The organism is Rhizobium sp. NRK18 (genome assembly GCF_024385575.1).
GTDB lineage: Bacteria > Pseudomonadota > Alphaproteobacteria > Rhizobiales > Rhizobiaceae > JANFMV01.
In genome coordinates this window covers 342,609-399,644 of record NZ_JANFMV010000001.1, presented here as the reverse complement: position 1 = coordinate 399,644, position 57,036 = coordinate 342,609, and the positions used below count along the sequence as shown (strand labels likewise).

54 protein-coding genes (2 of these 54 running past the window's edge) are annotated in these 57,036 nt (G+C 62.6%); 29 read left to right on the top strand and 25 right to left on the bottom strand.

Translation table 11 applies throughout. The features are described 5' to 3' along the window. The 3 genes from NN662_RS01815 to NN662_RS01805 all read right to left on the bottom strand — a co-directional run. A protein-coding gene (locus tag NN662_RS01815; protein ID WP_261928609.1) for a Dps family protein crosses the window boundary here: on the bottom strand, positions 1-487 show its 5' portion. Its footprint begins 26 nt before the window's first position; 487 of the gene's 513 nt are visible here — the first part of the coding sequence; the start codon lies at positions 485-487; its stop codon lies beyond the left edge, outside the window. Positions 488-572: 85 nt separating this feature from the next. After that, positions 573-1,010, bottom strand: coding sequence for a hypothetical protein (locus tag NN662_RS01810; protein WP_261928608.1), 438 nt, complete (start codon positions 1,008-1,010; stop codon positions 573-575). 4 nt (positions 1,011-1,014) lie between these two features. Beyond that, the gene (locus NN662_RS01805; protein ID WP_261928607.1) at positions 1,015-1,350 is read right to left on the bottom strand and encodes a YqjD family protein; all 336 of its coding nucleotides are present in this window, start codon (positions 1,348-1,350) and stop codon (positions 1,015-1,017) included. 183 nt (positions 1,351-1,533) lie between these two features. Here NN662_RS01805 and NN662_RS01800 point away from each other — a divergent pair, with 183 nt between their 5' ends. The 4 genes from NN662_RS01800 (at position 1,534) to NN662_RS01785 (ending at position 5,037) form a co-directional block, all read left to right on the top strand. Beyond that, complete coding sequence (locus NN662_RS01800; protein WP_261928606.1) at positions 1,534-1,731, top strand: CsbD family protein; 198 nt, start codon at positions 1,534-1,536, stop codon at positions 1,729-1,731. A 191-nt stretch (positions 1,732-1,922) separates the two neighbouring features. After that, complete coding sequence (locus NN662_RS01795; RefSeq protein WP_261928605.1) at positions 1,923-3,407, top strand: sensor histidine kinase; 1,485 nt, start codon at positions 1,923-1,925, stop codon at positions 3,405-3,407. A 2-nt stretch (positions 3,408-3,409) separates the two neighbouring features. Beyond that, positions 3,410-3,847, top strand: coding sequence for a response regulator (locus NN662_RS01790; protein ID WP_261928604.1), 438 nt, complete (start codon positions 3,410-3,412; stop codon positions 3,845-3,847). Between the two features lie 74 nt (positions 3,848-3,921). Beyond that, entirely contained in the window at positions 3,922-5,037 is a 1,116-nt protein-coding gene (locus tag NN662_RS01785) for an anhydro-N-acetylmuramic acid kinase (RefSeq protein ID WP_261928603.1), read from the top strand. Positions 5,038-5,055: 18 nt separating this feature from the next. Here NN662_RS01785 and nagA read toward each other — a convergent pair whose 3' ends face one another. From nagA to NN662_RS01770, 3 genes are all read right to left on the bottom strand, one after another. Then, positions 5,056-6,210 (bottom strand): N-acetylglucosamine-6-phosphate deacetylase, encoded by a 1,155-nt coding sequence (gene nagA, locus NN662_RS01780; RefSeq protein WP_261928602.1) that lies wholly within the window; start codon positions 6,208-6,210, stop codon positions 5,056-5,058. Between the two features lie 131 nt (positions 6,211-6,341). Then, a complete protein-coding gene (rhaI, locus tag NN662_RS01775) occupies positions 6,342-7,622 on the bottom strand; it encodes an L-rhamnose catabolism isomerase (RefSeq protein ID WP_261928601.1) in 1,281 nt (426 codons plus the stop codon). Positions 7,623-7,654: 32 nt separating this feature from the next. Then, positions 7,655-9,757, bottom strand: a complete 2,103-nt coding sequence (locus NN662_RS01770; RefSeq protein ID WP_261928600.1) for a bifunctional rhamnulose-1-phosphate aldolase/short-chain dehydrogenase — start codon at positions 9,755-9,757, stop codon at positions 7,655-7,657. Between the two features lie 180 nt (positions 9,758-9,937). Between NN662_RS01770 and NN662_RS01765 the strand changes: the two genes are divergently transcribed. The 10 genes from NN662_RS01765 (at position 9,938) to NN662_RS01720 (ending at position 20,100) form a co-directional block, all read left to right on the top strand. Then, a complete protein-coding gene (locus NN662_RS01765; RefSeq protein WP_261928599.1) occupies positions 9,938-10,741 on the top strand; it encodes a DeoR/GlpR family DNA-binding transcription regulator in 804 nt (267 codons plus the stop codon). A 38-nt stretch (positions 10,742-10,779) separates the two neighbouring features. Continuing rightward, positions 10,780-11,769, top strand: coding sequence for a rhamnose ABC transporter substrate-binding protein (gene rhaS, locus NN662_RS01760; protein ID WP_261928598.1), 990 nt, complete (start codon positions 10,780-10,782; stop codon positions 11,767-11,769). A gap of 67 nt (positions 11,770-11,836) precedes the next feature. Then, complete coding sequence (locus tag NN662_RS01755) at positions 11,837-13,396, top strand: sugar ABC transporter ATP-binding protein (protein ID WP_410010894.1); 1,560 nt, start codon at positions 11,837-11,839, stop codon at positions 13,394-13,396. After that, positions 13,393-14,370 carry an ABC transporter permease gene (locus NN662_RS01750; RefSeq protein ID WP_261928597.1) on the top strand — a complete coding sequence of 326 codons (978 nt, stop codon included), beginning with the start codon at positions 13,393-13,395 and terminating at the stop codon, positions 14,368-14,370. Before NN662_RS01755 ends, NN662_RS01750 begins: the two co-directional genes overlap by 4 nt. Further along, entirely contained in the window at positions 14,371-15,372 is a 1,002-nt protein-coding gene (locus NN662_RS01745) for an ABC transporter permease (RefSeq protein WP_261928596.1), read from the top strand. It begins immediately after the preceding gene. Then, on the top strand, positions 15,369-15,698 hold the full coding sequence (rhaM, locus tag NN662_RS01740; RefSeq protein ID WP_261928595.1) for an L-rhamnose mutarotase: 330 nt from the start codon (positions 15,369-15,371) through the stop codon (positions 15,696-15,698). Before NN662_RS01745 ends, rhaM begins: the two co-directional genes overlap by 4 nt. A gap of 4 nt (positions 15,699-15,702) precedes the next feature. Then, positions 15,703-17,070 carry an FGGY-family carbohydrate kinase gene (locus NN662_RS01735; RefSeq protein ID WP_261928594.1) on the top strand — a complete coding sequence of 456 codons (1,368 nt, stop codon included), beginning with the start codon at positions 15,703-15,705 and terminating at the stop codon, positions 17,068-17,070. Between the two features lie 387 nt (positions 17,071-17,457). After that, positions 17,458-18,282 carry a 5-dehydro-4-deoxy-D-glucuronate isomerase gene (gene kduI / locus NN662_RS01730; protein ID WP_261928593.1) on the top strand — a complete coding sequence of 275 codons (825 nt, stop codon included), beginning with the start codon at positions 17,458-17,460 and terminating at the stop codon, positions 18,280-18,282. After that, entirely contained in the window at positions 18,282-19,025 is a 744-nt protein-coding gene (gene kduD / locus NN662_RS01725; RefSeq protein WP_261928592.1) for a 2-dehydro-3-deoxy-D-gluconate 5-dehydrogenase KduD, read from the top strand. Before kduI (NN662_RS01730) ends, kduD begins: the two co-directional genes overlap by 1 nt. Before the next feature lie 262 nt (positions 19,026-19,287). After that, a complete protein-coding gene (locus tag NN662_RS01720; protein WP_261928591.1) occupies positions 19,288-20,100 on the top strand; it encodes an HpcH/HpaI aldolase family protein in 813 nt (270 codons plus the stop codon). A gap of 87 nt (positions 20,101-20,187) precedes the next feature. On the opposite strand, the gene NN662_RS01715 is transcribed toward NN662_RS01720, so the two are convergent. The 7 genes from NN662_RS01715 to NN662_RS01685 all read right to left on the bottom strand — a co-directional run bounded on the left by NN662_RS01715 (position 20,188) and on the right by NN662_RS01685 (position 29,232). Next, entirely contained in the window at positions 20,188-21,270 is a 1,083-nt protein-coding gene (locus NN662_RS01715; protein ID WP_261928590.1) for an ABC transporter ATP-binding protein, read from the bottom strand. Between the two features lie 10 nt (positions 21,271-21,280). Beyond that, the gene (locus NN662_RS01710) at positions 21,281-22,333 is read right to left on the bottom strand and encodes a carbohydrate ABC transporter permease (RefSeq protein ID WP_261928589.1); all 1,053 of its coding nucleotides are present in this window, start codon (positions 22,331-22,333) and stop codon (positions 21,281-21,283) included. Then, a complete protein-coding gene (locus NN662_RS01705; RefSeq protein WP_261931834.1) occupies positions 22,333-23,328 on the bottom strand; it encodes a carbohydrate ABC transporter permease in 996 nt (331 codons plus the stop codon). Before NN662_RS01705 ends, NN662_RS01710 begins: the two co-directional genes overlap by 1 nt. A gap of 93 nt (positions 23,329-23,421) precedes the next feature. Next, positions 23,422-24,687 (bottom strand): ABC transporter substrate-binding protein, encoded by a 1,266-nt coding sequence (locus tag NN662_RS01700; RefSeq protein WP_261928588.1) that lies wholly within the window; start codon positions 24,685-24,687, stop codon positions 23,422-23,424. An 80-nt stretch (positions 24,688-24,767) separates the two neighbouring features. Further along, on the bottom strand, positions 24,768-27,299 hold the full coding sequence (locus NN662_RS01695; RefSeq protein WP_261928587.1) for a hypothetical protein: 2,532 nt from the start codon (positions 27,297-27,299) through the stop codon (positions 24,768-24,770). After that, positions 27,296-28,132: a 5-dehydro-4-deoxy-D-glucuronate isomerase gene (gene kduI, locus NN662_RS01690; protein WP_261928586.1), complete on the bottom strand. Its 837-nt coding sequence runs from the start codon at positions 28,130-28,132 to the stop codon at positions 27,296-27,298. The genes NN662_RS01695 and kduI (NN662_RS01690) overlap by 4 nt, the downstream gene beginning before the upstream one ends. Further along, positions 28,129-29,232 (bottom strand): glycoside hydrolase family 105 protein, encoded by a 1,104-nt coding sequence (locus tag NN662_RS01685; RefSeq protein ID WP_261928585.1) that lies wholly within the window; start codon positions 29,230-29,232, stop codon positions 28,129-28,131. The genes kduI (NN662_RS01690) and NN662_RS01685 overlap by 4 nt, the downstream gene beginning before the upstream one ends. Positions 29,233-29,367: 135 nt before the next feature. Here NN662_RS01685 and NN662_RS01680 point away from each other — a divergent pair, with 135 nt between their 5' ends. Further along, positions 29,368-30,420: a LacI family DNA-binding transcriptional regulator gene (locus tag NN662_RS01680; protein ID WP_410010956.1), complete on the top strand. Its 1,053-nt coding sequence runs from the start codon at positions 29,368-29,370 to the stop codon at positions 30,418-30,420. 56 nt (positions 30,421-30,476) lie between these two features. Here the strand turns inward: NN662_RS01680 and NN662_RS01675 are convergent, their stop codons facing one another. Together NN662_RS01675 and NN662_RS01670 are read right to left on the bottom strand one after the other, a co-directional pair. After that, positions 30,477-31,589 carry a Gfo/Idh/MocA family protein gene (locus NN662_RS01675; RefSeq protein ID WP_261928583.1) on the bottom strand — a complete coding sequence of 371 codons (1,113 nt, stop codon included), beginning with the start codon at positions 31,587-31,589 and terminating at the stop codon, positions 30,477-30,479. Positions 31,590-31,597: 8 nt separating this feature from the next. Continuing rightward, the gene (locus NN662_RS01670; RefSeq protein ID WP_261928582.1) at positions 31,598-32,308 is read right to left on the bottom strand and encodes a GntR family transcriptional regulator; all 711 of its coding nucleotides are present in this window, start codon (positions 32,306-32,308) and stop codon (positions 31,598-31,600) included. 106 nt (positions 32,309-32,414) lie between these two features. Here NN662_RS01670 and NN662_RS01665 point away from each other — a divergent pair, with 106 nt between their 5' ends. The 3 genes from NN662_RS01665 to NN662_RS01655 are packed head-to-tail and all read left to right on the top strand — an operon-like array spanning position 32,415 to position 34,992. Beyond that, positions 32,415-33,572, top strand: coding sequence for an LLM class flavin-dependent oxidoreductase (locus tag NN662_RS01665; protein WP_261928581.1), 1,158 nt, complete (start codon positions 32,415-32,417; stop codon positions 33,570-33,572). Then, on the top strand, positions 33,572-34,465 hold the full coding sequence (locus NN662_RS01660; protein ID WP_261928580.1) for an aldo/keto reductase family oxidoreductase: 894 nt from the start codon (positions 33,572-33,574) through the stop codon (positions 34,463-34,465). Before NN662_RS01665 ends, NN662_RS01660 begins: the two co-directional genes overlap by 1 nt. Before the next feature lie 2 nt (positions 34,466-34,467). Next, positions 34,468-34,992, top strand: a complete 525-nt coding sequence (locus tag NN662_RS01655; RefSeq protein ID WP_261931833.1) for a flavin reductase family protein — start codon at positions 34,468-34,470, stop codon at positions 34,990-34,992. Positions 34,993-35,018: 26 nt separating this feature from the next. On the opposite strand, the gene NN662_RS01650 is transcribed toward NN662_RS01655, so the two are convergent. Continuing rightward, a complete protein-coding gene (locus NN662_RS01650; RefSeq protein ID WP_261928579.1) occupies positions 35,019-37,055 on the bottom strand; it encodes an NADH:flavin oxidoreductase in 2,037 nt (678 codons plus the stop codon). Positions 37,056-37,184: 129 nt separating this feature from the next. Here NN662_RS01650 and NN662_RS01645 point away from each other — a divergent pair, with 129 nt between their 5' ends. After that, positions 37,185-37,814 carry a TetR/AcrR family transcriptional regulator gene (locus tag NN662_RS01645; RefSeq protein ID WP_261928578.1) on the top strand — a complete coding sequence of 210 codons (630 nt, stop codon included), beginning with the start codon at positions 37,185-37,187 and terminating at the stop codon, positions 37,812-37,814. Positions 37,815-37,847: 33 nt separating this feature from the next. Here NN662_RS01645 and NN662_RS01640 read toward each other — a convergent pair whose 3' ends face one another. From NN662_RS01640 to NN662_RS01600, 9 genes are all read right to left on the bottom strand, one after another. After that, on the bottom strand, positions 37,848-39,326 hold the full coding sequence (locus NN662_RS01640) for an amidase (protein ID WP_261928577.1): 1,479 nt from the start codon (positions 39,324-39,326) through the stop codon (positions 37,848-37,850). 39 nt (positions 39,327-39,365) lie between these two features. Then, positions 39,366-40,496, bottom strand: coding sequence for a M20/M25/M40 family metallo-hydrolase (locus tag NN662_RS01635; RefSeq protein WP_261928576.1), 1,131 nt, complete (start codon positions 40,494-40,496; stop codon positions 39,366-39,368). A gap of 31 nt (positions 40,497-40,527) precedes the next feature. Then, positions 40,528-41,691, bottom strand: coding sequence for a M20 aminoacylase family protein (locus NN662_RS01630; protein WP_261928575.1), 1,164 nt, complete (start codon positions 41,689-41,691; stop codon positions 40,528-40,530). Between the two features lie 27 nt (positions 41,692-41,718). After that, positions 41,719-43,221 (bottom strand): M81 family metallopeptidase, encoded by a 1,503-nt coding sequence (locus NN662_RS01625; protein ID WP_261928574.1) that lies wholly within the window; start codon positions 43,219-43,221, stop codon positions 41,719-41,721. 54 nt (positions 43,222-43,275) lie between these two features. Then, the gene (locus NN662_RS01620; protein ID WP_261928573.1) at positions 43,276-44,904 is read right to left on the bottom strand and encodes an ABC transporter ATP-binding protein; all 1,629 of its coding nucleotides are present in this window, start codon (positions 44,902-44,904) and stop codon (positions 43,276-43,278) included. Further along, positions 44,901-45,767 carry an ABC transporter permease gene (locus NN662_RS01615; protein ID WP_410010955.1) on the bottom strand — a complete coding sequence of 289 codons (867 nt, stop codon included), beginning with the start codon at positions 45,765-45,767 and terminating at the stop codon, positions 44,901-44,903. The genes NN662_RS01620 and NN662_RS01615 overlap by 4 nt, the downstream gene beginning before the upstream one ends. A 17-nt stretch (positions 45,768-45,784) precedes the next feature. After that, positions 45,785-46,726, bottom strand: coding sequence for an ABC transporter permease (locus tag NN662_RS01610; protein ID WP_261928571.1), 942 nt, complete (start codon positions 46,724-46,726; stop codon positions 45,785-45,787). Between the two features lie 85 nt (positions 46,727-46,811). Further along, positions 46,812-48,401, bottom strand: a complete 1,590-nt coding sequence (locus tag NN662_RS01605) for an ABC transporter substrate-binding protein (protein ID WP_261928570.1) — start codon at positions 48,399-48,401, stop codon at positions 46,812-46,814. A gap of 3 nt (positions 48,402-48,404) precedes the next feature. Beyond that, complete coding sequence (locus NN662_RS01600) at positions 48,405-48,533, bottom strand: hypothetical protein (RefSeq protein ID WP_261928569.1); 129 nt, start codon at positions 48,531-48,533, stop codon at positions 48,405-48,407. 51 nt (positions 48,534-48,584) lie between these two features. Here NN662_RS01600 and NN662_RS01595 point away from each other — a divergent pair, with 51 nt between their 5' ends. From NN662_RS01595 to hydA, 10 genes are all read left to right on the top strand, one after another. Beyond that, a complete protein-coding gene (locus tag NN662_RS01595) occupies positions 48,585-49,511 on the top strand; it encodes a LysR family transcriptional regulator (protein WP_261928568.1) in 927 nt (308 codons plus the stop codon). A gap of 237 nt (positions 49,512-49,748) precedes the next feature. Next, on the top strand, positions 49,749-50,675 hold the full coding sequence (locus NN662_RS01590; protein WP_261928567.1) for a dihydrodipicolinate synthase family protein: 927 nt from the start codon (positions 49,749-49,751) through the stop codon (positions 50,673-50,675). 1 nt (position 50,676) lies between these two features. Continuing rightward, complete coding sequence (locus NN662_RS01585) at positions 50,677-51,435, top strand: SDR family oxidoreductase (protein WP_261928566.1); 759 nt, start codon at positions 50,677-50,679, stop codon at positions 51,433-51,435. Positions 51,436-51,513: 78 nt separating this feature from the next. After that, the gene (locus NN662_RS01580; RefSeq protein WP_261928565.1) at positions 51,514-51,927 is read left to right on the top strand and encodes a VOC family protein; all 414 of its coding nucleotides are present in this window, start codon (positions 51,514-51,516) and stop codon (positions 51,925-51,927) included. 222 nt (positions 51,928-52,149) lie between these two features. Further along, on the top strand, positions 52,150-52,995 hold the full coding sequence (locus NN662_RS01575) for a transporter substrate-binding domain-containing protein (RefSeq protein ID WP_261928564.1): 846 nt from the start codon (positions 52,150-52,152) through the stop codon (positions 52,993-52,995). A 57-nt stretch (positions 52,996-53,052) separates the two neighbouring features. After that, positions 53,053-53,781: an amino acid ABC transporter ATP-binding protein gene (locus NN662_RS01570; protein WP_261931832.1), complete on the top strand. Its 729-nt coding sequence runs from the start codon at positions 53,053-53,055 to the stop codon at positions 53,779-53,781. 7 nt (positions 53,782-53,788) lie between these two features. Then, entirely contained in the window at positions 53,789-54,472 is a 684-nt protein-coding gene (locus NN662_RS01565) for an amino acid ABC transporter permease (RefSeq protein ID WP_261928563.1), read from the top strand. A gap of 10 nt (positions 54,473-54,482) precedes the next feature. Further along, complete coding sequence (locus tag NN662_RS01560; RefSeq protein WP_261928562.1) at positions 54,483-55,148, top strand: amino acid ABC transporter permease; 666 nt, start codon at positions 54,483-54,485, stop codon at positions 55,146-55,148. A 24-nt stretch (positions 55,149-55,172) separates the two neighbouring features. Further along, a complete protein-coding gene (locus NN662_RS01555; RefSeq protein WP_261928561.1) occupies positions 55,173-56,099 on the top strand; it encodes an N-carbamoyl-D-amino-acid hydrolase in 927 nt (308 codons plus the stop codon). A 12-nt stretch (positions 56,100-56,111) separates the two neighbouring features. Then, a protein-coding gene (gene hydA, locus NN662_RS01550) for a dihydropyrimidinase (protein WP_261928560.1) crosses the window boundary here: on the top strand, positions 56,112-57,036 show its 5' portion. Its footprint extends 536 nt past the window's final position; only the first 925 of its 1,461 coding nucleotides appear in the window; it begins with the start codon at positions 56,112-56,114; its stop codon lies off the right edge, out of view.

Sequence of the window (57,036 nt, the reverse complement as noted above, 5' to 3'; positions counted from 1 at the left end):
TCCAAAGAGCCTTCTCGTGGAAGGTCAGATGCTGGGTAAGCATGTCTTCAGTCACGAGGTCGCCGGCGTCTCCGGCCTTCTCGCCTGCCTTGCGCATCTTCTTGACCGCATCTTCATGGTCGGCGATGAGGTCGGCGACCATGCCCTTGGCGGTGTCATGCGCGGTATCGCCGGCCTTCGGCGTGAAGTTGGCGGTGGCGCCCATGTCGACCGGGGCCAGGTGACCGATCGCACGGATACGCTCGGCAATGACGTCGGCCGCTGCAAAAAGCGCCTCGTAATGCGCTTCCGTCAGTTCGTGCAACGGCTTGAACAGCGGCCCGACGACGTTCCAGTGATAGATATGGCTCTTGATCGTCAGCTTGTACGTGCCGTTCAAGATTTCGGTGAGGTGACCGGCCATTTCCTTGCGGTAAGCCTTCGTCAAGCCGATATCGATGTCTTCCGCATGAGAATGCGCCTGAAGGACCTTTGCGGTCGTAGCCATTGTCTTATCCTTTCGTTCCATCATGGAAGCGTGAGTGTTTCCTCTGTCGGCCAACCTGCGCGATGAATGCGCGAGCGTTTTGACCCTATTTCGGATCGGCGCGCTGGGATTTCATCAGTGCATAGGCAAGGCCGGATACGAAGACGAGCGTGGCGACAGGACTTTCCCGAAGCATCGCCGGCATCGTCGACATCGCACCCTGAACGAGCTGGCTGTCGATCGACGCCGCCCGCGCCTGGCGCTCCAGTTGCAGTTTGTGACGAGCCCGCCGGTTGAGTTCGGCGGTGACGCCCCAAACGATCAGCGCGACGAAGAGCGTGCCGGCCGCGATGAGCGCACAGCTGATTGCAGGGCCGTAGTACGGCAACAGGGCGAACCAGGCGCCGATCATCGAGGCGATGTAGGCCGTAATGACCAGCACCGCGATAATCGCGCCGCCGAGCGCGTTTCGTTGAACCTTCTCCGTCGTCGGCAGAAAACTGCCGACGAGCGTTCGGGTGATGAGTCCCGCGATTGAAGTCACGAACTCACCTTTTGGACATGAGCGCCGCGAGAAAGCCGACACCGGCGGCAATGCCGATGGCTGCCAGCGGATGGGCGCGAACCTGATCTTCGAAATCGCTCTCGGCGCTGACGAGGCGCTTTTTGGTGTCGGCGGCAACCACAGCGGACCGTTCGACCATATCGTCCTTGAGCGTGCGGGCCTGCTTGACGGCTTCATCCATCTTGCCGTTGCCGAAGTCCGCCATCGTCTTGGTCAGCGCCGCGACGTCGGCGCTCAGCTTCTGCAGCTGCTCTTCAATATCAGCAGCGCTGGCATAATCGGTCTTCGCATTATTCTTCAGAACAGTGGCAGTAGCCATGTGCGTCTCCTGTCGTTGGTTTGCATTGATAACTGACAGGACAACGCCGACCGTCGCGCTTTGTTCCTTCCACTGTCCACCGAATCTCCAACATCAAAGATGCACGCTCACCGGGAACGAAAGACAGGCGGCAACGTTGATGAGGGCGAATGAAATTCTGCCAACTATACAAAGGAGACACCCATGAACTGGAATCAGATCGAAGGAAACTGGGAACAATTCAAAGGCAAGGTCCAGAGCCAGTGGGGCAAGCTGACCAACGACGATCTCGACGTCGTGGCCGGCAACCGTAAGCAGCTCGCCGGCCGCATCCAGGAAGCCTACGGCAAGAGCCAGGAAGAGGCTGAAAAGGAAATCGACACCTGGCTCGGCCGCCACTAAGCCTGGCCCCGACTACATCCTCCCAAGCATGACCGCGCCCTCTCCACCAGGGGGCGCGGTTTTGTTGCTGAAGGGGGGTGGAAACAGTCGGGCGGATGGATAAAGTGTTGCCACATATGGATGAAACGCCCCCGGCCGGGAACGCCGCGTCGGATAAATCCGCGAGTTGGGGACGATCGGAAAGGAATTCGATGACGTTCAACAAGAGCTTCGTGCGCATATCGCTGCTGATGATCATATTCGGTCTTGCGATGCTGCTTGCGATCATCGGTTCCGCACTTCTTCTCGTCCAGCGAACACACGATTCCTTCCAGACACTGGTCGACGAGCGCGCGATCCGGAGTTCGGCTGCCGACCTGTTCAGCCTGCTGCAGGACGCAGAAACCGGTCAGCGTGGATATCTTCTGACACTGAACGAGGATTTTCTGACACCCTATAACGAGGCCGTCGGCGAGATCCGCACCGCGGAAGCCAAGCTTTCCGGACTGATCGCGGGAGACCAGTCCTATCAGGGCGACATGCAGCCGCTATACGAGCTGATCGACTCCAAGCTGCAGGAAATGGCCAGCACCATCAGGCTGGCGAAATCAGGAGATACCCAGCAGGCGATCCGGGTCGTCCAACAGGGCTTCGGCCAGAAGGTCATGGAAGGCATTCGTACCCGGATGCAGAATATCATCGACATCTCCGATACCCATATCCAGGCCAACATTGCCAAGCAGCTCCGCGGTTCGGTCACGCTGAAGTGGATCGTGCTCGGCGCCGGCGTCGCAATCGTCATCGTGCTCGGCGGCGCCATCTTCGTGATCATGCGCCATATCCAGTCGATCAATGCCACGCGCCGCGAAGTGCTGAGGCTGAACGAGGATCTCGAACAGCGCGTGGTCGAGCGAACGGACGATCTGGTCAAGGCCAACCAGGAAATCCAGCGCTATGCCTATATCGTGACCCATGACCTGCGCGCGCCTCTGGTCAACATCATGGGTTTCACCAGCGAACTGGAGATGTCGCTCAAGCAGTTGCAGGCCTATGTACTGGCCGACGGAGAACCGCTCAGCGAGCAGGAAATCACCGATGCGCGGAACGCCGCGAGGGAGGATGTGCCCGAAGCCCTCGCCTTCATCCGCTCGTCGACCTCGAAGATGGACGGGCTGATCAGCGCCATCCTGAAAATCTCCCGGGACGGCCGACGCCAGTTGAAGCCGGAGCGCTTCAACCTGAAGGAGATTCTCGACAACAGCGCGGCCAGCCTCCACCATATTGCCGATTCCGCCGATGGCTCGATCGAAGTCCAGTCTCCACCGATGTTTGTTGTCAGCGACCGGCTTTCTCTTGAGCAGATATTTACCAACCTCATCGATAATGCTTTGAAGTACCGGAACAAGAATCGTCCGCCGCAGGTTGTCATCAAGGCAAGCCTGAAGGGGAAGATGCTCGAAGCCGAAGTGATCGACAACGGCCGCGGTATCGGCGCCGACGACATGGAACGCGTGTTCGAGCTATTCCGTCGGGCGGGCCCGCAGGACCAGACAGGTGAAGGCATCGGTCTTGCGCATGTCCGATCCCTGGCGCGAAACCTCGGCGGCGATATCTCTGTCCGGTCCGAACCAGGCGTCGGATCGACGTTTACTTTGAGAATACCAGCCGACCTGACGCAGGTCCTGAGGAGTGTTTGAGTATGAAGGCAAGCGGCAAGGAAGTGACCATCGTCATGGTCGAGGACGACGAAGGCCATGCGAAACTGATCGAGAAGAACATCCGCCGGGCCGGCGTCAGCAACCAGATCATGCCGTTTACCGACGGCACGTCTGCGATGGACTATATTCTCGGCGAGGATCGGAGCGGCGAAGTATCCGCCGACCGCTACCTGTTGATCCTGCTCGACCTCAATCTGCCGGACATGTCCGGGACGGAAATCCTGGAGCAGGTCAAGAACAACCAGCACACAAAACGGCTGCCGATCGTCATCCTGACCACCACGGACGACGAGATGGAAATCCAGCGCTGCTACGACCTCGGCGCCAACGTCTACATCACCAAGCCGGTCGAATATGAGAGCTTTGCCAACGCGATCCGGCAGCTGGGACTGTTCTTCTCGGTGATGCAGCTTCCCTGAGGACGCTAGCCGGCGCATTCGAACTGCAGGCCGCGCGGAAACGGGCGGCCGTCATCGTTCTAGAGGATTGAAGCGTGGACCCAATTTGGGCTGTCGGACTGATGACGGGCACGGTGCTCGACGGAAATATCGACGTCGCCTTGTTGAAGACAGACGGGGAAAGCGTCGAGGCTTTCGGATCCTACACACTGGCTCCTTATCCGGCGGAAACCCGCGAGCTGCTTGAAGAGACCCTTCGGCAGGCGCGTGCCTGGAACTTCGACGGACCCGAACCCGAGATCTTTGCAAAGGCCGAAGAGACCCTGACGCGGGCGCAATCGGCCGCCGTCGCCGCCTTGGTCCGGGACGCCGGTCTGTCGATGAGCGACATCGGCATCGTCGGCTTTCACGGCCAGACCGTTCTCCATAGAGCGCCGCAACCCGGCCGCATCGGCGCCACCCGGCAGCTTGGCGATGGCGCCCTGATGAGCGAACTCCTCGGCGTCAAGGTTGCCTATGATTTCCGCAGCATCGATGTCAGAACCGGCGGACAGGGTGCGCCGCTCGCCGCCGCCTATCATGCCGCCCTGCTTGCGACCGCCGACAGCAACGGCCGCGCGGCCATTCTCAATCTCGGCGGAGTCGGCAACGTCACCTGGACGGACGGCGCAGGCCAGCTCGTCGCCTTTGACACCGGCCCCGCCAATGCGCCGATCAACGACTTCGTCAAGCGCCACGGCAAGGGCGAGATGGACATCGACGGACGCTTCGCAGGCGCAGGCAAGGTCGACGAGGAGCGCCTTGGCCGTCTTCTGCAACATCCCTATCTGACCGCCCCCTACCCCAAGTCGCTGGACCGGTTTTCCTTCACCGCGGACATGGCGGACGGGCTTGGCCTGGAGGACGGAGCGGCGACGCTGACCGCCTTTACGGCGAGCGCCGTCGGCAAGGCGCTCGACCTTCTGCCGCAAAGGCCGACTTCGATCTATGTCAGCGGCGGCGGCCGGCACAACCCGACACTTATGAAGATGCTGACCGAACGGGCTCGGGTCGACGTCCAGCCCGCCGAAGTGCTCGGCTGGCGCGGCGACGCCGTGGAAGCGGAGTGCTTCGCCTTCCTCGCCGTTCGCGTGCTGCGCGGACTGCCCATCAGCTTCCCGACGACGACCGGCGTGCCGAAACCTCTGACGGGCGGACGCCTCGCAGGTTGAGCACCTTCGCCTCAGTTCCTAGGCCGAGTGGACGCACGTGCCGCCAATCCAGGTCGACCGAAGCCGCAAATCGTCGGTAAGCACCACGAAATCCGCGTCGGCACCTTCCGACAAGTGTCCCTTGCTGTCGGCGCCAATGGCGTGAGCAGGATAGAGCGCCACCATGCGCAGCGCCTCTTCGAGTGAAAGCTCCAACCTTTCATGGACAAGCCGCAGGCAGGCGAGCATGTCGATGTCCGCGCCGGCTAGCGTTCCGTCTGCGAGCGTCAACCGTCCGTCGCGGCGGTAGATCGTCCGGCCGTTGAGGGTGAAGGTCTCCTCCTCGGTGCCGATGCAGGACATGGCGTCGGTGACGACGAAGATGCGCCCGGGACCGACCTTGGCCCGCATGGCGACGGCGGTCGTCGTCCAGTCCACGTGATGTCCGTCGGCAATCAGGCCGCAATGGAGTTCGGGCGCTGAAAGCGCCGCGCCAACCAGCCCCGGCTCGCGGTTCTGCAGCTGACTCATCGCATTGAAGATATGGGTAACGAGCGTTGCCCCCGCCTCCACATAGGCGAAAGCGGTCTCCGCATTACAATCGGTGTGGCCGAGACTGACATGATATCCTGCGGCTACGAGCGCCCGGACCTGGTCTGCGGTGACATTTTCCGGTGCGATCGTCGTCTTGGCGACGCCGAAGGTGCCCGCAGCTGATGTCAGCGCCGCCAGATCACCCGCCGTCATCTCCCGGATGAGGCTCGGATCATGCGTTCCCTTGCGTGCAACGGAGAGATGCGGCCCTTCCAGATGCAGCCCGAGATAGCCCGGCACCTGGGCCTCAGCGGCCGACCGGCCAGCGTCGAGCGCCATGTCCCGCACCGCCGGGGTATCGGTGATCAACGTCACCATCAGCGCCGTCGTGCCGTACTTCGCATGCGCAGCACAGATCGTCCTGATACCGTCCGCCGTTGGATCGTTATTGAAAAGGACCCCGCCGCCGCCATTGACCTGCAGGTCGACGAAACCTGGCACGATCAGCCCTTCCGCTTCGACAACCTGAAACTCCGCGGGAACTCGTGCGCGCGGCAAAATGCCCGTGATGCTTCCGTCATTCACGAGGAGAGCGGCATCCTCATGGAAGCGCTCCCCATCGAAGATTCTGGATGCATGATAGGCAATGGGCTGGGTCATGTCTCAACTGTCCGCTCGTTATGAAAAGGACTCGCCCGACCTTTCGGCCGGGCGTCATCTTCAAGACACAGGAACAGGGCCTCGAAGTCAAACCCAATTTGTCCGGGAACCGAACAAAGGTTGGAGAGACCTCAGACGATGCCGCCACCTCCACCGGATACGGCCGGGCGCTCATCGGCGACCTTGGCGCGATAGCCAGCGGCACGATAGGCCGAGACCGGATCGATGGCGGCGCCCTTTTCCAGCCGCGCCATGGCGAGGATCGGCTCGACATCGGTGCGGAAGGCCTGCTTCAGCGTCGCCGTCGCCATCAGCGCGTCATTGCCTTCCTGGAAACCTTCCAGCGCCTTGCGGTCGACCAGCAGGGCGGCTGCATAGGCACGCTGCACCTCCATCGCCGAAACCATCAGGCTTTCGATCGGGTCGGTCACATTGTGCGACTGGTCGAGCATGTGGGCAGGGTTGAAACCCCTGGGCTGACGCAGTTCCGCATCCACGAGCTCGTTGAAAACCAGGAACAGCCGGTACGGATCGATCGATGCCGTATCCAGGTCGTCGTCGCCATATTTCGAATCGTTGAAGTGGAAGCCGCCAAGCTTTCCGAACTGGATGAGTCGGGCAACGATCATCTCGATGTTGACGTTCGGTGCATGGTGGCCGAGATCGACGAGACAATAGGCCCTGTCGCCCAGTTCCTGGGCAATCATATAATTGGTGCCCCAGTCCTGCACGACCGTCGAATAGAAGGCCGGCTCATACATCTTGTGTTCGGTGAAGATGCGCCAGTCGTCCGGCAGAGCCTTGTAGACCGAGCGCATGGCGTCGAGATAACGTTCGAACTGCCGCGTGAAATTCGTCTGGCCCGGGAAGTTCGAGCCGTCGCCGATCCAGACCGTCAGGGCCTTCGAGCCGATCGCCTTGCCGATCTCGATGCATTCGATGTTGTGCTCGACGGCCTGCTGGCGCGTTGCGCCATCGGCGTTGCTCAGCGAACCGAACTTGTAGGAATGCGCCTGGTCGGCCTGGTCCTGAAACGTGTTCGAGTTCATGGCGTCGAAGCTCAGGCCGGTTTCCTCAGCCTTCGCCTTCAGATCGGCCGGATCGGCCTTGTCCCACGGAATATGTAGAGACACCGACGGCGTCGCCCCCGTCAGCTGATGGATGACGGCACAGTCGTCCATCTTGTCGAAAATGTTGCGCGGCTCCCCGGTACCGGGAAAACGGGCAAACCGGGTACCGCCGGTGCCCACGCCCCAGGACGGAACGGCCACACCGTAGGCGGCGACCTTCGCCTTCACCGCATCGATGTTGACGCCGCGGCGGGCAAGCTGCTCGCCGAGTGCCTTGTAATCGGCCTTCAGGGCCGCGGATGCGCTGTCATTGACGCGCGCGATGACGTCTTTTTCAATCATCTCGATCTCCTCCCAGTCGGTCCGAAACGGTGCTAGCGCGTGAACGCCTGCACATTGCCCGCGTCGACGTTGATGATATTGCCGGTCGACTTGGCGGACGCTTCCGATCCGAAGAAGTAGACGGCTTCGGCGATATCCTCGGGCAGGACCGAGCGCTTCAGCATGGAACGCTGGCGGTACATTTCCTCAAGCCCTTCCTTGTCCGTCTTGTAGGTCGAGGCGCGCTGGTCAAGCCATTCGCCGGACCAGATCTTGGAGCCACGAAGCACCGCGTCGGGATTGACGACGTTGACCCGGATACCCGCTTCCGCCCCTTCCAGAGCCAGGCAACGGGCCAGATGGATCTCGGACGCCTTGGCCGTGCAGTAGGCCGATGCATTCGGCGAGGCGGCAAGGCCGTTCTTCGAGGCGATGAAGATCATCGAGCCGCCCATTCCCTGCTTGCGCAGCATCTTGAAGGCTTCGCGCGCCACCAGGAAATAGCCCGTCGACAGGATCGACATGTTGCGGTTCCAGAGTTCGAGCGAGGTCTCCTCGACCGGCGCGGACGATGCAATGCCGGCATTGGAAACGACGATGTCAACGCCGCCGAACTGCACCGCCATTTCGCCATAGGCGCTGGCGACCGCAGCCTCGTCCGTCACATTCATGTCGACGGTGCGCACCACATCCTTCGAATAGGAAGCTGAGAGCTGCGCGGCCGTCTTTTCAAGTGCCGCCGCATCGATATCGGCCAGCACCACGCAGGCACCTTCCGAAAGAAGCCGAGCCGCCGTCGCCGAGCCGATGCCGCCGGCACCGCCGGTGACGATCGCCACGCGTCCGGCGAGGCTCTTCGGCTTCGGCATGCGCTGCAGCTTCGCCTCTTCGAGCAGCCAGTATTCGATGTCGAAGGCTTCCTGCTCGGGCAGACCGCAATATTCCGACACGGCGGACGCGCCACGCATGACATTGATGGCGTTGGTGTAGAATTCGCCGGAGATGCGCGCCGTCGCCTTGTCCTTTGCGAAGGTGATCATGCCGACGCCGGGCACCAGATAGACGATCGCGTTCGGATCGCGCATGGCCGGGCTGTTGTCATGCTTGCAGCGCTCGTAATAGGCCGCATAGTCCTTCCGATACTGCTCGACGCTCGGAGAAATGCCGGCGAGCGTCGCATCGATGTCCGGTTTCGCCGGGTCGAACTCGACCACCAGCGGGCGGATCTTGGTGCGCAGGAAGTGGTCCGGGCAGCTGGTGCCGAGGGCCGCGAGCGCTTCCATGTCCTTCGAGCAGACGAACTGCAGTACGGCATCGGAATCGTCGAAGTGCCCCACCATATGGACTTCGCCGGACACCATGCCGCGAATGGCCGGCATCAGGCTCGCAGCAACTTCCCGCCGCTGCTCGGCTTCAAGCGTTTTGTGCTTGACGCCGCCGAAAGCGGCTTTCCCGGCTGTTTCGGTTTCGAACCAGGCGATCGCCTGATTGATGATCTCGATGGTGAGGGCATAGCAATCTTCCGCCGTATCCGCCCAGGTGAACAAGCCGTGGCTTTCCAGGACGACCCCCTTTGCATTCGGGTTGTCCAGGCAGAACTTCTCGAGCCACAGGCCCAGTTCATAGCCGGGGCGCTTCCAGGGCAGCCAGCCGATATCGTCGCCGAAGATCGTCTGCGTCAGTTCGCGGCTGTTGGCGGAGGCGGCGATCGCGATGATCGCGTCCGGATGCATGTGGTCGACATGCTTCCTGGGCACATAGGCATGCAGCGGCGTGTCGATCGAGGCCGCCCGCGGGTTGAGATTGAAGGTGCAATGCGGCAGGTAGCCGACCATCTCGTCTTCGAATTCGACGCCGCGATAGAGGTTCTTCAACGCCCGCAGCTTGTCCATGTAGAGGGTCGAGAAACCGTCCATCTTGATGGTACCGACATCGCCGCCGGACCCCTTGACCCAGAGCACCTCGACCGTGTCGCCGGTCAGCGGATCCTTCTGCATCACCTTGGCCGACGTGTTGCCGCCGCCGTAATTCGTGACGCGCTTGTCGGAACCGAGAAGATTGGACCGGTAGAGCAGCAGTTCCGGCTCGCTCATCCCTGCAGCACGGCTGCCATCCCACAGATTTTCGAGCCGCGAACCGGCTTGCTTCTCCGCCATCGTTTCCTCCCTGCATCCATGCAGACCACGTGATTTTGATCTAGGGATGCCCCAAATACGGATGCCAGTCAATCATAAATGGTCAATAACAATCATATCGCAGTGCAATATGATTTATTTTGATTGATCTTGATTGACAGAATGACCGTTTGATGAAAGCATCATGATCAGGAGGAGCCCATGCACGAGAAGGAACGCCATCGCATCATTCTGTCCGCGGTCCAGGAAAAGCCTGTCGTGACCGTGGCCGAAATGGTCGACCTGACGGAATCGTCTGAAGCGACGATCCGGCGCGATATCGCGACGCTTCACGTGCAGAAGAAGCTGCGCCGGGTGCGTGGCGGCGCCGAGGCGATCAATCCGCCACAGTTTCCCGGCCTTGCCGGACGCCCCTTTTCCGTCAACGAAACGATCAACATCGCGCAGAAGCGCGCAATCGCCCTCAAGGCGGTCGAACTCTGCAATGACGGCGACCCGATCATCATCAACGGCGGCACGACGACCTTCCAGATGGTGCATCCGCTCGCCAACCGCCGCATGCAGATCTTCACCAACTCGTTTCCGATCGCCGAACATCTTCTGAAGCATTCGAAGAACACGATCATGCTGTCGGGTGGAGTCATCTACCGCGAGCAGAACATCATCTTGAGTCCCTTCGAGAACGACGTGACGCGCAACTTCTACGCAAAGCGGATGTTCATGGGCGCACAGGGCCTGAGCCACCTGGGACTGATGGAGGCCGACCCGCTTCTCATCCAGGCGGAGCAGAAACTCATCGACCAGGCGGACGAACTCGTCGTGCTGATCGATTCGTCGAAGTTCAGGAAGCGCTCGAGCCTCATCCTGTGCCGGCTGGAACGCATCACCACCATTATCACAGACAACGGAATTCGCGACGAAGACCGCCGCATGCTGGAGGATGCAGGCGTGTCGCTCATAGTCGCGGATAAGACTGCAAGGGAGCAGCCTTCGTCCGTGGCATGAGCCCGGGAAGGCAAATTTATCAGCAAGGGAGGACCAAGATGAGTCTGCTGAAGAAACTGGCAATGACCACCGCGATCGCCGCGGCAATGATGACCACCCAGGCCATGGCCGCCGAGCGGATCGCGCTCGTCGTCAAGTCGCTCGGCAACGGCTTCTTCGATGCCGCAGCCAAGGGCGCCGAGGAAGCAGCCAAGGAACTGGGCGATGTGGAAGTGATCTACACGGGCCCGACGTCGGCGACCGCAGAAGGGCAGATCGAGATCATCAACTCGCTGATCGCCCAGAAGGTCGATGCGATCGCGATTTCCGCCAACGACCCGGACGCCCTCGTCCCGGCCTTGAAGAAGGCCATGGACCGCGGCATCAAGGTGATCTCCTGGGATTCCGGCGTTGCCCAGGACGGCCGCATGCTGCACCTGAACCCGTCCGACACCAACCTGATCGGCGAAACGATCATCAAGCTCGCCGCCGACTACATGCCGGACGGCGGTGAAGTGGCAATCCTGTCCGCCGCCTCGACGGCAACCAACCAGAACGCCTGGATCGATGCCGCCAAGAAAGTGCTTCCGGAGAAGTTCCCGAACATCAAGCTCGACGCCGTGGTCTACGGTGACGACGATTCCGTCAAGTCCACCAATGAAGCCAAGGGCCTGATCTCCACCTATCCGAACCTCAAGGCGATCATCGCACCGACCACCGTCGGCGTCGTTGCCGCTGCACAGGTCGTCACCGACCAGAACCTGATCGGCAAGATCAACGTCACCGGTCTGGCGCTGCCGTCCGAATTCAAGAAGTTCATCGACAATGGCGCGTCGCAGGCCGTGGCACTCTGGAACCCGATCGATCTCGGCTACTCCGCCGTCTATCTCTCGGACCAGCTGATCAAGGGCAAGGAAGCCAAGCCGGGCGAAACCTTCTCGATCGGCAAGGTCGGCGAGATCAAGCTTGACGATACGAACTCGGCTGCCATGGCTGCGCCGTACACGTTCGACAAGTCGAACATCGAAAAGTTCTCCAAGATCTACTGATATCTGCGAGACACCGGCCGGCGGACCTCGTTCCGCCGGTCAGGTCCCCCTGTTTTCCGGCTGCCGAATGTTCGGCACTGCCGACGACGCTCCGATTTCCCGCGCGATGACCATGCACACCACAAAGCAACCAAAGATCACGCTCTCGGGCATATCGAAGAGCTTTCCGGGCGTCCGCGCACTGCACCGCGTCGCGCTCGATCTCTATCCCGGTGAAGTGACCGCGCTGATCGGCGAGAACGGCGCCGGAAAGTCGACGCTGGTCAAGACCATGACCGGCATCTACCAGCCGGACGACGGTGAAATCCGCGTCAACGGCCGGCCAGTGACGCTCGCCTCGCCGCACGCCGCCTTCCAGGCCGGCATCACCGCCATCCATCAGGAAACCGTCCTTTTCGACGAATTGTCGGTGGCCGAGAACATTTTTGTCGGCCATGCGCCGAAGACCCGTTTCAGGATGATCGACTGGCACGCGATGAACAAGCGCGCTCGCACGCTGCTTGAAGATATCGGCGCCGGTCATATCCACCCGGAAGCCCGGCTGAAAGACCTGAGCATTGCCAACAAACACCTCGTCGCCGTTGCCCGCGCACTGTCGATCAACGCCGAAATCGTCATCATGGACGAGCCGACGGCGGCGCTGTCGCACAAGGAAATCCAGGACCTGTTCGCACTGGTCGAACTGCTGAAATCACAAGGCAAGGCAATCCTGTTCATTTCGCACAAGTTCGACGAGATCTACCGGATCGCCGACCGCTACACCGTCTTCCGCGACGGCGAGATGGTCGGACACGGCCTGCTCAAGGACACCTCGCAGGACGAGATCGTCAGGATGATGGTCGGTCGGGCCGTCGATCAGGTCTTCCCGAAGAAACCGGTCGAGCCGGGCCGCGAAGTGCTGCGGGTCGCCGGCTACTGTCATCCGACGGAATTCGCCGACATCGGATTTTCGCTGCGTGAGGGGGAAATCCTCGGCTTCTACGGTCTGGTTGGCGCCGGTCGCAGCGAATTCATGCAGGCCCTCTTCGGCATCACCAGGCCGTCGAAGGGCGCCATCAACATTGACGGCCGGGTCGCCGTCATCCGCTCTCCCGCCGAAGCGGTCGCCCATGGCATCGTCTACGTGCCGGAAGACCGCGGCAAGCAGGGCGCCGTGACCGGCATGCCGATCTATCAGAACATCACCCTGCCCTCCCTGTCGTCGACATCGAAGAACGGCTTCCTGCGCCTCGCCGAGGAATTCAGGCTGGCGCGCGAATATGCCGAGCGGCTGGACTTGCGCGCTGCATCCCTCGACCAGAATGTCGGCAATCTTTCCGGCGGCAACCAGCAGAAGGTCGTCATCGCCAAATGGCTGGCGACGAAGCCGCGGGTCATCATCCTCGACGAACCGACCAAGGGCATCGACATCGGCTCCAAGGCCGCCGTTCATGAATTCATGAGCGAACTCGCCTCGCAGGGCCTCGCCGTCATCATGGTCTCCTCCGAACTGCCGGAGGTCATGGGCATGAGCGACCGCATCATCATCATGCGCGAGGGCCGCATCGTCGCCGATTTCGACAATAACAAGGAGCTGAAACCGGAGATGCTGGTCCGTGCGGCAGCAGGCATTGGAGAAGCCGCATGAAGTCCCTGTTCCGCTCGCGCGAAATCTGGCTGCTGCTCGTCATCGCCGCGATGATCTTCGCAACCGACCTGCGCGCCCCCGGCTTTGCATCCCTGCCGCGGCTTGAAGACATCCTGGAGGATTCCTCGATCCTCGCCATCCTGGCGCTCGGCCAGATGATCGTCATCCTGACCCGCTCCATCGATCTGTCGATGGCATCGAACCTCGCTTTGTCCGGCATGATCGTTGCCTTGATCAACCAGTATTACCCTGGCGTTCCGGTACCGGGTCTCATGGCGATTGCGACGCTGTCAGGCCTGCTTCTCGGCGCCTTCAACGGCCTCTTCGTCTGGCGTCTGGGCATCCCGGCCATCGTCGTCACGCTTGGCACGCTCACCATCTATCGCGGCGTCATCTTCCTGATTGCCGGGGGACAGTGGGTGAATGCCGATGCCTTCACGCCGGATTTCGTCGCGCTGACCCGCATCGAAATGCTCGGCCTGCCGCTGCTGATCTGGTATGCCGTGGCGATCATCGCCGCATTCTACGTGCTGATGACCCGCACATCGCTGGGCCGTGCATTCTACGCCATAGGCGTCAATCCGACGGCGGCAGTTTATGCCGGCATCAATGTCGGCAAGACGACCTTCTGGGCCTTCTGTCTGTCCGGCCTTCTGTCCGGCTTCTGCGGCTATCTCTGGGTGTCGCGCTATGTCATCGGCTCGGTGGAAGTCGCCAAGGGCTACGAGCTGACCATCGTCGCCGCCTGCGTCATCGGCGGCATCTCGATCTCCGGCGGGGTCGGCAATGTGGCCGGCGCCGTCCTCGGCTCGCTGTTCCTCGGTGTCATCAACGTGGCGCTGCCCGTCATCAACATCTCGCCCTTCTGGCAGATGGCGATTTCCGGCGCAGCCATCATCCTGGCAGTGGTGCTGAACAGCCGTGGTGAAAAGCGCGGCGCACGACTGATCCTCAAGAATGCGGAGAGTGCATAAGTGACCGAGATATCGCACGAAACCAGGTTCATACCCGATCGGCTGGAAAAGCCCTGGCGCTCGGCTTTCTTCTCCTGGCCGACACTGCTTCTCGCCGTGGGCGTGATCCTTTTCATCGTCAACTCCTTCGCCTCGCCCTATTTCCTGTCGCCCTGGTCGCTCTCGGATGCGACCTTCAACTTCACGGAAAAGGCGCTGATCGCGCTTGCCATGGCCTTGCTGATCATTGCCGGTGAGATCGACCTCTCGGTCGCGTCCATCATCGCGCTCGCATCGACGATGATGGGCCTTGCCCTGCAATATGGCGTCGACACACCCGGCCTCGTCTCCATCGGCATCGTCACCGGCATCGTCTGCGGCATGTTCAACGGCTTTCTGGTCACCGGTCTCGGCCTGCCGTCGATCGTCGTCACCATCGGTACGATGAGTTTCTTTCGCGGCATTTCCTACATCATCCTTGGCGACCAGGCCTTCAAAGGCTATCCGGAAAGCTTCGCGTTTTTCGGCCAGGGCTATGTCTGGTGGGTGTTCTCGTTTGAATTCGTGCTGTTTCTCGTCTTCGCGCTTCTCTACTACGTGCTCCTGCACCGCACCAATTTCGGCCGCCACGTCTTTGCCATCGGCAACAATCCGGTCGCAGCCCAGTTCTCGGGCATCCGCGTGCAGAGGGTCAAATTCCTGCTGTTCTGCCTGACCGGCATCATGTCCGGCATCGCGGCCGTGCTGCTCACCTCGAGGCTGGCCTCCACTCGCCCTTCGATCGCCGTCGGCTGGGAACTGGAAGCCGTCACCATGGTCGTGCTCGGCGGCGTTTCCATCCTCGGCGGAGCCGGAACCATTCAGGGCGTGGTGATCGCCGCCTTCATCATGGGCCTCGTCACCTTCGGTCTCGGTCTCCTGAACGTGCCGGGCATCGTCATGTCGATCTTCATCGGTGCACTCTTGATATTCGTCATCGCCCTGCCGATCGTCTATCGCAAGATCAAGGAGCGGCGCGCATGACCAGCGACACGATGGAAAAGCACGCCTTCAAGATGTTCCTGAACCCCGGCATGACGGCGGAATACAAGCGCCGCCATGACGAGATCTGGCCGGAACTGGTGGACCTTCTGCACAACGCCGGTGTCTCCGACTATTCGATCTTTCTGGACGAGGAAACGAATGTGCTGTTCGGTGTCCTCTGGCGGCGCAAGGACCATAGCATGGCCGATTTGCCGAACACGGCCGTCATGCAGAAATGGTGGGCCCATATGGCCGACATCATGGCGACCAACGAAAAGAACGAGCCGATCGCCATCGACCTGACGCCCGTCTTCCACATGGACTGACGCCATGGCCCACACCGCCGTCATCGATATCGGCAAGACCAACGCCAAGGTGGCGCTGGTGGACATGGACAGTCTCGCCGAAATATCCGTCGCCCGCCGTCCGAACACCGTTCTCGCCGGGCCACCCTATCCGCACTACGACATTGACGGCCTGTGGACCTTCATCGTCGACGCCCTGAAATCGCTGCAGGCCGATCACGGCATCGATGCGATCACCGTCACGACCCATGGCGCATCGGCGGTCCTGCTCGACGCGAGCGGCGATCTGGCCGCACCCGTCCTCGACTATGAGCACGACGGCCCGGACAGCCTCGCCGCAGACTATGATGCCGTGCGTCCGGTCTTTGCCGAAACCGGTTCGCCGCGCCTGCCGATGGGCCTTAATCTCGGGGCGCAACTCTTCTGGCAATTCCACACCTGGCCGGAGATGAAAGCCAGGACAGCGCGGATCCTCACCTATCCGCAATACTGGACCTATCGGCTCTGCGGCGTCGCCGTCAACGAAGTCACCTCGCTCGGCTGTCATACCGACCTGTGGCACCCGAACGCCCGTCGCTTTTCCTCGCTGGTCGAGCGCGAAGGCTGGACAGACCTGATGGCGCCGCCTGCGCGGGCAACCGACCGGCTCGGCACCATCCTGCCGGATATCGCCGCCTATGCCGGCTTGGCACCCGAGACGCCGATCTACTGCGGCATCCACGATTCCAACGCCTCGCTTTACGCCCATCTTGCGGAGCGAGCGGCGCCGTTCGCCGTCGTTTCGACCGGCACCTGGGTCATATCCATGGCGATCGGCGGCGACAGCGGCCATCTCGATCCCGCCCGCGATACGCTGGTCAACGTCAACGCGCTGGGCGATCCCGTCCCTTCCGCCCGTTTCATGGGCGGACGCGAATTCGAACGCCTGATCGGCGCCAGCTATCAGCCCGCCACCGATACCGAAATCGACAGGGTGCTGGACGACAGCGTCATGCTGTTTCCCGCAGTCGAGACGCAGTCAGGGCCCTTCCAGGGCTGGACCTTCTCCTGGAGTTGCGACGAGAACCAGATGGCTCCTGGGGAACGCCACGCCACGGTCTCCTTCTATCTCGCCTTGATGACGGCGACCGGCCTTGCGATCACCGGCGCGACCGGCCCCGTCCTCGTGGAGGGACCGTTTGCCGCCAATGCCGCCTATTGCGCCATGCTGGCATCTGCGACGGGACGCCCGGTGCATGCGGTTTCCGGCACCGGCACGAGCGGCGGCGCCGCATTGCTGACCGGACGGCATGTCCACGAGAAGGCGAAGGAAACCGGCCGCCGATATCTGCCGGAGACCGACATGACCGATTACGCGGAACGCTGGAAAGCTGCGGTCAACGCGGAGGCCTGACGTCGACAGGATTCATCGCGGCAGGCAAGGCTGCGCATATCGGCTGCAGTGAAATATTTTTGCATGAGCTTTGGACGATTGCGCAGACCCATAATCCAGAGTTTACAGAGCGGCGCCAAGAAACAGGTACGGATTTGGCCCAATTGAAAAGACAAAAAGAAAAATATTTTCATTGATGTAGAGACGAATTCTTGCCCTTCGGGTGCAGACATTCCGGGCAAACTGAACTATCTAGCCTCTGACACTTGAAACGCCGATGCCGAAATTTCACGGGCGGATTGAATGACGCCGCATCGTGGTTTTCCGGCGGCCAGGGCAGCAGGTTTCTTGAGGCCGACGGCCCCTGAACAGCCCTGGGAAGGAAACAGGAACCAGGAGGATGCCCCGATGCTGAAGGTCGAGACACGTCACGCCATTCACCCCGAACACGCCAAGTCCATGGACACGCAAGCGCTGCGGAAGAACTTCCTCGCAGAGGGCATATTCGCCGATGGCGAGATCCGCCTGATCTACACCCACTACGACCGCTTCGTCATGGGCGGCGCGGTACCGGCCGGCAAGTCGCTGACGCTCGACCACGTGGACGAGACAAAGACGCCCGGCTTCCTCGACCGCCGCGAAATGGGCATCGTCAACATCGGCGACGCCGGCACGGTCGTTTCCGACGGCAAGACCTACGAGATGGCGCGCGGCGACGTCCTCTATCTCGGCATGGGCTCGGGCCCGGTCACCTTCAGCGGCGCCGGACGCTTCTACATCACCTCCGCGCCGGCACACCGCACCTTCCCGTCCAAGCTCGTCACGCTGGCCGATTGCCTGGAAGTGAAGATGGGTGACGTGGAAAATTCCAACAAGCGCACCATCAAGCAGTTCATCCACCCGAAGGTCATGGAAAGCTGCCAGCTGATCCTCGGATACACCTCGCTCGAGGACGGCTCCGTCTGGAACACCATTCCCTCGCACATCCACGACCGCCGCATGGAGGCCTATCTCTACTGGGGCATGGACGAGAAGTCCCGCGTGCTGCACCTGATGGGCGAGCCGCAGGAAACCCGCCACCTCTTCATCGGCAACGAGGAAGGCGCAATCTCGCCGCCATGGTCCATCCATTCCGGCGCCGGCATCGGCAAATACACCTTCATCTGGGCGATGGCAGGCGATAATGTCGACTACACCGACATGGACTTCATCCAACCTATGGACCTGCGCTGATGCTCAACCTTTTTTCTCTCGAGGGCCGCAAGGCCCTGGTCACCGGCGCCAATACGGGCATCGGACAGGCTATCGCTGAAGCCATGGCCGCCAGCGGTGCTCATGTTGTCTGCGCCGGACGCCGCGCCTGTGATGAAACCGTCGCCAGTATCGAAAAGGCCGGAGGCACGGCCGAAAGCCTGCTGATCGACTTCGCCGACCCGTTGGCCGCCAGAGACATCTTCAAGGATGCCGGCTTCGACCTGCTCGTCAACAATGCCGGTATCATCCGCCGCGAGGATGCCGTCAATTTTTCCGAACAGGATTGGGACGACGTGATCGACACCAATCTGAAGGCCTTGTTCTTCACCTGCCAGGCGTTCGGCCGCGAACTGATCGCAAAAGGAAAGCCGGGTGCGATCGTCAACATCGCCTCGCTCCTGAGCTTCCAAGGCGGTATCCGCGTTCCGTCCTACACGGCCTCCAAGCATGGCGTGGCCGGCGTCACCAAGGGCCTTGCCAACGAATGGGCGAAGTTCGGCATCACGGTCAACGCGATCGCTCCGGGCTATATCGTCACCAACAACACGGAAGCCCTGCGCAACGACCCGGAGCGATCCAAGGCGATCCTCGATCGCATCCCGGCCGGCCGTTGGGGCGAGGCTGAGGACATCGCCGGCACCGCGGTCTACCTCTGCTCGCGGGCGGCGAAATACGTGACCGGCGCGGTTCTGAACGTCGACGGCGGCTGGCTGGCGCGGTAGTCGCTCGGCTTCGTCGACAAGGGTATAGGTTGGGGTGTCGAGACCGGTTTCCTGTCCAAGGCGCCCCTGCCGCATTTTGGCATCCCGAAGCTGATTCCATGATGCAATTCTGTCTGAAAATGGGTATCGCTATGATCCCGAAACCTGACTTGGTCTCCCGGACGAACCGCCATCGGTGCCGGCTCGCCACGTGGTGAAAATCCCAAGTCATTCTCAAGGGCGACAGCGTCGAAAACTGTCGCCGGCATAAAGGACATTCTTGATGAACGCGTTAAAGCAGCGGCTTCTGGCCGGTGAGTTCATATCGGCAGCCTGGGCGGAGATGGGCTCCGCCGACAACGCCGAGGTCATGGTCTACAACGGCTGGCCCGTCATCGTCATCGACGGCGAACATGGCATCGGCGATCTCGAAACCTGGGTCGGCATGTCGCGCGCCATCGAGGCGGCCGGCGGCCATGCGGTCCTGCGCGTACCCAACAGCCAGCCCTGGATGCTGAACAAGATCCTCGACCGCGGCATCCGTTCGATCATCGTGCCGCGCGTCAACACGCCCGAAGAAGCACAGATCATCGCCGATGCCTGCCGCTATCCGCCGCGTGGCAATCGCGGCTATGCCGCCCCAATTCTGAGGGCCTCCAATTACAGCGCGCGGCCCGACTACGCCCTGAAGGAAGCGCATGACGACGTCCTCGTGATGGTCCAGTGCGAACATGTGCAGGCGGTCGAGAACATTGCCGCAATCGCCTCCATCGACGGCATCGACGCGATCTTCATCGGCCCCAACGATCTCGCGGGCTCGGTCAACCATCTCGAGCGGCTGACGGAAGCCGAGCCGCAGGCGCTCATTCAGCGCGCGGAAGAAGGCTGCCTGGCGAAAGGCAAGCTGCTGGCGACGATCGCCGGCGCCGGCCGCAGCTGGGCCGACCTCAAGGAGATCGGCTATCGTTTCGTGGTCGGCCCGAACGATGTCTCGCTGCTGATCAACGGCGCCCGGCAGGCCGCCGCCGAGCGCGACCAGTCTCTCGGCACCGAGGCTGCTCCTCTCAAGAAGCCGGGCGCGTCCTACGGCTGGTAATGTCTGACGAAACGGCGAGGCGATGGATCCATCGCCTCCCCGTTCTTGTGTCGGCAAGATCAGCCGGCCGGCGCCGGCCCTCCGAGATCAGAGTTCGGCGAGCCGCAAGCCGTCCTTGTCGAAAAGATGCAGATGCTTCGGCTCGAAGCTCAGCCGGATTTCATCTCCGGCGACGAGCTCGTGCTGGCCGGCCAGCACCGCGAGCATGATCTCGCCGGTCGATAGCCGGCAATGCACCACGGTTTCCGATCCCAGCGCCTCGACGAGATCGATGGTCACGGCGATGCTGGCCTCATCCGGTCCGGCAAGACGGATGTGCTGCGGCCGGACACCGATCGTCACGTCTTCACCACCAGTCATTGCCTTCACCGGAACGGTCAGCGTTTCCTCGCCGAGAATGCGGATCGTCGTCCCTTCGGCGCCTGTGCCGATGATGCTGCCCGACAGGAAGTTCATGCTGGGCGCCCCGATGAAGCCGGCGACGAAGCGGTTCGCAGGCCGGTTGTAGAGCTCCAGAGGCGTGCCGACCTGTTCGATCTGCCCCTTGCGGAGAACCACGATGCGGTTTGCCAGAGTCATGGCCTCGACCTGATCGTGGGTGACGTAGATCATCGTCGTCTTCAGCCGCTTGTGCAGGGCGGAAAGTTCGGCACGCATCGATATCCGCAGTTCCGCATCGAGGTTCGACAGCGGCTCGTCAAGCAGAAACGCCGTTGGATTGCGCACAATCGCGCGGCCGATCGCCACGCGCTGGCGCTGGCCGCCGGAAAGCTGCCCCGGCCGCCGCTCCAGATAGTCGCCGATCTCAAGCATGCGCGCCGCTTCTGCGATCCGGCTTTCGATCTCGGACTTCGGCATGCGGGCGTTCTCGAGCCCGAAGGCGAGGTTCTGGCGAACGCTCATATGCGGATAGAGCGCATAGGACTGAAACACCATGGCAAGCCCGCGGTCTGCGGCCGGCACGTCGGTGACAACCTTCTCGTCGATCGTGATCTTGCCGCTGGTCGGCTTGTCGAGGCCGGCGATCTGGCGCAGCAGCGTCGACTTCCCACACCCGGACGGCCCCACGAAGACGACGAACTCGCCGTCCTGGATATCGAGATCGATGCCATGCAACACGTTGATCGCGCCGAAGGACTTGGTGATTTTTTCCAGTGTGATCCGGCCCATGCCGCACTCCCTACTTCAAACCCGATGTCGCAATGCCGCGTGTGATGAACTTCTGCAGGAACACGAACACGAGGACGACGGGGATCATGGTGACGACGGTCATCGCCAGTATGTATTGCCATTGGACGTTGAGCTGGCCGGCATAGACATTCAGGCCGACCTGCAGCGTGTAGAGCGAGGATCGGCTGAGCACGATCAGCGGCCAGAGGAAATCGTTCCAGCGCCAGACGACCGAGAAGATCGCAAGCACGGCAAGCGCCGGCGTGGCCAGCGGCAGCACGATGCGCCAGTAGATCTGCCACTCCGACGCCTTGTCCATGCGGGCCGCATCGATGAGCTCGTCCGGGATCGTCAGCATGTACTGGCGCAGCAGGAAGACGCCGGTCGGCGTCGCCACCGTCGGCAGGATCACGCCCCAGAGATTGTTGAACAGGCCGAGCGCCGACACGATCGAATAGAGCGGCACCATGATGACGCCGAGCGGTACCATCAGCGTTCCGACGATGATGATCAGGATCAGGCTCTGGCCACGGAACTTGTATTTCGACAGCGCGAAAGCGGCCATCGAATTGATTGCCAGCGTGATGATGGTGGCCATCACGGTCACGAACACCGAGTTCCAGAGATAGCGCAGGAAATCGAACTGGATGAAGGGCTCGGTGTAGTTCTCGGTCGCGAACTCGATCATGTCGACCGGTTTGCGGTTGTTGATATTGATCTTGTAGACCGTCGACGGGTTCTTCGGATCGATCATCTGCGCGACGATCCCGACACGGCGCTTCTCCACGAGCTTCGCCGTCGTGCCGTCCGGCAGGGTGACCTCATAGAGCGGCAGCGGCTTGTCGAAGCCTTCGACCTTCACTTCCTGCGTCACATAGGGCAGGACCGTCGGCGGAAACTTGGAAAGCGCCGCCGGCGACTTGAAGGAAGAGAGCGTCAGCCAGACAGCCGGACCGAACATGATGATCAGCCCGCCGATCAGCCACACCCAGGTGACGATATCGGTCCAGTGCCAGCCGTCGCCACCACGGCGGCGGAAAATGAAGCGCGAGATGGCCGACATCAGCGCTCTCCCTTCTTCTCGTTACGGCGGGACGCCGCCATCTGCATGAGGGTCAGCACCACCAGCACGGCACCCATCAGGATCGACGCGGCAGCGGCAAGGCCGGGGTTTCTGAGTTCCGACGCGAAGCCCATCTCGTAGATGTATTGCACGATATACATGGTGCTGGTTCCGGGTCCGCCGCCGGTCAGGACGAAGGCCTCGTCGAACACCTGCACGGCGCGGATCAGTGCGAGCACGAGCACGACGATGAGGTTCGGCATCAGGAGCGGCAGGGTAATGCGCCAGAAGACGCGGCTGCGCGAGGTGCCGTCCATCTGGGCAGCCTCATAGAGGTCCTTCGGAATTGCCTGCAGGCCGGCCAGCAGGATCAGCGTGTAGAAGCCCATATGCGCCCAGATGGTCACGCCGATCGTCGCCATGAAGGCGGTGGTGCGATCGGTCAGCCAGTTGAACGGCTCGGCGCCGAACCACTCGTAGAGAATGAAATTCAAGAGGCCCTGGCGCTGCAGGATCCACCGCCAGATCAGGCCGGTGACGACGGGCGACAGGAGAACAGGGAAAAAGAACACCGCGCGCCAGAAGCTGCGGCCGATGATCTCGCGGTTGAGGATGAGCGCCGTGACCAGGGACAGCACGATAAGCAATATGACCTGGAGGACGACGAACAGCGCCGTGTTCTGCACCGCGGTCCAGAACCCGTCCTGCACGCAGGAGTTCGGATCGAGATAATTGCCGCAGGAGAAGATTTCCCGATATTGCTGCATGCCGACATAGCGACGCTCGTCCAGGAATATCTGCGCGCCGCCGGTCATCGAATAGATGAAGTTGATGACGAACGGGATCAGCACGAAAACGCCGAAGACGGCCATGTTGGGCAACAGGAAGAACGAGGCCATGCCGGTCTGGCCGGTCGCCTTCTGCCAGCGCCTGAGCGGGATGTCGATGATCCCCATGATGCGTTCGACCACGGCCATCGTGAGGCCGCTCGCCATGGTCCCTAGCGTCTTTCGGTTTTCGGACATGATCAAAACTTTCCTTCACGCCGGCGCACGATGCGCCGGCGTTTGGTGTCGGACAGGGAGGATTTACTTCGCTTCCTTCACCTTGTCGGCAATGTCCTGATCGATGCGGCCATAGGCTTCATCGAGGCTCATTTCACCGGCCATGACCTGGCTGACGCGGCTGACAAGGGCGCCGTAATAGGCGTCAGACCACTTCCAGCCCGGCAGCTTCAATGCTTCCGGAGCGGTCGTCGAAGACGCCTTCACGAAGGTATTGAGCGCTTCCTTGGCGAACTGGTTGTCCGTCTTGAAGTCGAGGCCGCCGGCGATGACTTCCTTGTTCGACGGCAGGAACAGCGTCCGTTCGGCGAACTCCTTGGCGACCGGAGTGGAGGCCAGGTAATCCATCACCTTGGCGACGTCCTCCGGGTTTTTCGTGGCCTTCATGGCAACGAGGCCAGCGCCGCCGGGCATGCCGGTGCAGGCAGCCGGGCCACAGGGGCTTCCGGTGGCGACCCAGTCGAAGTCCGTGCCGATCTTGGTCATGAAGTTCGGGATCTGCCACGAACCGGCATAGTAGAAGGCGACCTGCGAATTGATGAAGTCGTCGGCTGCCGCACGGTAGGTGGTTCCTGCAGCAGAAACCCAGACGTCCCGTTCCGCAATGCCGTCCTTCGTCCAGCCCACGAGGTCGGAGATGAACTTCTTGCCCTTGTCGTCCAGCGGCGCCGGCATGCCGTCGGCACCGATATAGTTCGCGCCATAGGAAATCATCGGCCCGGTGATGCGGTGGCCGGAGCGGTCGATCGCGAAGGCGTAGGGAATCTGCTGGCTCTCGGCGACCTTTTGCGTGGCCTTGGCCCAGTCTTCCCAGGTCGCATCCGGGCCCGGAAGGGCAACGCCGGCCTGGTCGAACAGCGTCTTGTTGGCAAAACCGCCGGTCAGCGTGATCTGCGTCATGAAACCGGGAATGATGTCGGATCCGTCCGGACGCATCCAGTCGAGCTGGTCACCGTAGTTCTTCTTCCAGAAATCGACGTCCTTGAGATAGGGCGTCAGGTCGAGCCAGTACTGCGACAGCGACTTCAGGTTCGTCACGCGGGCGATGTCGGGCCCGTTGCCAGCCGCCAGCTGCACCGGAAGCTGCTCCTTGATGACCGAATAGGCCACCTCGTCGATCGTGACGTGAATGTCCGGATTGTCCTTTTCAAACCGGCTGATGAGGTCCTTGAGAACCTCTCCTTCGACGCCATCGGAATACCACATGATGCGGACGTCGCCGGCAAAGGCCGCCGTCGTGGACATCAGCGCCATGGCGGCGGCTGCAATTATGGTCTTGTTCTTCATCATCGTCTCCTCCTTCGATGAACGGCGTTGTGCCGTCGGTTGCATCCGGCGAGGGCCCCTTCCCATGGCCATCACCGCATTCGTCATCCGCGGGTGGCGATCGCCCCCTGCGGCAGAACTTCTGCATGGCCCTCGACGCTCCAGCCGGCCGGATCGAGCACGCGCCCTTCGGCGCTGATCCGCCCGTCGGCATGAAGCGTCACCAGGCCATATTCCGGGTCATCGATGGAAAGCGTCCCATCGGCATTTTCCTTGACCGCGAGACCACCGAAGCGTTTGGCGAACGCCGACTGATCTCCATCGTGATCCGTGCTGCCGAGACGGACGATCCAGGTCCCCCTGTGTCCGGCAAGCCGCAATTCGTTGCCCGCCGTCGGACCTTCTCCGACCAGCTGAAGCGCCGAGCCGCCCTTCAGCAGCACCAGCCCCTTGCCGGACGTGGCAAACGCAACCTCACCCTCGACAGTCGAAGAACCGAAGATCTGGCGCGGGAACCAGGCATGGGTGAAGTCCGGCTGTTCAGGTGCGCATTCGAAGATCGCCACCGCCAGGCCGCGATAGTGCCAGAGCCGCGGCAGGCTGCCGGAGCCGCCCCAATAGGATGGACGGCCGTAACCCGAATGAATGGTTTCGCCCGGATGGTTGATCCAGATCTGCGCATCCGGATCGTCGCCGAGGCGCACATGCAGGACGGTTTCCTGATACCCCCATTCGTTCCAGCGGTAATGCGCCGCCGTGCCGATGGAATAGGCTTCGGTCTTGTAGTGATAGAGACGCGCCATGCGGTTTTCGCCCTGCGCGAACACCCATTCCTGCGCATCGTTCGACCGCCAGTCGGCAACAGCGGCGAGCTCGGCGGGGATTTCCAGGCCGTGATCGCGAAGGCAGACCGCCATCTGCGGCAGCGCATGCACCCGGCGACCGTAATTGCCGGTCCCCCAGATCAGCCGGGCAATGCCGGAAAGCTCCAGCGATCCCGCCGCCCGCAGCGTGTGCTCGTAGGAACGCCCCTGCGCACCCGTCAGGATACCGTGATGCGCCGAGCGCGCGACGATGGTCACCAGCCGAACGATCGCCTTGCGCGCCCGCTCGCGGACATCCGCATCCGGCGCCAGCGCAAAGAGCGCCGTCAGGCCCTTCAGGTCGATCGGGAAATAGGGTGCCGAATTGAACTCGGCCATTTCCCACTTTTCGAAGTGATCGAGCCAGGCGCGGACACGGGCGAGCCCCGTCGCGGACTGATCGCGTCCGGAACGTCTCGAGCGCCGGAAGGTCGCGTCCGGCAGCAATGCGCCGGCGAGATAGGCGGCCGTGTGGAACAGCAGCGCGTGGTTTTCCGAAAAGTACCACTGCACGTCGTTGCCGGGTTCATCCATCCAGTAACGGTAGGACAGGATCGCCTCGTCGATCTTCGCGACCACTTCCGGCGCGATATGGGCGCCATAGGCAGTGCGGCACCACAAAAGCGGCACAAGCGCGAAATCGGCGCAGTCGTGGCAATCGACGATGGTCGGCAGCGTTTCGGCGATCATGCGGTCCGTGTCGGTGCCGTAGCGGCCCGAGGCGAGACGCGCGAGCGCCGTCACATTGTCCGGTTCCCCGTAGTCTGAAATCTCGTCCAGCGTCTCCCGGATACGACCGGGAATGTCTGATGCCGCGACACCCTGCCGCTCGCCATGGCAGATCTCGACACCGAAGACCCGGCTTGCCGTGAACCCGCCGACGGACAGATCGACATGGAAGTGGCGGAAGTCGGACGGCAGGTTTTCCGTCTCGCCGACCGCAATGCGCGATTGCCCGGCCTTCAGTGTCCGCGACACCTTCATTGGCTCTTCGCGCGACATGAAATCGCCGGCGATCGTCACCGTCGCCTCGGCATCGACGGAGATGCCGGCCGATGTCGTCAGCGCCACCTCGCCGGTGCGATAGACCGGCCGTTCGAAATGCATACGGTCGAGAGCGACCTCAATTTCGGCAGCCACGGCACCGTCGACCGGAACCGGCAGCGCCTGCTCGGCCTCGGGGCCGGAGACGTAATCCAGCTGGAAGAAGTAGCGAGCATCACGCTCGGCGAGATCGTCGAAGAAGATCGCGATCTCGTTCTCGCCGGCGGCAAGCTCGACCGTAAATTCCTTCTTGGCTTCCAGATTGCGGACATAGTCGGCCATCCAGCCGGCTTCCGCTCCATTGACGAAGAGGACAGCGCCGCCACAGGTGCCGAGCCGGAGCGTCGCAGTGCCCGCTTCCTTCACCGAGATCATGGTGCGCGCCCAGGTGCCGATGACCGTCGGACGGAACCAGAAGCCGGAGAGATCGACCCGTGGGGAAGCGAAGGGCATCCAGAAGCGCGACAGCGCGAATTGTCCGGCGACCTCCGGTCGCTTGCCTCTGCGCTCTGCGGCAAAGGCCGTGCGGCAGGGATATTCGTGCGGGATGAAATTCTTGTGCTTCGTCAGGAAGAAGAAGGGATCCATTTCCCCCTTCATCGGCTGGTCCGGCACATCGTAACGCGCCTCGGCGGTCGCGCCGAGCTGCCAGTAGGTGACGGGCGCGCCGGCCGGCAGGGGACGGCGCAGGTGGTCTTGTTCGGTCACGGTCTTCATCGCCACGTTCATTTCAAATCCGCCACAGGAACCGGGTTGACGTCGGTATAGGCCTGGTTTTCGCCGGTCATGCCCCAGACGAAGGCGTAGGGGCCGGTGCCGGCGCCCATATGGATCGACCAGGCGGGCGACAGTACCACGTCGCCGTTGGCGACGATGAGGTTGCGTGTCTCGTCCGGCCGGCCCATGAGATGGATCACCCGGTCGGCCTCGTCGAGGTCGAAATAGCAATAGGCCTCCATGCGCCGCTCATGCAGGTGCGGGGGCATGGTGTTCCAGATGCTGCCGGGTGCGAGATCGGTGATCCCCATCAGTAGGAGGCATGATGGAGCGACCTCGGGGTGGATGTACATTTTCAGCCGCCGCTTGTTGGATCGGGCGTCTTCGCCGAGATCCAGCGGCTTGGCTTCTTCCTTGGTGATCAGGCGGTGCGCGATGTCGCGGCCCGCCGGAACGGAATTCATGTAGAAGCGCGCCGGCGCCGAAGCATCGTCGCTCGTCAGCGTCACCTGCCTTGCACCGCGACCGACATAGAGGATGTCGCGGTTGGCGAGCGCGAAGGTTTCACCGTCGACGGTGATCCGGCCGGCTCCGCCGAGATTGGCGATCCCCATCTCGCGGGCGGTGAAAAACAGCGGCGTGCCGACATCCGCGCCGTCACCGAAGGTCAGCGCTTCGCCCGCCGGGCAAGCCGCGCCGACGATCATCCGGTCGACATGGGTATAGGCGAATTCGATCGCGCCCGGCTGGAAGAGCTTCTCGACGAGGAACTCCGCGCGCAGGCGCTTGGTGTCGAAGGATGGGATATCGGCCGGCGAGACGCCGTAGAGGACACGCATCGTCATGCCGCAGCCTCCTCGTTTCTGCCGACATGCTGCAGACCTTCCGTCAGGCAGAGGATCGCCAGCGCCTGGCCGTAACCGGTCGGCTGGATCGGGATGTCCTTGTAGAACTGCAGGTCGTGCCCCATGCGGGTGCCGTAGGACACGTTCGAGACCGTACCGCTGTCGTCGATATTGTCGACCACGACCTGAAGGGCGCGAAGCCCGGCATCGCGGCATTCCTTCGGTCCGACACCGAGGCGTGCGGCCTTCATCAGCCCGTAGCCGAAGCCCGCCGTCGCCGAGATCTCTTCGTAGGAGGTCGGATCGTCCAGCAGCGTGTGCCAGGCGCCCGACGGTGCCTGCAGCCTGAGAAGCGCATCGATCTGCGTTTCGAGAACGCCGATCAGGAAGGTGCGGACCGGCGCCGGAATGTCGGCAAGCTCGATCAGGTCGAGGATGCCGAGCGTGATCCAGCAATTGCCACGCGCCCAGAGCGCCCGGGCGAAATTGTGCCGACCGTCGAACGTCCAGCCATGGAACCAGAGGCCGGACTTGGGATCGGCCAGATAGCGGGTGTGCAGCAGGAACTGGTGGCAGGCTTCGTCGACCAGTTCCTTGCGGCCGGAAGCGTGACCGTAGGAGGCGAGGAACAGGCCGACCATGACCAGCGTGTCGTCCCAGAGTTCCTGATCGTTGATCTTGTCCGAGACGATGTGCGGCAGGCCGCGTTCCGGCGTGCGCGGCATCTCTTTCAATATGCGGTCGGCCCACTGATCCATGACCGGGACCCAGCGCGCGTCGCGCGTTTCGCGCCACAGGAGCGAGAGCGCCAGCATCGGCGCGGTGGTGTTGATGTTGAGCGTCGGCAGGCCCGCCGCGATGCGATCGCCATACCACTTTTCAATAAGCGGCTTCAGCGCCGCATCGCCCGACTGCTGCCAGAGGCGCACGAGGCCATAGAGGCCGACGCCCTGCGGCCATTCCCAGGAATTGAAGCTGATATAGTCGCCGGGCGTGCCGTCCAGGTTCGGCTCGTCGTACTGCCCGTCATGGCGCAGGTTCGTCATACCATCGACAAGCAGCGTCAATCGTTCGCGCAAGGCGCGTCCGTCTGGAATCATTTCGGCAATCCTCCCGTATCGCGCCGTCTCGTCTCCATTCAACTCTACCGGACGGCTTGAATGAAACGGTGCCACAGCGAAATTTATTGCGCAATCTGAAAATTTTTTGCAGTTTATGCGAACTAATGGGAGGACATTGCCTTGAACACGATTACCGGAAAGCGGGGCAGGCCGAGCCGCAAGGTGCGGCTGGAGGACATCGCGGCGCGTTGTGGCGTGTCGCTGAGCACGGCGTCGCGGGCGCTCGCCGGCGAAAAGGGCGTGCGGCCGGAAATCCGCGCGCAGGTCGCCGAAATGGCCAAGACGCTGAATTACAGCGTTCCCGCCTCCGTCGCCGGCAGAAAGGTGATCCTGGCGGCCAGCAGCGTCGCGATGATCGACTATGTGCGCAACCAGTTCACCGCGCAGGTGCTGGAAGGGCTGCATCAGCGGGCCGAAACGCTGGGCGTGGAGATCGTCACCCAGCCGGTTTCCAATACGGCAAGCGACATCGACACCCTTCGCCAGTCGCTGGAAGACGAGCAGGTCGCCGGCTTCCTGTTCATGACGCTGGACGAGGAGGAGGTGCTGGCGCTGACCCGCGATTTCGGCAAGCCGGTCATCCTGGTCAACGGCGACGACCCCTTGATGCGCCTTTCCAGCGTCACGCCCTGCAATCGATCCGCCGCCGCAATGGGCACCGATCACCTGCGACGCCTCGGCCACGAACGCATCCTCTTCCTCATGCGCCGAGGCCGGCGCACCATCGAACGGCGTTACGAAGGCTGGCGCGACGTCATGCTGCAACAGGGCGCGGAAGACATTGCCGACCTGGTCGTCGAGGTCGACGACTGGCTGCCCGACCTCGCCGCCGACGCCATCAAGAAGCGCATCGAGGCGCGCGGGCTGGACTTTTCCGCCATCCTGACGGCGGGTGAAAGCCTTGCGCTCGGCGCCATGGCCGGCGTCAGCCGTGCGGGCTACCGCGTGCCCTCCGACGTGTCCGTCATTGGCATGGACGACCTGCCGCAGGCGGCCTTCTACAGTCCGCCGCTGACCTCGATCCACGTGCCGATGCGCGATATCGGCGCTGCGGCGCTCGACCTTCTGATCGACAGCGTGAGCGGCATTCCCGGCCCGGCCCGACGTGTGGAACTCGCCTGCCATATCGTCGAACGCCAATCCACGGCCCGCGCCAGACACGGATGACGCGCCGCACCTTAGCCGGCTAATCACTCCATGTCTGAAGCGGATTGATCCTCTCATCAGCGCACCTTGTAACCCACTGCGGTCAGATCGACCGCCTGGCCGGTCGTCGCCGACTGCTGCGCCGCCATGCCCATAGCCACGGCCCACCAGCCGTCCTTTAGGCCGACCTCGACCTCCTGCTGACCGGCGACCACGCGCTGAAAGCGCTGATGCTGGTAGAAGGTCGAGCCGTTGTGATCTCCGGCGGCAAGAAGCTGCGGATCGACGGGAATTTCGATGGTGCGGGGACCGGCAGGTTCGCGCGGCGACACCACGACCTCGGGCACTGGCGGCGCGCCGAGATGCTCCGGCCAGAAGCGTCCGGGACCCGGCACGTGGCACTCGATCTTGCCTTTTGGCCCGACGGCGGAGATCTCCTCCTGAAAGCGCGAGCCTTCGGCGAACATGCAGAGTTCCAGCATCGCCCGCGCGCCCGACGCAAAATCGACGATCACATAGGCGTTGTCCCAGATGTCCGACCGCTCGCCATCATAGAATTCGTCGAGATGGTTCACGGACTGGCCGCCCGACGCCATGATCCGGACCGGATCGGACTTCAGGATATGGCGCATCAGGTCGAAGAAGTGGCAGCATTTTTCGACCAGCGTGCCGCCCGTGTTGCGGTTGAAACGGTTCCAGTCGCCGACCTTCTCGAGAAACGGAAACCGATGCTCGCGGATCGTCAACATGCGGATGCCGCCTGTCGCCTCGTCCGCCTGTTCGATCAGGCGGGCGACGGGCGGCATGTAACGGTACTCCATGGCCACCCAGATGGGCGCGGGATAGGCGGCGCGCAGCGCGGCAAGGCGCTCGGCATCCGCCGGTGCCGTGAACAGCGGCTTCTCGACGAGCACGGGCAGCGGCCGGATGGCCGCGATTTCCTCGAGCTGGGCGAGATGCAGATAATTCGGGCTGGCGATCAGCAGGCAATTGACGTCATCGACCGCGAGAAGCTCGGCAATCGATCCGGCAAGCACCGCCTCCGGCACCATGGCCGATGCCGTTGCCCGCATGGCGGCGTCGGGCTCGAAGATCGCCGCCACCCGGGCGTTCTGCAGGAGCGCGATGTTGCGCAGGTGCTCGTGCCCCATCATGCCACAACCGATAATGCCGTAATTCAGCGTTTTCATGCTCATTCCTATTTGAGACGGGCGACGTAGCGGGCGATATCGGGATCGAACCAGCTGAAGGAAACTTCGGCGCGGGCGCCATCCTGGGCCTCACTGACGCGGGTCACGAGCGGCACGGGCGCGCCAGCAACCATGGCAAATGGTGCCCGCGTCCAGTCCGGAACGGCGCCGAGACCCACCTGATCTTCGGCGCGCGTAATCCAGAGGCCAAGCTTCTGCCGGTAGAAGAGGTAGAGGGATTCAGAAAGGTCATCCAGGGTGATCGCCTCCGCGTAGCGACTGTCGAGCCAGATCTCCTCCAGCGCTGCCGGCTTGCCGGAGAGGTAGCGGATCCGGCGAATGCGATGGGCGTCCGGCGACGCACCGAAGGCCGGCAATCCATCCGGCTTTTTCAGGCGTTCGACGCTGAGCGCCTCGGCTGTCGGCAATCCGCCGCCGCCGATCAGTTCGAGCCGGAACATGGCATAGACGCTTTTCGGGTCGCTGATCGCGCGGACGTAGTTGCCGGAGCCCTGGACCCGCTCCAGGAGGCCTCGGCTTTCGAGTTCCGCCAGCGACTTGCGCAATGTGCCGACCGCGACACCCAGCTGGGTCGCCATTTCTCGCTCCGGCGGCAGCCGCTCGCCATCGACCAGCCGGTTCGCAGCGATATCGCGAACGAGCAGTTCGACGATCTGCAGATAGGCCGGAAGGCTGCCTCGCGTTTGATTTGACTGCATTTTTCTTTGCTTCCGGTGGCGAACGGAAAAATTGATACACTATTGATCTATATCAATGCGGATGTTATGCAAAGAAAAAAATGCGCAAGCCGAGGAGTTTTTCCCGATGACCATCGTCCCCGTCACCTCTGCCGACCTTGATGCCGCGGAAGTGTCCTGGTTCTCCGCCCTGTGCTCGGACGACTATGAATTCCTCGGCGTGCCGGACGGCCGCCTGCGGTCTGATTTCGAACACTGCTCCGACATCGTGACGACCGCCGAGCGTCTCGGCTTCCGCAACATCCTCTGCCCGTCCTCCTATCAGGTCGGCCAGGACACGCTTTCCTTTGTCGCCGGCTGCGCGCCGCTGACCGACAGCATCAACTTCCTCGCTGCCATTCGCTGCGGAGAAATGCAGCCGATCATGCTGGCCCGCACCGTGGCGACGCTCGATCACATGCTGAAGGGCCGGCTGACGCTGAACGTCATCAGCTCCGATTTTCCGGGTGAAGTCGCCGACAGCGCCTTCCGCTACAAGCGCAGCCACGAGGTCGTCGAGATCCTGCGCCAGGCATGGACGCGCGATACGATCGACTTCGAAGGCGAGGTCTACAATTTCAAGGGTGTGACGACCGAGCCCGCCCGGCCCTATCAGCAGAATGGCGGACCGCTTCTCTACTTCGGCGGCTACTCGCCGGATGCGTTAGAGCTCTGCGGCGCCCAGTGCGACGTCTACCTGATGTGGCCGGAACCGAGGGAGCAGCTCGCCGAGCGCATGAAGGCCGTCAACGAGCGCGCAAGCGCCCATGGTCGCACGCTGGATTACGGCCTGCGCGTCCACATGATCGTCCGCGACACGGAGAAGGAAGCGCGCGAATATGCGGACCATCTCGTCTCAAAGCTCGACGACGAATACGGCAAGCTGATCCGCGATCGCGCCCATGATTCGATCTCGCTCGGCGTTTCCCACCAGGCACGCGCACGCGAGCTCGCCGACAAATTCGGCTATATCGAGCCGCATCTGTGGACCGGCATCGGCCGTGCCCGCTCGGGCTGCGGCGCCGCGATCGTCGGTTCGACCGACCAGGTGCTGTCCGAACTGGAGGCCTATCGCAATATGGGCATCCGCGCCTTCATCCTTTCCGGCTATCCGCACCTTGACGAGGCCGAACATTTCGGCACCAAGGTTCTGCCGCAGCTGAAAACCTGTTCGCTGCCGCATGAATATGGACGCGTGCCGGCTGAAACCCCGGCGACGCCACTTGGAAACGGAGTTCGCCACTGATGGAACGCATCGACATCGCCCCTGGTCTCACCCTCAGCCGCCTCGTCTACGGCATGTGGCGTCTCGCCGAAGACACGGACACCTCGCCGGCCCGCATCGAGGCGAAGGTGGAGGCATGCCTCGAACAGGGCATCACCACGATGGACCATGCCGACATTTACGGCGGCTACACGGTGGAAGGCATCTTCGGCCATGCACTAAAGGCCGCGCCGGCGCTGCGAGACAAGATCGAGATCGTCACCAAATGCGGCATCGTGGCACCCGCCGGCCGCCATGCGGCCACCCGCGTCAAGCATTACGACACCTCCGCCGCCCACATCAACGCCTCCGTCGAGGCTTCGCTGAAGGACCTTGCCACCGATCGCATCGACCTTCTGCTGATCCACCGGCCGGATCCGTTCATGGATGCCGATGAAACCGGTCCGGCGCTGGATACACTGGTAAAATCCGGCAAGGTCAGAAGCGTCGGCGTTTCGAATTTCCGCCCGTGGGATTTCTCGCTTCTCCAGTCGTCGATGGAAGAGACGCTGGTCACCAACCAGATCGAACTGAGCCTCATCCACACCCCGGCCTTCACCAACGGCGACCTCGCCTTCCTGCAGGAGCGGATGATTGCGCCGATGGCATGGTCGCCGCTCGGCGGCGGGTCGCTGTTCGATGGTTCGCGGCCGGAGCTGCTGGCTGCCCTGAAGCGGATCGGGACGGAACAGGGCGTCGACGAAACGGCGGTGGCGATTGCCTGGCTGCTGGCGCACCCTGCCCGCATCATGCCGGTTCTCGGCACCAATCGCCTCGACCGGATCGCCCGCATCGCCGACGCCGCCAAGGTCGAGATCGATCGACAGACATGGTTCGAACTCTACACGATCGCCACCGGAAAAGAGGTCCCCTGATGATGATTGCTGGCAATGTGCCGTCCCACGGCGAACATGTCTTCGTGCCGGATGCAGAGAATGCGCGGCCGTTCCGCAATGCGCTCGGCAGCTTCACGACGGGTGTGACCGTCGTCACCGCGATGGGGCCGGAAGGTCCCACCGGCATGACGGTCAACAGCTTCGCCTCTGTCTCACTCGATCCGCCGCTCGTCCTCTGGTCGCCGGCAAAGAGTTCGGCCCGTCACGGCATCTACACCGACGCCGAGCATTACGTCATTCATGTTCTTGGCGCCGACCAGCATGATCTCAGCGCCCGCTTCACCCGCGGCGGAGCCGGTTTCGACGGCCTGCCCTGGTACGAGAATGGCGAAGGTGCGCCGATCATTCCCGGCACGCTTGCCCGCTTCGAATGCGCCCGCTCGACCCTGCACGACGCCGGCGATCATACGATCGTCATCGGCAGGGTGCTGCGCGCCGCCCATCGCGAGGGCGATCCCCTTTGCTTCTCGCGCGGCAGCTTCGGCCGTTTCGCCTTGAACGGCTGACCGAGGCCCGGAAGGCCGTCGGATGGTCAGATATCCTTGGCAAGCCGCAGCGCGTCGTAAATGGCGGCATGCGTATTGCGCGCGGCAACGGCATCGCCGATCCGGAACAGCTGGAAGGTCCCGTCCGGATTGCGGACCACCGCCTGCGGGGCCCCGGCAATCAGTGCATCCTGGGCAATCTCGCCCCGATTGGATGACAGCGGCTTCAGCTCGAAATAGAGATCGTCGAGCGGAATGGTGCCGTTGTTGACGACGATCTGGTCGAAGGAGCGCGTCTTTGTGACACCGCCGTAGTCGCTGCCGATCTCGGCCAGCAGTTCGTTGCCGCTCTTTTCCACCGCCTCCAGACGGTAAGTGACGGTGAACGTTGCATCGAGCTTCTGCAGCGAGCGCATATAGGGCGTCAGGTTCATTGCCATGACCTCCGGCGCAAACGAGCGGTCCGGCGTCATGATCTCGACCTTGCCACCCGCCTTGGCAATGAACTCGGCCGCCTGCAGGCCGGCATGGTCCCCAGCATCGTCGAAGATCAGCACGTTGCTGCCCGGCTTGACGTCGCCGGAAATGATGTCCCATGCGGAAATCACCAGTTCGTTGCCGTGCGACAGGACCTCGGTGTGCGGCAGGCCGCCAGTCGCGATGATCACGACGTCAGGGTTTTCCGCCTGAACGGCATCGGCTTCCGCCCAGGTGTTGAAGCGGAACGTCACGCCAAGCTTTTCGCACTGGCTCATCCGCCATTCGATGATGCTGATCATCTCGCGGCGGCGCTCGCTTTGCGCCGTCAGACGGATCTGTCCGCCGGCCTTGTCGGCTGCCTCGAACACCACGACCTCATGGCCGCGCTCGGCACAAACGCGGGCGGCTTCCAGACCGGCAGGCCCGGCGCCGACGATCACCACTTTCTTCCGCGTCTCGGCTTTCGAAATAATGTGCGGCATCGTCAGTTCGCGGCCGGTTGCCGGATTGTGTATGCAATAGGCTTCCCCGCCCTGATAGATACGATCGAGACAGTAGTTGGCACCCACGCAGGGGCGGATGTCCTCCTCACGCTTCTCGATGATCTTGCGCACCAGATGCGGATCTGTGAGGTGCGCACGGGTCATGCCGACCATATCGACCTTGCCGGCGGCGATCGCATGCCGGGCCGTCGCGACATCAGGGATCTTCGCCGCATGGAATGTCGGGAAGTTGGTCGCGGCGCGGATTTCTCCGGCAAAGTCGAGATGCGGAGAATTCGCCATGCCCTGGATCGGAATGACATCGGTCAGGCCCGGATCGGTGTCGATATGGCCGCGGATGACGTTCAGATAGTCGATCAGGCCGCTGTCCTTCAGCCGCCTGGAAATCTCCATGCCGTCCGATTTGCTCGTACCTCCGGGCAGCCGCTCGTCGGCGGTGTAGCGGACGCCGAGAATGAAGTCGTCGCCGACCCGCTCCCGCATCGCCTTGAACACGTCGAGACAGAAGCGCAGGCGATTGTCGAGCGAGCCACCATAGGGGCCGTCGAGTTCATTGGTCAGAGGCGAGACAAACTGGTCGATCAGGTGTCCGTAGGCTTCCAGCTCGACCCCGTCCATGCCGCCAGCCTTCATCCGCTCCGCCGCGTCGGCGAAATCCTTGATGACGCGCTCGATATCCCAGTCCTCGAGCTTCTTCGGATAGGCCCGGTGAGCCGGTTCGCGGTGATGCGAGGGCGCCAGCACCGGCAGCCAGTCGCCCTTGTCCCAGCGCGTGCGGCGGCCGAGATGGGTGAGCTGGATCATGATCGCCGCCCCCTGCTCGTGCACCGCGTCGGTCATTTCCCGAACCCACGGCACGATCTCGTCCTTGTAGGCCAGCAGGTTGTTGAATACCGGCGGGCTGTCCTTCGATACCGCCGCCGATCCGGCCGTCATCGTCAGTGCCACCCCGCCCTTCGCCCGCTCCACCGTATAGGCCCGATAGCGCGCCTTCGGCATGCCCTCTTCCGGATAGGCCGGTTCGTGCGAGGTGACGATGATGCGGTTTCTGAGCGTCAGATGCTTGAGCTGATAAGGCTGGAGAAGGGGATCGTTCGACATGGTGCGGGCTCCGCGCGGGCTGTTTCTGAAGCGAAGCTAAAGCGAAATGTACACAGGTGTCAATTTTAAAAATGGACACAGCTGTACATTTTGATTGAGCGTGTCCGGCAGCGCTGTTAGAAATCCCCCATGGAAGAGATGACGAACGAGAGTGGTTGGCGCGGATCGCGGGAGGGCTGGCTCGACGCGGCCTCGGAAGCCTTGCTGGAGGCGGGAGTCGATTCGGTGAAAATCCTGCCGCTGGCAAAGAAGCTCGGCCTGTCGCGCACCAGCTTCTACTGGTTCTTCAGGGACCGGGAGGAACTGCTTCAAGCTCTCGTCGGAAGATGGCGCGAAAAGAATACCGGCGGCCTCGTGCAGCAGACGCTCGCACCGGCCCTGACGCCGGCCGAGGCCATGCTCAACATCTGCGACTGCTGGCTCGACAGCCGCATGTTCGATTCAAAGATGGAATTCGCGATCCGAAGCTGGGCACTGCAGTCCGACGACATATCGGCGGACGTGAGGAAAGCCGACCAGGAGCGGCTCGATGCGCTGCGCCAGATGTTTGTCCGCTTCGGGCTTTCCGAGGTGAATGCCGACGTGCGGGCTCGAACCACCTACCTCGTGCAGATCGGCTACATCACCATGCAGACCGAAGAGGACATCGAGACGCGCATGCAGCGCATTCCCGACTATATCGAGGTTCTGACCGGAACCACGGCAACGCAAGCGGAATTGCAGCGCTTCGCCGCCCGCCACGGCTACCGTCCGGCCTGACCCATCCCGTCGCGAGCCGGCAGGGTTCCCCCGCTAGTGTTCCGCCGTCACATGCGCCATTGGCCGGCGGCCCTGGTTCCATTTGCCGTCGATCGCCCGCTCCACCTGGGCGGCAAGCTGCAGCAGCAGTCCGTCATTGCCCTGCCGGCTCTGCGCGTGAATGCCGAGCGGCAGTCCGCTCTCGAGCGTTGCCAGCGGCATCGAGATGCCCGTCGTGCCGCAGAGATTGGTGAGCGGCGTGTAGGCGAAAAAGCCCCAGAGATTGCCGAACCAGTCGAGCGCCGACGGATTGTCGGTGATCGTCAAATATTCGGTCGTCCCGAGCTTCGGCGTTTCCCGCGACGTCGTCGGCGTCAGGATGACGTCCCACTCCTCGAAGAAGGCCCCGAAGGCGCGGGCGGTATCGTTGAAGGCCAGTTGCATGTCCGACCGCTCGGTATAGGTCGCATCCTTGCCCTGTTCCCAGATCCGAATGTTCATCGGCTCGAAGAGATCGGCCGGCGGCCGGTCGAGCCCCTTGGCGCGAAGAAGATTGTTCACCGTCTGCGCGAAATTGGTGATGTAGCAGGTCGTCTGCGCGCGATAAGCCTTTTCGAAGTCGACAGTCGGCACGATCCACTCGACATTATGGCCGAGGCTTTCGAGGAAGCGGGCCGCCCGTTCCAGCTCGCCGACGATATGCGGCGTCGCCTTGTAAGGTCCCCATTCGTGCGAGACGGCAATTTTCAGAGGCTTCGGGTCGCGCTCGATCAGCTTGAGGAAGGGAACGTCCGGCGACCAGTAGGGCATGAACTCGCCCGGCGCGCCACCCCGGCAATTGTCGATGAAGGCGGCCGTGTCACGCACCGTGCGCGTCAGGCAACCTTGCGTGGAGACCACTGAGGTGAAGTCCGACCCATAGGGCGCAATGGAAAACGTGCCGCGGGTAGTCTTCATCCCGATCAGCCCGTTGACGCCGGCCGGAATGCGGATCGAGCCGCCGCCGTCGCTGCCATGCGCGATCGGCACCGCGCCGGAGGCAACGGTAACGGCAGCGCCGGCCGACGATCCGCAGCTGGTATAGTCGGTGTTCCACGGGTTGCGCGTGACATACATGGCCGGGTTTTCGGCCGAACTGCAGCAGCCGAATTCCGGCGTCGTCGTGCGGCCGATGATGTTGAGGCCGGCGCCCTTGATGCGGGTGGTGAGGTGACTGTCGGAGGATGGCCGGTTGCCCTTCATCGAGAGCGAGCCCATTTCCTGCAACCGTCCGCCGACCGTCGGCCCGAGATCCTTCATGAGAAACGGAAGGCCGGCAAAGAAGCCGGAAAGATCGGTTCCGATCAGGCCGGGATCGGCAACCGTATCCTCGAAAACTTCGATGACGCCGTCGATGGCCGGATTGACCGCCGCGATCGCCTCGGCCGCCTGAACCGCAAGCTCGGCGGGCGTCACCTCGCCGCGCCTGATCAGGTCTGCCAGCCCGACACCGTCGCTTGCCGCCCATTCGTCCCAGCTCATCGTCAGCACCATCGCTGCAATCCTTTCAGTCCGTCAATCGGTATCTTGCAATCAGTCGAGACGCATCATCAGGCCGGCGATCAACCGGGCGCGCTCTACGAGGCTGTCGATGAAGACGTGCTCGTTCTTCGTATGCAGTCCCCTGCCGCGCGCGCCGATCGAATCGAGTGTCGGAATGCCGAGCGCGCCGGTGAAATTGCCGTCGGAACCGCCGCCGGCACTGCCGTGGTCGAGATGGAAGCCGATATCGCCGGCAACCCCCTTGGCGATTTCGTAAAGCGCCATCGTCCCGTCATCCGGCTCCCAGACCGGCCGTGTCACCGTGCGCCAGACTTCTGTCGTGATGTCGTTTTCCTCGCCCGCCAGCGAGAGCATCCGCTCGACGCCCCGGTCGAGATCGGCCTGCCGCTTGGCCATCGAGAGAACCTCGATCTCGCAGCTGTCGGCAACGCAGTTGACCCATTGCCCGGCATGGATGACGCCGACCGAGAAGGTGCAGTCGTCGCCCGTCATCGCCTCGATCTCGAGGATCTTGCGGGCCATGCCGTTGATGGCCGACCGGCCGTCCTTCAGCGCCCAGCCGGCATGGCTGGCCCGGCCGCTCGTCTTCACCTTGAAGCGGGCGATGGCATAGCGGCCGGTGACCGCATTGCATTTCGGATCGGCCGGCTCTGGAACGAGCACATACTTGCTCTTGCGGGCCTCCATCTCGATCAGCTCGCGTGTCGAAGGCGTGCCGACCTCCTCATCCGGGGTGAACAGGATCGTGACCGGCAGCGGCGTTTCGACAGCGGCCAGCGCCAGCTGGCGCATGGCTTCGACGGTAAGATAACAGCCGGCCTTCATGTCCTGGATACCGGGGCCGTAGCAGCAGCCATCCTCGATCCGGAACGGATTGATCTCGAGCGTGCCGACGGGATGGACTGTGTCGAGATGGCCGGAAATGAGAATACCGGGCTTGCCGTAATCCTTGTGCGGAAAGCGGGCGCGCACGGAGCCGCCATAGCCCATGCGACCCGGGATGCGCTCGATCGTGGCACCGGCGGCCGAAAGGTCGTAGGCGGCGAGATCCATCATGCGGTCGACGGCAGCGGCATCGAAGGTCGGGCTCTCGCATTCGACCCACGGCTTCAGGGCCGCCAGCATGTCGTCGGTATCGAAGGGAATGTCATTGGGGTTCATGTCTATATGGCCCTCAAATGTAAGAATGGATTTACGCAGCGCCGAGGCGGCGCTCGACGATACGGGCCATGATGGCGGCTCCCACCGGCAACAGGTTGTCGTCGAAAGTGAAACCAGGATTGTGGACGGGCACCGTGCCGGCATGGCCGATGCGGCAATAGACGCCCGGCGCCGCCGCCAGCATGTCGGCGAAATCCTCGCTGCCCATCACCGGCTCGACATCGGTGAAGACATTCTCCGCACCGACGATGTCGGCGGCGGCCTCGGCATAGCCGGCAACCAGCTCTTCGGTGTTCATCAGCACGTCGAAGGCGTTGCGGTGATCGAGCCGGACGTCCACGTCGTAGGTCGCGGCAATACCCTTGCAGACGGCTTCCATCCGTTCCTTGACGAGCTTGCCGACCTCGCGGTCGAGAAACCGCACCGTGCCGGTGATCGTCGCCTTTTCCGGAACCACGTTATAGGCCGTGCCCGCATGGATCTGGGTGACTGAGAGCACCGCGCTCTTCAGCGGCTTGACGTTGCGCGACACGATTGATTGCAGGGCCTGGACCAGCGCGGTCGCGGCGACGATCGGATCCTTAGAGTGCTCCGGCATCGCGGCATGCGAACCGACGCCGGTGATGTGGATGTCGAAGAAATCGGCGCCGGCCATGGCCGCGCCCGGCTTGATCTCGACTTCGAACGGCTTGCCGTTCGGGGAATTGTGCATCCCGTAGATTTCGTCGCAGGGGAACTTTTCGAACAGGCCATCGGCGATCATCTGCCGCGCGCCACCGAGCCCCTCTTCCGCCGGCTGGAAGATCATCACGGCGGTGCCGGCGAAATCCGGGTTGGCGGCGAGATAGCGCGCAGCACCCAGAAGCATGGTCGTATGGCCGTCATGGCCGCAGCCATGAAACTTGCCGGGCACCTTGGAGGAGTAGGGAAGGTTGGTCGTCTCGTCCATCGGCAGCGCATCCATGTCGGCCCGCACGCCGATCATCTTGCCCTCGCCCTTCGTGCCGCGAATGACGCCGATCACGCCGGTCTTGCCGAAGCCGGTATGAACCTCGACGCCGTAGCTCTTGAGCTTCTCGATGACGATGGCGCTGGTGCGCACCTCCTCGAAGCCGATCTCCGGATGCGCGTGGATATCGCGCCGGATGTCGACCAGTTCTCCCTTGAAGCTGTCGATCTTTTCGAGCACGGACATGGGCATTCCTCTTTGTGTGTTTGGCATTCAGCCGAAGACGGGACCGTTCGGCGCGAGCTTCATGCCCTTGGCGAGCCGCGTAAACGGCAGCGAGACGGGCGAAACCGGCATCGGGCCGGGCGCGGCGCAGATGATGATCTCTTCGGCGATGGGGGTGAAATCGGCGCGGAAATGCACCGAACTCTTGTTGACGAGGATCGCCGCCGTCGTCGGCTCGATGCCGACGAAGCGGTACATGGCCTGGTCGGCGAGCTGAACCTTGTGCGATCCGACGACGACGCGCACACCGCCGATCTTCAGACAGGCGGAGAGCCCAAGCTCCATGTCGCTGTCGCCATAATAGGGACCGGTAGTCCGAAAGCGTCCGTCGGAGAGCTTTTCCACTGTGAACATCCCTTCGAACGGGCTGTCCCCCGGAATGCCGGACCTGCCGCCGATCGCAAGCCTTATGGTCGCGCCCTCGCCGGCCGCATGCGCTGCCTTGGCGGCGTCGATATCATAGAGCACGCCAATGGCGGCGTTTTCCGCCCCGCAGGCGACCAGCGCCTTGAGCATGCCGGCGGTATCGCTGTTGCCGCCAGCGCCGGGATTGTCCTGCGTATCGGCAATGACGATCGGTCGGCTGGCGGTCTTCGCCCGCTCCATCGCATAGCGTACGCCCTCTTCCGGCGCATAGACCTTGCCGTCGAATGCGTCTTCGAAGCCTTCGACAAAAGCCGCAATCTCCGTTGCGGCAGCGTTTGCATCGTCCGCCGTGTCGCCATAGGCGATGACGACCGGGCCGCAGCCCTCGAAATCGGCCGCCGGAAAGCCGGGGAAGAAGGAAAGCGACGTCACACCGTCCTTTTCGCTTGCGGCCACACGCTCGTAGATGGTCCGGCAGGGTTCGGCTTCCGTCGCCTGCCATGAGATCGGGATCAGGAACGGGATTGTCACCAGCGCCTTTTCCGGCCGCTTGCCGCTGGTCAATATGCGGTCGAGTGAGGATGCCGTCCTCTGGCCGGTCTCGGCCATGTCGACATGCGGATAGGTGCGGTAGCCGACCATGACGTCCGAATTTTCGACCATCAGCGGCGTGATGTTGCCGTGCAGGTCGAGGCTGACGGCGATCGGGACATCCCGGCCGACGGCCTGCCGCAGGCGCCGCAGCAGCTCGCCTTCGCCGTCATCGGCATTCTCCGCCACCATCGCGCCGTGCAGGTCGAGATAGATGCCGTCGAGCGGTCCGAGCCCGACGATCCGGTCGATCAGTTCGGTAACGATTCGTTCGTAAGCTTCGGCTTCCACATGGGCGGATGGCGTCGCACCGCACCAGAGTGTCGGCAGGGTCTCCCAGCCGGCCTTCGCCGCATAGTCGACCGCGCCGGCTATGCCGATATTGACGCCTTTCACCTTCGCCGGGATCTCGCCGCCGCGCACCATCGGCAGCGGACCCCAGCCCTTTTCGAAATCCGCATAGCTCGCCTTGCTCGGTGCGAATGTGTTGGTCTCGTGCATGAAGCCGCCGATGGCGATGCGTTTGGCGCACATGAAAAGTCTTCCTCCGTCATCCGGCGTCTGTGGCCGGTCGGGATGTCAAATGGATCAGGCGGGGATCGCGGTACCGAAGGCGCGCCCCTTGCCGGGGGCGGCATCGAACAGCGACCTGGTGTATTCGTGTTGCGGATTGGCGAAGATCGAAGCGGTTTCGCCAAGTTCCACCACCTCGCCGCGATGCATGACCGCGATCCGGTCGCACACCTGGGCCGCGACCCGAAGGTCGTGGGTGATGAAGAGAACGGCGAGATTGAATTCCTCGCGCACGGTGTCGAGAAGTTCCAGCACCTGCTTCTGCACGGAAACGTCGAGCGCCGAGACGGATTCGTCGGCGATCAGGATCTCCGGCTCCATGGCGAGCGCCCGGGCGATGCAGATGCGCTGGCGCTGGCCACCGGAGAACTGGTGCGGCAACCGGTCGAGCGCGTCCGGCGACAGACCCACGAGGCCCATCAGTTCGCGCGCCTTTTCAAGCGCCTTGCTTTCCGGAACGCCGAAATTCACCGGACCCTCGATGATCGACTGGCCGACGCTGACGCGCGGATTGAGCGAACGGTAGGGATCCTGGAAGACGATCTGCACCTTGCTGCGCATCGGCTTCAACAGCCGCTGGCTGAGATTGGCGATATCCTGCGAGCCGACCAGGATGGCCCCGGACGTCGGATCGACAAGCCGGACGACGCAGCGCGCCAGCGTCGACTTGCCGGAGCCGCTTTCGCCGACGATCCCCAGCGTTTCGCCCTTGCGCACCCGAAGATCGACGCCCTTCAGCGCATGGACGACCCGGTCCTTCTTCAGGAAGCCCTTGCCGCCATAGGTCTTCTCCAGCTTCACCGTCTCGAAGGCGACCTTGTTGGCCGCTTTCGAGGGACGGCTCGGCGGCGTCATGCCGGGCACGGCAGCCATCAGCATCTTGGTGTAGTCGTGCTGCGGCCGGGAAAGAACGTCGTCGACCGGCCCCGTTTCGACCACTTCGCCGCGCCGCATGACGACGACACGGTCGGCGATCTCGGCCACCACGCCGAAGTCGTGGGTGATGAAGAGCACGCCGGTGCCACGCCGCTCCTGGATGTCGTTAACGAGGCTCAGGATCTGGGCCTGCGTGGTGACATCAAGCGCCGTCGTCGGCTCGTCGGCAATCAGCAGGCCGGGATCGAGCACCAGCGCGCTGGCGATCATGATGCGCTGCCGCTGGCCGCCGGAAAGCTGGTGCGGATAGGCACCCGCCATCGCCACCGGATCGGGCAGGTTGACCGCCTTCATGATGTCGATCACCCGCTCGTAGCGTTCCTTGGCCGACAGGCCGGTATGGATGCGCAGGACCTCGTCGATCTGCTCGCCGACCTTGATGACCGGGTTCAACGCCGTCATCGGTTCCTGGAAGATCATCGCCATCTCGGTGCCGCGCATGGCGCGCAGTTCCTTGAGGCTCTTTTCGACCACGTTCTGCCCATTGACGAGGATGCGGCCGGAGGCGACCTGCAGTTCCTTCGGCAAGAGCCCCATGATCGCATGCGAGCTGACGGATTTTCCCGATCCGCTTTCGCCGACGACGCAGACGATCTCGCCCCGATTGACCGTCAGCGACACATTGCTGACGGCGTCTTCACGGTCCGCACCCTTCGGCAGCCGGACGGTGAGGTTCTCGATCGACAGGACTGGACCTTCGCCGCTCATGCCATTTTCCTTGCAATACGGGGGTCGAGACGGTCGCGCAGGCCATCGCCGAGAACATTGACGGCGAGGATGGTGAGCGCGAGGGCAAGCCCCGGAAACAATACTATCCAGGGGGCGAGCGGAAAGAAGACACGGCCTTCCGCCATCATGTTGCCCCAGCTTGGAAATTCGGGTGGCGTGCCGGCGCCGAGGAAGGACAGGATCGCTTCCGTCAGCATGGCGTTGGCGCAGACATAGGTCGCCTGCACGATCAGCGGCGGCACCGTATTCGGGAAGATGTGCCGGTAGAGGATCTTCAGGAGCGGCGTGCCGAGCGAAACGGCGGCTTCCACGTAGGGCTCCTCGCGCACCGTCAGCACCACGGAGCGCACCAGCCGGACGATGCGGGGGATCTCCGGCACCGAGATCGCGATGATGACGGTATAGAGGTTGGCCGTTCCGGAGACGGCGACCAGCGCGATCGCCAGGAGAATGCCCGGGATCGACATCAGCCCGTCCATGAACCGCATGACGATGGCATCGACGGCGCGGAAATAGCCGGCGAACAATCCGGTGACGAGGCCGATGGCGACGCAGATGAGCGAGGCGGAAATGCCGACCGTCAGCGACACGCGCGTGCCATAGACCACACGGCTCCAGACATCGCGGCCGAACATGTCGGTGCCGAGCCAGTGGTCGGCCGACGGCGGCTTGAGGCGTTGAGACGGCGTCATGGCGATCGGATCGACAGTGCCGAGCCAAGGCGAGAAGATCGCCGCCAGCAGCATGATCGTGATGATGACGCCGCCGGCGAAGGCGAAGGGATAGCGGCGCGCGACCCGGACGAAGCCGGCTGCAAAGCCACCGGCACGACCGGCGGGCATGTTTTCCGGCACGGTGCTCAATAGCGTATCCTCGGGTCGACCAGCGTGTAGATGATGTCGATCAACAGGTTCAGCATCACATACAGGAAGGAGAAGAACAGGATGAGACCCTGGATGATCGGGTAGTCGCGCTTCTGCACGGCATCGACCACCAGACGGCCGAGGCCCGGAATGTTGAAGACCGTCTCGGTAACGACGACGCCGCCGATCAGGAGCGCCACGCCGAGACCGATGACCGTGATGATCGGCACGGCCGCATTCTTCAGCGCGTGCACCAGCAGGACCTTGCTTTCGACCTGCCCCTTGGCGCGGGCGGTGCGAATGTAGTCCTCCTGCAGCACTTCCAGCACGCTGGCGCGCGTCATGCGGGCGATCAGCGCAATGAAGATCGCCGACAGTGCCAGAACCGGAAGCACGGACTGGCGCAGGAAGCCGAAAAAGTCCGTGAACGGGCTCTTGTAGCCCTGCACCGGCAACCATTTCAGCTCGATCGAGAAGCCGTAGATCAGCACATAGGCAACGACGAAGACCGGCACCGAGAAGCCGATGACCGAGAGGATCATGATGGCCCGGTCGATCCAGCTGCCTTCCTTCCACGCGGCCAGCACCCCGAGCGGCACGGCAACCAGCGTCGAATAGATGATCGTCACCAGGGACAGCATCATCGTCGGCTCCAGTCGCTGGCCTATAAGGGTGGTGACAGGCAGGTTCGTGAAGATCGAAATGCCGAGATCGCCGCGAAGCAACCGGCCACCCCAGATCAGGAATTGCATGAGCAGCGGCTGGTCGAGGCCGAGGCGCTCGCGAATGGCGGCAATCTGCTCAGGCGTGGCGTAGTCGCCCGCAATGACAACCGCCGGATCTCCGGGCGCAAGCCTCAGGAGAAGGAAAACGATGAAGGCGACGATGACCAGAACCGGTATCGTTGCCAGCACCCTCTTCAGGATGAAGAACCACATGGGCGCTCCCTGCTGACTGGAATTCGATGTCCGGGGCGGGGCCCTTCAGCCCCGCCGCCTTGTCGTCCTGCTGGAGGCGTCTGTGTCAGACCTTTTCCATGTTCCAGAAGAACTGGACCGGCGACTGGATCATGCCCTTGACGCTGTCGGAATAGCCGCAGGGAACGAAGAAGGTGCCGAGGTTCGCGAACGAGGCGATCGCGAAGATGCGTTTCTGCACTTCGGCGGCGATTTCCTTCTGCTTGTCGAGGTCGGTCGCCTCGGCGAACTGGTTGCGCAGCTCCTCGAGCTTTTCGTCCGATGCCCAGCCGAACCAGCCCTTTTCGCCATTGCCGCCGAACTGGACGTTGGCCAGCGGATGGACGGAGTCGCCGCCGATCCACCAGGTGAAGAAGATGCTCCAGCCGCCATTGTCCATATCTTCCTTGGATGCGCGGCGCGACAGGACGGTTGACCAGTCCATCGCTTGCAGGTCGACATTGATGCCCATGGCGCGCAGCTTCTCGGCGGCAACCAGAGCGAAGGCCGAGAGTACCGGATTGTCGGTCGACTGCAGCACGACCAGCTTCTCGCCCTTGTAGCCGGATTCGGCGACCATCTTCTTGGCGGCTTCCAGATCGCCGTCGACCATGTCGGCATCCGCGTCGGTCGCGAAGGTCGAGCCGGCCGGATAGATGCTCGGGCTGACCTTGTAATATTCCGGATTGCCGATCGCCGACTGCAGGAAGTCTTCCTGCTTGAAGCCCTTGGCAATCGCCACGCGCAGCTTCTCGTTGGCCGTCGGGCCGACGAGGCTGTTGAAGCGGGCCATGCCCATCGAGCCGAGCGTATCGAGGACCGCCGTCGAGATACCGTCATTGCCGCCGACCAGCGGCGCCAGATCCGGCGGCACCTGCTCCCAATAGTCGACTTCGCCGGAAATCAGCGCATTCATCGCGGTCGTCGGATCGCCGATCGTCAGCCATTCGACGCGGTCGGCCTTGGCGACCTTGCCGCCGGCGGCAGCCGATACCGGCTCCGAGCGCGGCACGTATTTCTCGTTGCGCAGGTAGACGACCTTGGAGCCCGGCACCCATTCGTCGGCCTTGAAGATGAACGGTCCCGAGCCGATCGATTCCTTGATCTGCTCGTTGGCATCCGTTTCGGCAATGCGCTTGGGCATCATGAAGGGCACGTTCGAGGAGATCTTGCCGAGCGATTCCAGCACCAGGCCGTAGGGCTTGGACAGCGTCATGAAGATCGTCTTGTCGTCGGCGGCCTCGAGCTTGGAAATGACGCCGAACAGGCGCTGGCCCATGCCGTCGCGCTTGCCCCAGCGCGTGAGTGACACCACGCAGTCTTCGGCGGTCACCGGCGGCCCGTCGTGCCAGGCAAGGCCGTCACGCAGCCTGAAGGTCCAGGTCAGCCCGTCGTCGCTCTTCTCGTAGGTGTCGACCATCTGCGGCTGCGGCTTCAGGTCCGCATCCATCGCAAACAGCGTGTCGTAGATCATGTAGCCGTGATTGCGGGAAATGTATCCGGTGGTCCAGATCGGATCGACGATCTTGAGGTCGGCATGCGGAATGACCTTCAGGAGCGGCGTATTGGCATAGGCGGTGCCTATACCGAAAGGGAGCACCGTTGCGGCCGTCGCGGCGGCTGCCGTACCCAGAAACTGCCTGCGTGAAATATGCATATGTCAGTTCTCCTCGTTATATTTTTTGATTTGTCCGGCATCGGCGGCCGCTTGTTGTCGCAACCGCTTGATCGCGATGACTTGCCCAAAAAGTGAGCTATCGACAGTGTTGCCTATTTCCTGTCGCTCCATAAAGTGTATTCTGACCAGAATGTTTATCTATTTTATGCAGTAATGCACGTCATGAATCTGACGCTACGGCAAATACGCTATGTGTGCGAGGTCGCCCGCCAGGGCAGCATCCAGCGAGCGTCGCAAGCGCTGCGAATATCCCAGTCATCGATCCTGGCGGCAATAGCCCTGGCGGAAAGCCAGCTCGATGCAAAGATCTTCGACCGCCGGCAATCTCGCGGCGTGCTCGTCACCTCCGAGGGCGAACGCTTCCTGAATGCCGCCCGCGCCCTGATGACCGCGGAGGCCGAATTCTCACGCTCGATAGGGCAGCTTGGACAGGGACGGCCGGACACTGCCCGCATCGGCTGCTTCGTGCCCTTCGGGCCGGCCTACATGGTCGATGTGCTGAAGGCCTATCAGGAGCGCTGCGGCATCAATTCGATCGACCTCACGGAAGGCGGGCAGCCGCAACTGCGTGAATGGCTGGCGGCTGGAGAAATCGAATTCGCGGTGACCTACGATATCGGCCGCGGCATCGGCGACGGCCACACGCCGATCTGCGAATTGCCGGCCCATGCCGCCCTGCCTGCCAGCCATCCGCTCGCCAATCGGAAAAGCGTTGCGCTTGCCGACCTGGTCGACACGCCGTTCATCCTGCTCGACCTGCCGGAAACCTCGGTCTACCTGATGACCCTCTTCGACGTCATCGCCAAGCGGCCGCATATCGCGCTGCGCTCGACATCCTACGAGACTGTGCGTGCGGCGATCGCCAACGGCATGGGATTCTCGCTGCTCAACACGATCCCGCGCAACGATTTCAGCCGTGACCGCGCCCAGATCGTCCGCATCCCCCTGACCGATCAACTGCCTGCGCCGAAAGTCATCGTCGCCGACCTCTATGGTCACCGGAAGCCCGCCCACGTGACGATGTTCATCGAGATCCTGAAAGATTATTTCAGCCATCTTCCCGGCGTTGGCGGAGGGAAGGCAGACTGACGCCTGAGACGACGCCGTCCGCAACGGCGCGGGAGAGCTTCACTCGACGGGCAGCAAAGCCCGCGCCGCACATCTTGGCTTGTTTTTGAAATACCGTTGGTATACTGAAAATTGAAGCCAATGGAAACTCGCCCGCAACGGCGCGTGGACGCCTGCGCTTGAGCGGTCGCCCCAACCCGACCGTTCCTGTCTCGACGTCGTCCCTCGGCTTCGACAAGAAATGAAGAGGAGAGCCCCATGACCCTGCTGACCAGCGACGCAAAAGGCGTCTTCGTGATCGCCGTGACGCCGTTCACGGACACGGGCGCCATCGACGCCGCCAGTGTCGACAGCATGGTCGATTTCTATTTCGACAAGGGCGCGAACGGCCTGACGATCCTAGGCATGATGGGTGAAGCGCCGAAGCTGACACTGGCCGAGTCGGTCGAGGTCACCCGCCTGACGCTTGCGCGCGCCGAGGACCGCCCTGTCATCGTCGGCGTATCTGCGCCCGGCCTGGCGGCGATCGGCGAATTAACGGCAAGGGTTATGGATCTTGGCGCATCCGGCGTGATGGTTGCGCCGCCCGGCTCACTGAAGACCGACGAGCAGATCGTAACCTATTACAGCAACGTGGTCGAAACGATCGGCACGGATGTGCCGCTGGTCCTGCAGGACTTTCCGCTGACCACCGGCGTTCACATTTCGCCGCGAACCCTGACGCAGATATTCGACGCCAATCCGAGCATCGTGATGCTGAAACATGAGGACTGGCCCGGACTGCAGAAGATCTCGGATCTGCGCAAGGCCGAGGCCGAAGGCCATCGCCACGTCTCCATTCTCTGCGGCAATGGCGGGGTCTTCCTGCCGGAGGAAATGCGCCGCGGCGCCGACGGCGCAATGACCGGCTTCGGCTATCCCGAAATGATGGTCGATGTCTGCCGGTTGTCCGCAGCCGGTCAACTTGACGCAGCGCAGGACGTGTTCGACTGCTACCTGCCGCTGGCGCGATACGAACAGCAGCCCGGCGCCGGCTTGGCCGTGCGCAAATACGTGCTCGCCAAGCGCGGCGCGATCGCCAGCGCCGCCCAGCGCAAGCCGGGCGCTTCACTATCGCAGGCAGCCACTGCCGAAGTCGAACACCTCATAGCCCGTCAGACGGCCAAGCTAGCAGGATTGAAGTAACATGGATCTCGGATTGAAGGGACGCAAGGCGCTGGTTCTCGGTGCAAGTCGAGGCCTGGGTCGCGCCATCGCATCGGCACTCGCAGCAGAAGGCGCCACTATCTACGCCGCAGCCCGCAACGCCCAGAGCGCCGACCTTGCCGATGGCGTAATCCCGGTCACGCTCGATCTTTCGGATCGGAATTCGGTCGACGCCCTGACGAAACGCCTGATCTCGGAAGGGGGCGTCGACATACTCGTCAACAACTCCGGCGGACCGAAGCCGGGGCCGGCTGCCGGTCAGGACATGTCCGCCTGGGCATCCGCGTTCGAGCAGATGGCACTATCGATCTTCGCCATCACCGACGCCCTCCTTCCCGCGATGATCGCGCGAGGCTGGGGCCGCATCATCACGATCGGCTCCTCCGGGGTCGTCCAGCCGATCCCGAACCTCGCACTTTCCAACGGTGTGCGCGGCGCCATCAGCGGCTGGTCGAAGACGCTGGCCGCGGAGGTCGCTGCACACGGCGTTACCGTCAACATGATCCTGCCCGGCCGCATCGAGACCGATCGCCTGCGTGAACTCGACGCCAACAAGGCCACCAAGACCGGCATGTCAGCGGAGGCCGTGCGGAAAGCCTCCCACGGCGACATCCCCGCCGGCCGCTACGGCACACCCGAAGAATTCGCCGCGGTTGCGACCTTCCTCGCCAGCAAGCAGGCAAGCTATGTGACCGGAACTCAGATAAGGGTTGACGGCGGCCTCGTCAGAGGATTCTGAGGCACCCATCATTCTGGCCGCTCCGCGACGGAGCGGCGCCTCTCCACGACTATGCGAACAACACAAACGGAGCCATCAATGCGTTCTCTCTTCCATCTCGCCTACCACGTCACCGATCTCGATGCCTCGCGCAAATTCTACGGCGACGTGCTCGGATGCGAAGAAGGCAGGTCGACCGACACCTGGGTCGACTTCGACTTTTTCGGCCACCAGATTTCCCTCCACCTCGGCAAGCCCTTCGAAGTCACCCGCACCGGCAAGGTCGGTGATCACATGGTGATGATGCCGCATCTCGGTGTCATCCTGCCGCTCGATGACTGGTTCGCGCTGGCAAAACGTCTGGAAGACGCCGGCATCGCCTTCGATATCCCGCCCGTCGTCCGCTTCCAGGGCGAACCGGGCGAACAGCGCACCATGTTCTTTTTCGACCCCTCCGGAAATCCGATCGAAGTGAAGGGCTTCAAGGATTTCGACAGCGTTTTCGCGCAGTAAATCGAAACCGAAAGTCATATGAACACGGCGAACGGCATTGAAAGTGACTGCGCCGTTCGCTCCTTGGCTTGTCAGCCAACGATCGCCGAGTTCGTATAACCAAATCACATAATTCAAGTCGTATTATAATTATCAATTATATTGCACCGCAACATTCTGTGTGAAAGCATACCTGCCAGAACAAGAGACCGAAAAGGTCGCAACCACCAGCAGGAGAACAGGATGAAACATTTTCTCAAGGCCGGCCTCGCCGGCCTGACCCTCATTGCATGTCACGCACAGGCCAACGCCGAAGGCACCCTGAAGACCGCGCTCGACGGCACCTTCGCGCCGCATGCCATGCCCACGCTCGACGGCAAGGTCGAAGGCTTCAACGTCGATCTCACGGACCTGATCGGCGAACGGCTCGGGAAGAAGGTCGACCTGACGGCCGCGCAGTTTTCGGGCCTCATCCCGGCGCTGCAGGCAGGCACCTACGACTTCCTGGCGGCACCGGTGACCGTCACCAAGGAACGGGCCGCAAACCTTCTGTTCACGGAAGGCTTCATGGACACCAACTTCGCATTCGTCGTGCCGGCCGGCTCCCCCGCCTTTGACGGCCTCGATGCCTTCAAGGGCAAGACCATCGCCGTCAACAAGGGCTCGGCCTATGAGAGCTTCCTGCGCGACAAGGCAGGTGAATACGGCTGGACCGTGGAAAGCTACGGCACCAACACCGACGCGGTGGCGGCCGTTCTGGCAGGCCGTGCCGATGCCAATCTGGCGGGCGCGACCGTCGCGGCATGGGCCGTCAAGCAGAACCCCAAGCTGCAGCTGTCCTATGAATATCCCACCGGTCTCGTCTGGGCACTGGCGCTGCGCAAGGACGAGGTCGACCTGCGCAACACCATCGACAAGGCGATCGAATGCCTGAAGATCGACGGGTCCATGGCCAAGTTGTCGGAAAAATGGTTCGGCGTCACGCCGAAGCCGGGCACCACGATCGTCACGCCGGTAAAGGGCTACGGCACGCCGGGCTTCGACGGCTATGCCGAAGACGACCACACGCCCTCCTGCGATCTGAAGTAAGCGGCGTCGAGCCCCTGACTGCCGACAGAACGGAGAAGCAGCGTGACCACACGTCCCATGCTCGAGATAGTCGCCCTTGAAAAGCGCTTCGGCGACAATGCCATCCTCAAGGGCATCGATCTCAAGATTGCCAAGGGTGAACTGGTTTTCATCATCGGCCCTTCCGGGTCCGGCAAGAGCACGATGCTGCGCTGCTGCAATCTCCTGGAACAGCCGTCCGCCGGCGACATCGTCGTCGACGGACGCAACATCATGCAGGGCACCAGCCGGGACCTCGACCGCATGCGCCTTCAGGTCGGAATGGTGTTTCAGGGCTTCCACCTCTATCCGCACATGCGCGTCCTCGACAATGTGACGCTTGCCCAGCGCAAGGCGATGGGACGCAGCCGCGCCGAAGCGGAAGCCCGCGCCGTCGAGATGCTGGAACAGGTCGGCATGGCCCACAAGACGGATGCCTATCCCGCCGAACTGTCCGGCGGACAGCAGCAACGCGTGGCCATTGCCCGGGCTCTGGCGCTCGACCCCAAGGTCATGCTCTTCGACGAGCCGACCTCTGCGCTCGATCCCGAACTCGTCGGATCGGTGCTGAAGGTGATGAAGGACCTGAAATCCAAGGGCATGACCATGCTTGTCGTCAGCCACGAGATGAGCTTTGCCCGCGAAACAGCCGACCGGGTGGTCTTCATGGATGGCGGCGTCATCGTCGAGCAGGGCCGCCCGGACGAAATCTTCGGCAATCCGAAGGCGGCGCGGACGCAGGAATTCCTCGCCCGCGTGATCCACTGAGGCGATCATGTCCGGACTCGATCGCTTCCTTCAGACCTTCTTCAACCCCGCCGTCATCGCCACCTACTGGCGTGACATTCTGGCGGGTGTCGGCACCACCGTCGCGGTCGGGGTCGCGACGATCATTGCCGGCATTGCCCTCGGCCTCCTGCTGGCCAGCATCCGCTGCTACCGCTTCAAGCCGGCCAACTTCGTCATCATCTGCTTCGCCGACATATTCCGCGCACTGCCGCCGCTGATCCTCATCCTCATCCTGTATTTCGGCCTGCCGTCGACCGGCGTCATGATCCCGGGCCCCGCCGTCCTGTTCATCTCGCTCAGCCTGACGCTTGCAGCCTTTGCCGAGGAGATCTTCTGGGCCGGCTTTGCCGCGGTAGAAGCCGGGCAATGGGAAGCCGGCATCGCAACGGGCCTCGGCTACAACAGGACACTCGTCTATATCGCCTTGCCGCAGACGGTGCGGCTTGCAACCCCGCCGCTGGTCAACCGGGCGCTTGCCATCACCAAGATGACGGCGCTCGGCTCCGTGATCGGCGTACCGGAAATCCTCTCTGCCGCAACCTCCGCCCAGAGCTTTTCAGGCAGCGCCACGCCACTGTCGCTCGCCGCGATCGCCTATCTTCTGCTGTTCCTGCCGCTCGTCTTCCTCGCCCGCTACCTGGAAACGCACCAGCGCTGGAATAGGAGCTAGGAGTACGGCTGTGCAGACACTGATCGACGAATTCTTCAATCTGGACATCATGGCCAAGGCTTTCCCCCTGATGATGAAGGGGCTGGGCATGACGCTGGAGCTTTGCGCTGCCGTGATCTTGCTGGGCCTTGTCGGCGGATTGTTCCTGGCGCTGGCAAACCTCAGCCCGAGGCGATGGCTGCGGCTGACATCGATCGTCTTCACCGACATCTTCCGCGCTTTGCCGCCGCTAGTCCTGCTGATCTTCGTCTATTCCGGCCTGCCCTTCGCAGGGATAGAAATATCGCCCTTCACCGCGGTGGTCCTGTCCTTCTTCCTCAACAACTCCGCCTATTACGCCGAGGTCTACCGCGCCGGCATCCAGTCGGTCGCCAAGGGACAATGGGAGGCGGCCCGCTCCACCGGCCTGACGAAGGGGCAGATGTTGCGCTACGTCGTGCTGCCACAGGCGATCCGCAACGTCCTGCCGGATCTCCTGTCCAACACGATCGAAGTGGTCAAGCTGACCTCGCTCGCCTCCACCGTATCGTTCGCCGAACTGCTCTACGACGCCAACATGGCGCGCTCGATCACCTACAACGCTTCGCCGCTCGTGCTCGCGGCATTGATCTACCTCGTCCTGCTCTGGCCCCTGGTCCGGCTCGTCAGCCGCTTCCAGCGACGCCTGGCGCATTGACGGGCAAAACCTGAAAGGAAAACCATGACACGCATGCATATCGCCGGGGCCCAGATGGGCGCGATCCAGAAGGCAGACAGCCGCGCACAGGTCGTCGCGCGCATGCTCGACCTCATGAACGAAGCCGCCTCGAAGGGCGCCGACATGATCGTCTATCCGGAACTGGCGCTCACCACCTTCTTCCCCCGCTGGTACATGACCGATCCGGCCGAGGTTGACAGCTGGTTCGAAACCGAAATGCCGAATGCGGCCACCATGCCGCTCTTCGAGCGCGCCCGCGAACTGAACATGGCCATGACCTTCGGCTATGCCGAGAAGACGCCGGAAGGGCTGCATTACAACAGCTCCATCCTGACCAACCGCAAGGGCGAGGTCGTCGGCAAGTACCGCAAGATCCATTTGCCAGGACACTCGGAATACGACAACGAGCGGGCCTTCCAGCATCTGGAAAAACGCTACTTCCTGCCGGGGGACCTCGGCTTCAATGTCTGGCGCAACGAAGGCGTGATCATGGGCATGGCGATCTGCAACGATCGCCGCTGGCCGGAAACCTTCCGCTGCATGGGCCTGCAGGGCGTCGAGCTGGTGACGATCGGTTACAACACCCCCTCGGTCAATTCGCAGATGAGCGCCGAGGGGCTGGAAAAGCGCCTCTTCCATTCCGACCTCTCGCTGCAGGCCGGCGCGTATCAGAACGCCACTTATGTCGTCGGCGTCGCCAAGGCCGGCGTGGAGGACGGGCATCCGCTGATGGGTGGCTCGATCATCGTCGATCCCGACGGTTTCGTTCTGGCCCGCGCCGAGACCGAAGAGGACGAGCTGATCATCGCCGAATGCGATTTCGCCAAATGCGCCTTCGGCAAGGCCACCATATTCGACTTTGCCCGCCATCGTCGCGTAGAACATTATGGCCGCATCACGTCGCAGACCGGCGCCATCATCGAGGTTTAGGAGATCAGTCCCGTGAACACGTTCGACACAGTCATCCATGGCGGTCGCGTGGTGACGGCCGCAGACACGTTTGAGGCCGATATCGGCATCCGGGACGGCCGGATCGTCGCGGTCGCGGAAGGCCTTGAAGGTGGCGACCGTCGCATCGACGCGCGTGGCCGGCTCGTCATGCCCGGCGGCATCGAGGCCCATTGCCATATTGCTCAGGAAAGCTCCTCGGGCATCATGACCGCCGACGACTATTATTCCGGCTCGGTCTCGGCGGCCTTCGGCGGCAATTCGACCTTCGTTCCCTTCGCAGCCCAGCACCGCGGACAGGCGATCGCCGATGTCCTGTCGACCTATGACGGCCGCGCGGCGCCGAACTCGGTCCTCGACTATTCCTACCATCTGATCATCTCGGACCCCTCTCCGTCCGTCCTTGATGAGCTTCCCGGCGTCTTCGAGCGTGGCATTACGTCCTTCAAGGTGTTCATGACCTACGACCTCATGAACATCGGCGACGGCGGCATGCTCGACATCCTGACGGTCGCGAAACGGCATGGCGCACTGACCATGGTGCATGCCGAAAACAACGACATGGTCAAATGGATGAACCGGAAGCTCCTGGACGCCGGTCTCGACGCGCCGAAATATCACGCCGTCAGCCGGCCGGAGCTCGCCGAGGAGGAAGCCATCAACAGGGCCGTCTCGCTCGCCAAGCTGGTCGACGCACCCCTGTTCATCGTCCACGTCTCGACGCGCGGCGGCGCCGAGATCGTCCAGCGCGAGAAACTGGCCGGCGCCAAGCTCTTCGCCGAGACATGCCCGCAATATCTCGCCCTGACGCGCGACGATCTCGATCGTCCCGGCATGGAGGGGGCGAAATACATCTGCTCTCCGCCGCTGCGCGACAGCGAGACACAGGCCGCCCTCTGGCGCCACGTGCAGGCCGGCA

Coding starts and splice junctions, on each gene's coding strand:
- NN662_RS01805 (WP_261928607.1), bottom strand. CDS start 1,350: ATGGCTACTGCCACTGTTCTGAAGAATAATGCGAAGACCGATTATGCC.
- NN662_RS01800 (WP_261928606.1), top strand. CDS start 1,534: ATGAACTGGAATCAGATCGAAGGAAACTGGGAACAATTCAAAGGCAAG.
- NN662_RS01795 (WP_261928605.1), top strand. CDS start 1,923: ATGACGTTCAACAAGAGCTTCGTGCGCATATCGCTGCTGATGATCATA.
- NN662_RS01790 (WP_261928604.1), top strand. CDS start 3,410: ATGAAGGCAAGCGGCAAGGAAGTGACCATCGTCATGGTCGAGGACGAC.
- nagA (WP_261928602.1), bottom strand. CDS start 6,210: ATGACCCAGCCCATTGCCTATCATGCATCCAGAATCTTCGATGGGGAG.
- rhaI (WP_261928601.1), bottom strand. CDS start 7,622: ATGATTGAAAAAGACGTCATCGCGCGCGTCAATGACAGCGCATCCGCG.
- NN662_RS01770 (WP_261928600.1), bottom strand. CDS start 9,757: ATGGCGGAGAAGCAAGCCGGTTCGCGGCTCGAAAATCTGTGGGATGGC.
- NN662_RS01765 (WP_261928599.1), top strand. CDS start 9,938: ATGCACGAGAAGGAACGCCATCGCATCATTCTGTCCGCGGTCCAGGAA.
- rhaS (WP_261928598.1), top strand. CDS start 10,780: ATGAGTCTGCTGAAGAAACTGGCAATGACCACCGCGATCGCCGCGGCA.
- NN662_RS01755 (WP_410010894.1), top strand. CDS start 11,837: ATGTTCGGCACTGCCGACGACGCTCCGATTTCCCGCGCGATGACCATG.
- NN662_RS01750 (WP_261928597.1), top strand. CDS start 13,393: ATGAAGTCCCTGTTCCGCTCGCGCGAAATCTGGCTGCTGCTCGTCATC.
- rhaM (WP_261928595.1), top strand. CDS start 15,369: ATGACCAGCGACACGATGGAAAAGCACGCCTTCAAGATGTTCCTGAAC.
- NN662_RS01735 (WP_261928594.1), top strand. CDS start 15,703: ATGGCCCACACCGCCGTCATCGATATCGGCAAGACCAACGCCAAGGTG.
- kduI (WP_261928593.1), top strand. CDS start 17,458: ATGCTGAAGGTCGAGACACGTCACGCCATTCACCCCGAACACGCCAAG.
- kduD (WP_261928592.1), top strand. CDS start 18,282: ATGCTCAACCTTTTTTCTCTCGAGGGCCGCAAGGCCCTGGTCACCGGC.
- NN662_RS01720 (WP_261928591.1), top strand. CDS start 19,288: ATGAACGCGTTAAAGCAGCGGCTTCTGGCCGGTGAGTTCATATCGGCA.
- NN662_RS01715 (WP_261928590.1), bottom strand. CDS start 21,270: ATGGGCCGGATCACACTGGAAAAAATCACCAAGTCCTTCGGCGCGATC.
- NN662_RS01710 (WP_261928589.1), bottom strand. CDS start 22,333: ATGTCGGCCATCTCGCGCTTCATTTTCCGCCGCCGTGGTGGCGACGGC.
- NN662_RS01705 (WP_261931834.1), bottom strand. CDS start 23,328: ATGGCGAGCGGCCTCACGATGGCCGTGGTCGAACGCATCATGGGGATC.
- NN662_RS01700 (WP_261928588.1), bottom strand. CDS start 24,687: ATGATGAAGAACAAGACCATAATTGCAGCCGCCGCCATGGCGCTGATG.
- NN662_RS01695 (WP_261928587.1), bottom strand. CDS start 27,299: ATGAACGTGGCGATGAAGACCGTGACCGAACAAGACCACCTGCGCCGT.
- kduI (WP_261928586.1), bottom strand. CDS start 28,132: ATGACGATGCGTGTCCTCTACGGCGTCTCGCCGGCCGATATCCCATCC.
- NN662_RS01685 (WP_261928585.1), bottom strand. CDS start 29,232: ATGATTCCAGACGGACGCGCCTTGCGCGAACGATTGACGCTGCTTGTC.
- NN662_RS01675 (WP_261928583.1), bottom strand. CDS start 31,589: ATGAAAACGCTGAATTACGGCATTATCGGTTGTGGCATGATGGGGCAC.
- NN662_RS01670 (WP_261928582.1), bottom strand. CDS start 32,308: ATGCAGTCAAATCAAACGCGAGGCAGCCTTCCGGCCTATCTGCAGATC.
- NN662_RS01665 (WP_261928581.1), top strand. CDS start 32,415: ATGACCATCGTCCCCGTCACCTCTGCCGACCTTGATGCCGCGGAAGTG.
- NN662_RS01660 (WP_261928580.1), top strand. CDS start 33,572: ATGGAACGCATCGACATCGCCCCTGGTCTCACCCTCAGCCGCCTCGTC.
- NN662_RS01655 (WP_261931833.1), top strand. CDS start 34,468: ATGATTGCTGGCAATGTGCCGTCCCACGGCGAACATGTCTTCGTGCCG.
- NN662_RS01650 (WP_261928579.1), bottom strand. CDS start 37,055: ATGTCGAACGATCCCCTTCTCCAGCCTTATCAGCTCAAGCATCTGACG.
- NN662_RS01645 (WP_261928578.1), top strand. CDS start 37,185: ATGGAAGAGATGACGAACGAGAGTGGTTGGCGCGGATCGCGGGAGGGC.
- NN662_RS01640 (WP_261928577.1), bottom strand. CDS start 39,326: ATGGTGCTGACGATGAGCTGGGACGAATGGGCGGCAAGCGACGGTGTC.
- NN662_RS01635 (WP_261928576.1), bottom strand. CDS start 40,496: ATGAACCCCAATGACATTCCCTTCGATACCGACGACATGCTGGCGGCC.
- NN662_RS01630 (WP_261928575.1), bottom strand. CDS start 41,691: ATGTCCGTGCTCGAAAAGATCGACAGCTTCAAGGGAGAACTGGTCGAC.
- NN662_RS01625 (WP_261928574.1), bottom strand. CDS start 43,221: ATGTGCGCCAAACGCATCGCCATCGGCGGCTTCATGCACGAGACCAAC.
- NN662_RS01620 (WP_261928573.1), bottom strand. CDS start 44,904: ATGAGCGGCGAAGGTCCAGTCCTGTCGATCGAGAACCTCACCGTCCGG.
- NN662_RS01615 (WP_410010955.1), bottom strand. CDS start 45,767: ATGCCCGCCGGTCGTGCCGGTGGCTTTGCAGCCGGCTTCGTCCGGGTC.
- NN662_RS01610 (WP_261928571.1), bottom strand. CDS start 46,726: ATGTGGTTCTTCATCCTGAAGAGGGTGCTGGCAACGATACCGGTTCTG.
- NN662_RS01605 (WP_261928570.1), bottom strand. CDS start 48,401: ATGCATATTTCACGCAGGCAGTTTCTGGGTACGGCAGCCGCCGCGACG.
- NN662_RS01600 (WP_261928569.1), bottom strand. CDS start 48,533: ATGGAGCGACAGGAAATAGGCAACACTGTCGATAGCTCACTTTTTGGG.
- NN662_RS01595 (WP_261928568.1), top strand. CDS start 48,585: ATGAATCTGACGCTACGGCAAATACGCTATGTGTGCGAGGTCGCCCGC.
- NN662_RS01590 (WP_261928567.1), top strand. CDS start 49,749: ATGACCCTGCTGACCAGCGACGCAAAAGGCGTCTTCGTGATCGCCGTG.
- NN662_RS01585 (WP_261928566.1), top strand. CDS start 50,677: ATGGATCTCGGATTGAAGGGACGCAAGGCGCTGGTTCTCGGTGCAAGT.
- NN662_RS01580 (WP_261928565.1), top strand. CDS start 51,514: ATGCGTTCTCTCTTCCATCTCGCCTACCACGTCACCGATCTCGATGCC.
- NN662_RS01575 (WP_261928564.1), top strand. CDS start 52,150: ATGAAACATTTTCTCAAGGCCGGCCTCGCCGGCCTGACCCTCATTGCA.
- NN662_RS01570 (WP_261931832.1), top strand. CDS start 53,053: ATGCTCGAGATAGTCGCCCTTGAAAAGCGCTTCGGCGACAATGCCATC.
- NN662_RS01565 (WP_261928563.1), top strand. CDS start 53,789: ATGTCCGGACTCGATCGCTTCCTTCAGACCTTCTTCAACCCCGCCGTC.
- NN662_RS01555 (WP_261928561.1), top strand. CDS start 55,173: ATGACACGCATGCATATCGCCGGGGCCCAGATGGGCGCGATCCAGAAG.